Genomic DNA, 55742 nt, shown 5'->3' on the forward strand with positions numbered 1-55742 from the left:
GAGCATCCGTTTGCCCGACTCGCCCAACAGGGAGGCAAATGCCTGCGCACGATTGGCCTGGCGCGAGCCCAGGTGGTGATCGGCCTGAAGGTTGCCGCACACAACCTGATGAGGCTGGCGCGGCTGCAGAGCCAGGGGATCGTGCCGGCGTGAGCGGAAACGGCGGCTGACAGGCCGCAATCCGGGTTTGAAATGCCATGGGTCGGCTCTTCGCGCCCCTTCGACCGGCAGGTGCGAGGGGGGCCTGTCGCCTTACCGAACATCTCAAACGGCAGAATCGAGGTTGTTCGAGGTGCCCTGATGAGACGTGCCACGCCTTCGGTCGGCTCGCTGCCTTCCACGCGTAACACGACATGCACCGCACTGTGCCGCGCACTTTTTGCATTGGAGCCGAGGTCGACGCCGATCTGGCCGGGCAGCGCTGGCGGCTTGGGATGCCAGTCATCGACGGCGGCGGGAACCGCCAGCGACGCCGGCAACGCGGCTTCGTCCAGTTCGCTAAGCTCGCCGAGTTGTGCATCGAAGCTGATCTCTACGTCCTTGATTCGCAGGACGTTGGACGACACCAGCGGCAATAGCGGTGCGCGATACAGGTCTTCGTCGTTCTCGCCCGCTTCCGGGTGCTGCGACGGCAAGCGGATCAGGACGCTTCTGGGACGGTTGTCCTCGTCAAAGAACGCGCCCAGGTTAGCCATCTGGTGCTGTTCGATCCGGTCCTGGGCGTCGATAACTGCCCCGGCCAGCGCTTCGATCAGATCATTGAGGGAGATTTGCGCCATGTTGGGCTCGTTGGTCGGAGATGTCGCGGGGACGGTGACGGCTCAGGCCGCGCTGGGAAAGCTATCCACGCGTGCCAGCCACCCCTTGAGAAACTTGCCAAGCGCCGGTCGCGCGGCGACCAGTCGCTGGTAGTAGTCCTTGCGGCCGACCTTGTAGCGTGCATACAGGTCTTGCTGGTTGCTGGATGCCAGGGCGGCGAAGGTCGCCGGTCCCATCCGTCCGTCCACCACCAGCGCGCCGCCGGTCTGGGCGTTGAGCACAGTCTGCAGCAGCTTGATCGCGTTGCCGCCGGCGTTGACATAGAAATCGAACAAGATGTTGGCCAACGGCTGCAGTGCGATCTGGTCGGCGCGTAGCCGGTCCCAGTACTGCGTCTTGTAAATGACCCCGGCCTGGGCATCGGTCAATGCACGCAGGTTCGCCAAGCTTGGCTCCACGCCCAGCAAGTTCTGGGCGCAGGCCTTGAAGGTCAGCAGCGTGATGCCCTTGTTGGTGGCACCGCCCGGATCGGCGGGGTCGTTGACGAAGCCGCCCTCGTGCTTGAGCAGGGTCGGAAAAAACATGTTGAAGTCAGCCATCGGCGCTACCTGTTGAATTGATCGGTGGCGCCAGTTTCCGCATCGGTGCAATAGCGGGACATCGGCCCTTCACCGATACTACGAAGCCTGAAAGCTGATTCATCCCGGACCCCGACAGGGGCCACCAACACTGCGTTTTCTGGAATACTGCGCGCATGAACGAGCTCAACCATTTGCTTGAAAACAACCGTGCCTGGTCCGAGCGCATCCGCCGCGAGGACCCGGAATTCTTCTCCAAGCTGTCCACCCAGCAGACGCCCGAGTACCTGTGGATCGGCTGCTCGGACTCGCGCGTGCCGGCCAACCAGATCATCGACATGGCCCCGGGCGAGGTGTTCGTCCACCGCAACATCGCCAACGTGGTGGTGCATACCGACCTGAACTGCCTGTCGGTGATCCAGTTCGCCGTCGACGTGCTCAAGGTCAAGCACATCCTGGTGGTCGGCCATTACGGCTGCGGCGGCGTGTTTGCCAGCCTGACCCAGAAGCGCATGGGCCTGGTCGACAACTGGATCCGCCACGTCACCGATGTGGCCGACAAGCACGAGGCCTGCCTGCACGACGCGGGCGACCTGCCGGTGCAGCACGCGCGCCTGTGCGAGCTCAACGTGCTCGAGCAGGTGGTCAATGTCTGCCGCACCACCATCGTGCGCGACGCCTGGGACCGCGGCCAGGCACTGCAGGTGCATGGCTGGGTCTACAGCCTGCGCGACGGACGTGCGCACGACCTGGGCATGTCGATCGACCGCCCGGAGCTGCTGCAGGAACGTTACGACGCTGCACTGGCGCGCATCCAGGCCGATCACGCCGAACGCTGAGCCGCACCCGCACGCCAGCCAGCCGCGGCGCCCATCGGCGCCGTCGGTTGGCTATGCTGGACGTCTTCTTTGCCGAGGAACGTCGATGCTGGTCCCGCCGATCAACCTGCAAGCCTGGATCGAGCAACACCGCCACCTGCTCAAGCCGCCGGTGGGCAACAAGTGCATCCAGCAGGACGGCTTCATCATCATGATCGTCGGTGGGCCGAATGCGCGCACCGACTATCACTACGACGAAGGCCCGGAGTGGTTCTTCCAGCTCGAAGGACAGATGGTGTTGAAGGTGCAGGACGAAGGCGTGGCACGCGACATCCCGATCCGCGCCGGCGAGATCTTCCTGCTGCCGCCGAAGGTGCCGCATTCGCCGCAACGCGCGGCCGGCTCGATCGGCCTGGTGATCGAACGCGAGCGCCTGCCCAACGAGCAGGACGGCCTGCAGTGGTATTGCCCGCAGTGCAATCACAAACTGTACGAGGCGATGTTTCCGCTGCAGGACATCGAAACCGATTTTCCGCCGGTGTTCGATCATTTCTACCGTTCGCTTGCGCTGCGCACCTGCACCCGGTGTGGACACCTGCATCCTGCGCCCGAGCGCTATGCCACTGTCGAGGCATGAGTGGGCCGTGGCGCGTGGCACTGCCGGGCACGCCTTGCGTATCTTCGAGCGCGCTCGCTCTGGCTGCTCGCGTGCACCTCACGGCGACATCGCATTGCCGCGCGATGCAATGACGGCGCAACCGTGCGCAATGCGCTGCGTTTCAAGCGTGGGCATGAGCGGCGGCCACCCTGCGTGTCCGCGCTGAACCCGATGCCATGCTGCGCGCACTGATCGACCTCAAACCGCGCGACGTGCCATTGCGCGTCGCGCTGCGCAACACCGCCGCGGTAGTGCTGCCGCTGGCGATCGGTGTGGCCACCGGGCATGTCGCCGCCGGTCTGGCCGTGTGTACCGGCGCGCTCAACACCATGTTCACCGACCAGCCCGGCCCGTATCGCGCGCGTCTGCAACGCATGCTGATGGCCGCGCTGGCAGCGGGCCTGGCCGCGTTGCTCGGCATCTGGGTCGGCCACAACACCCCGGCATTGGTGATCGCCGGGTTGCTGCTCGGCCTTGGCGGCGGCTTGCTGGTGGCACTTGGCCCGGTGGCAGCGCGGGTGGGGCTGACCAGCATGATCCTGCTGGTGGTCAGCGCGGACATGCGCCTGCCGGTACAGCAGGCCGCGGGCGTGGCGGCATTGATCTTCGCCGGCGGCCTGCTCCAGGTGGTGCTGGCACTGGCGGCCTGGCCATTGCAACGCTATCGCCCGGAGCGCTTCGCGCTGGCCGACCTGATGCGCCAACTGGCCGGCATCGCACGCCAGCGTCCGGAAGCCAGCGCCCCGCCACCGGCCACCCAGGAAGTGCTCGACGCGATGGTGATGCTGCATGGCGAGCATCGCTCTCGCGCGATCGCCGTGCAGAGCTTCCGCATCATCGCCGAGCTGTGCGAGCGCGTACGGCTGGAGCTGTTGTCGCTCGCCGATGTCGATACCCGCCTGACCGACTCGCAGGCGCGCCCGGCGATCGAGCGCGTGCTCGAACGCAGCGCCATCGTGCTGGAACAGCTCGCGCATGCGATGACGGTGGGCGAAGACCCGCTCGCCGCCAATGCCTCGATGACCGGTTTCGACGATCTGGTCGCCGCACTGGCGCAGTTCCAGCACGACAACGCCGATACCCGCGAGCGCCGGCTGGTGCGGGTGGCGGTGGCGCGCGCGCAAGGCCTGGGCGGCCAGCTGCGCGCCCTGATCCGCAACGCGCATTGGGCCAGCAGCCGTGGCGAGATCCAGGCGCAGCTGGCCGAAGCGCGCCTGCCGGCGGCGCTGCGGCCCGCGGCGACCTGGGCCACGCTGCGCGCGAACCTGGATCTGTCCTCGGTGGCCTTCCGGCATGCCTTGCGCTGCGGCGTGTGCCTGGCGCTGGCGATCGCCTTCCAGCGCTGGCAGCAGATCCCGCACGGCTTCTGGATTCCGATGACAACCGCCATCGTGCTCAAGCCGGATTTCGGCGGCACTTTCAGCTTCGGCGCCTTGCGCGTGGCCGGCACCTTCGTCGGCCTGCTGGTGGCGACCTTGCTGGCGCACCTGGCAATGGACGGCGCCAGCGTCCGCCTGGCGTTGCTGGCGCTGTTCTGCATGGGCTTCCGCCTGCTGACGCAGGTGAATTACGGCATCGGCGTGGCGTTTCTGACCGGCATGCTGGTGCTGCTGCTGTCCTTCGAAGGCGTGGCACCGGGCGAGGCCATCGGTGCGCGTCTGCAGGCCACGGTCGCCGGCAGTGCCTGGGCGTTGATCGCCTACGCGGTGTGGCCCACGCGCGAGCGCCGGCATATCCGCGCCTCGCTGGCGCAGCTGCTGAGCGCCTATCGCGATCATCTGCGCAATCTGCTGCTCGGCAGGATGGACGATCTGGGCGACACCCGCGCTGCCGCACGCGTGGCGCGCACCAACGCGCAGGCCTCGATTGAACGCCTGCGCGGCGAGCCACGCAGCCGACGCAATCTGCACGAGCTCAAACTCGCCGAATCCTTGCTGGCCAACGGCAACCGGCTGATCCGCGCCACCCTGTCGCTGGAGGCGGTGCTGCGCGACGGCCATCCCCTGCCTGCGCTGGAAGCGCTGCCCGCCTTCGCGCAACAGGCCGACCAGGCGCTGTCCGAGCTGATCGCCTGCCTGGTCGACGGCGGCATTCCCGCCGCAGCCACCTTGCGCGGCGCCGAGCGCCAGCTGTCCGATGCATTGGCCGCCCTACCCGACGGCTCGCCCGCCACCGCCGCACTGGCCGACACCATCGACCGCATCACCGACAGCATCGGCACCCTGACGCATCTATTGCGCCCTGCCCGGCCAGCCTCGACCACCGCTGCAGCCGAGCCAGCGGCCGCGCATGACGGCGCACACGGTGCCGGCGGGTAAACTGCGTCACTGACCTGCGTTGCGAGCCGTGATCATGACCGACCTGCTGTCCCGCGCCCATGCCGTTGCCCTGGACGCCGCCGACCCGCTGCGCCACCTGCGCGATGACTTCGTGTTCCCGCAGCATGCCGGCCAGGACCAGACCTATTTCGTCGGCAATTCGCTGGGCCTGCAGCCGCGTGGCGCACGTGCGATGGTGGCCGAGGTGCTCGACCAGTGGGGCGCGCTCGCGGTGGAAGGCCACTTCACCGGTCCCACCCAGTGGCTGACCTATCACCAGCTGGTGCGCGATGGCCTGGCGCGCGTGGTCGGCGCACAGCCTGGCGAGGTGGTCGCGATGAACACGCTGAGCGTCAACCTGCATCTGATGATGGCCAGCTTCTACCGGCCCACGCCCGAGCGTGGCGCCATCCTGATCGAAGCCGGCGCGTTTCCGTCCGACCGCCATGCGGTGGAATCGCAACTGCGCCTGCATGGGCTGGATCCGGCCACGCAGCTGATCGAAGTGGAAGCCGACCAACCCAATGGCACGGTATCGATGGCGGCGATCGCCGATGCCATTGCACGGCACGGTCCGCGGCTGGCGCTGGTACTGTGGCCCGGCATCCAGTACCGCACCGGCCAGGCCTTCGAGCTGGGCGAAATCGCGCGGCTGGCACGCGCGCAGGGCGCGATGGTGGGTTTCGACCTGGCGCATGCGGTCGGCAATATCGCGTTGACGCTGCACGACGACGGCGCAGATTTCGCGGTGTGGTGCCACTACAAATATCTCAACGCCGGCCCCGGCGCGGTGGGTGGCTGTTTCGTGCACGCACGCCATGCCAACAGCGACCTGCCGCGCATGGCCGGTTGGTGGGGACACGAGCAGCAGAGCCGCTTCCGCATGGAGCCGCAGTTCGTGCCCTCGCCTGGCGCCGAAGGCTGGCAGCTGAGCAATCCGCCGGTGCTGGCGCTGGCGCCGTTGCGTGCGTCGCTGGAGCTGTTCGATCAGGCCGGCATGCCGGCGCTGCGCGCCAAGTCCGAACAACTCACCGGGCACCTGGAACAGCTGATCCACGCCCGCGTGCCGCAGGTGCTGCAGATCGTCACCCCGGCCGCGCCGGCGCAACGCGGCTGCCAGTTGTCGTTGCGGGTGGCCGGTGGCCGCGCGCAGGGGCGCTCGCTGTTCGAGTACCTGCAGTCGGTCGGCGTGCTCGGCGACTGGCGCGAGCCGGACGTGATCCGCATCGCACCGGTGCCGCTGTACAACCGCTTCAGCGATCTGCATCGGTTGGTCGAACAGGTGGAAACCTGGGCCAGCGCCTGAGCACACGCGGCACAGACTGTGCCATCGACCAGATCGGTGCGTGGGCCGGAACCGGCACACGCGCACGTACACTCCGAACCCGCACCTGGCTGATCGCAACTGGTGCCGTTGCCAGCCATCCCCGTTCTCCCCCTTCGCCGGCACTTGCGTCCGGCCGCTGCCGGATACCGCATTGAGCGCAGTCTCTCCCCGTTCCCTGACCTTGATCGGCGCTGGCCTGGCCGGTTGCCTGCTGGCCATCCTGTTGTCGCGCCGCGGCTGGCAGGTCACCGTCTACGAGCGCCGCGGCGATCCGCGCATCAAGGGCTACGAGTCCGGCCGCTCGATCAACCTGGCGCTGGCCGAGCGCGGCCGCCATGCGCTGCGCCAGGCCGGTGCCGAAGACGCGGTGATGGCCAAGGCCGTCATGATGCGCGGGCGCATGGTGCATCCGTTGATCGGCGAACCGCAGCTGCAGCGCTACGGGCGCGACGACAGCGAAGTGATCTGGTCGATCCACCGCGCCGCGTTGAACGTCGCGCTGCTGGATCTGGCCGAACAGGCTGGCGCGCGCGTGCATTTCTATCGCCGCCTGCACACGGTGGATTTCGATGCCGGCTATGCGCGCTTCATCGACGACCGCGACGACCAGCCGCACGAAATCCACTTCCAGAGCCTGATCGGTAGCGATGGCGCCGGCTCGGCGTTGCGCGCGGCGATGCAGCGCAAGTCGCCGCTGGGCGAGCGCACCGAATTCCTCGATCACTCCTACAAGGAGCTGGAAATTCCGCCGTTGCCGGGTGGCGGTTTCCGCATCGAAGGCAATGCGCTGCACATCTGGCCGCGCGGGCGCTACATGTGCATCGCGCTGCCCAACGACGGCGGCACCTTCACCGTCACGCTGTTTCTGCCCAACGCCGGCGAGCCCAGCTTTGCCACCACGCGTACCGGCGACGAAGCGCTGGCCCTGTTCGCGCGTGATTTTCCCGATGCCCTGCCGCTGATCCCGCAACTCAAGGAGCATTGGGAAGAACATCCGCCCGGCCTGCTCGGCACCCTCACCCTGGACCGCTGGCATCTGGGCGGCCGCGCACTGCTGATCGGCGACGCCGCGCACGCGATGGTGCCGTTCCACGGCCAGGGCATGAATTGCGCCTTCGAAGATTGCGTGGCGCTGGCAGAGCAGCTGGATGCGCACGAGGATCTGCAAACCGCGTTTGCCGCGTTCCAGGCCGCACGCCGTGACGACGCTGCAGCGATCCAGCAGATGGCGCTGGAGAATTACCTGGAAATGCGCGACCGCGTCGACGATCCCGACTTCCTGCTGCAACGCGCGCTCGAACAGCAATTGCAGGCGCGCTGGCCCACCCGTTTCGTGCCGCATTACACGATGGTGACCTTCCTGCGCACGCGCTACTCGATCGCCCTGGCGCGCAGCGAGATCCAGCGTCAGATCCTGGTCGAGGCCACGCGCGGGCATAGCGACCTGTCGCGCATCGACTGGGCCGCGCTGGAAGCGGTCGTGCATGCGCGCCTGCAGCCGCTGGAAGGCGCGCACTGATCCACTCGCACAGGCCGGCGTCAGCAGGCGTAGGCGCGGATAAGAGATACTAGGTAGCACTGGCGGCGCCCTGCGCAGTGCGCCGCGGATCTGGATTTCATACGGCATGCCTGACAGCTTCCTCTTCTACGACCTGGAAACCTTCGGCCAGGATCCACGCCGCACGCGCATCGCACAGTTCGCCGCGGTGCGTACCGATGCGCAACTGCGCGTGATCGAAGAACCGATCAGTTTCTACGTGCAGCCAGCCGACGATCTGCTGCCCTCGCCGTACGCGACCATGGTCACCGGCATCACCCCGCAACACGCACTGCGCGAAGGCGTGAGCGAGGCCGAAGCGTTCGCGCGCATCTCCGAGCAGATGAGCCGGCCGCAGACCTGCACGCTGGGCTACAACTCGATCCGCTTCGACGACGAGTTCGTGCGCTGCGGGCTGTTCCGCAATTTCTACGACCCGTACGAGCGCGAGTGGCGCGGCGGCAATTCGCGCTGGGACCTGCTCGACGTGTTGCGGCTGGTGCATGCGCTGCGCCCGGACGGCATCGTCTGGCCGCAGCGCGAAGACGGCGCCACCTCGTTCAAGCTCGAACACCTGGCCGATGCCAACGCAGTGCGCGAAGGAGACGCGCACGAGGCGCTGTCGGACGTATACGCCACCATCGGCATGGCGCGCAAATTCCAGCAGCATCAGCCCAAGTTGTGGGACTACGCGCTGCGCCTGCGCGACAAGCGCTTTGCGGCGACGCTGCTGGATGTCATCGCGATGCAGCCGGTGCTGCATATCTCGCAGCGCTATCCCGCCTCGCGCATGTGCGGCGCCGCGGTGCTGCCTTTGACGCGCCATCCGCGCATCGACAGCCGCGTGATCGTGTTCGATCTGGATGGCGACCCTGAAGTGCTGTTGCGTCTGAGCCCCGACGAGATCGCCGACCGGCTGTATATCCGCGCTGCCGACCTGCCCGAGGGCGAGCAGCGCATTCCGCTAAAGGAAGTGCACTTGAACAAGTCGCCGGCGCTGGTGGCCTGGCAGCATCTGCGCGCAGCGGACTTCCAACGCCTGGGCATCGACCACGACTCGGTGCTGGCCAAGGCTGCACGCCTGCGCGAGCTCGGCCCTGAACTGGCCGAAAAAGTGCGCCAGGTGTACGGCAACGAGCGCGCTGCGGCGCCTGCGGTCAACGATGCCGATGCCTCGCTCTATGACGGCTTCCTGGCCGAAGGCGACAAGCGCCTGCTGGCGCAGGTGCGCGCCAGTGCGCCGGCCGAACTGGGCGCGCTGGAGTCGCGCTTTCGCGACCCGCGTCTGGTCGAGTTGATGTTCCGCTACCGCGCGCGCAACTGGCCGCAGACGCTGTCGTTCGAAGAGCAGGAACGCTGGAACGTCTACCGCCGTCAACGCCTGCTCGACGACCGTGGCCTGGGCGAGGTCACGCTCGATCAGTTCCATGCGCAGATCGCGGATTTACGGCTTGCTCACCCCGACGATGCTACCAAGCAGTCCCTGCTCGATCAGCTCGCCGCCTGGGGTTTGGACCTCCAACGCACGCTATGACCACCTATTTTTCCGACGCCAGTTTCAAGTTCCTGCGCGCCCTGGCGCGCCACAACGACAAGACCTGGTTCAACGACCACCGGCATCAGTACGAGGCGCATGTGCGCCAGCCGTTCCTGCAGCTCATCACCGACCTGCAGCCGGCCCTGGCAGAGGTCAGCGAGCACTATCGCGCCGATCCCAAGACCCAGGGCGGTTCGCTGTTTCGCATCTACCGCGATGCGCGTTTTTCAAACGACAAATCGCCGTACAAGAACTGGCAAGGCGCGCGCCTGTTCCATGAGCGCCGCCGCCAAGTGCCGGCGCCGTCGTTCTACATCCATCTACAGCCGGGCGAGAGCTTCGTCGGTGCCGGGCTGTGGCATCCGGAGCCGGACACGCAGCGCAAGCTGCGCCAGTTCATCTTCGACAATCCCGCCAACTGGAAAGCGGCCGCCTACGAACCCAGACTGCGCCGCAAGTTCGCGCTGGATGACAGCGAGAAACTGGTGCGCGCACCGCGCGGTTTTCCCAACGAGTTCGAGTTCATCGACGATCTCAAGCATCGCAACTGGGCGTATCTGCGTCATCTCGACGATGCCGTCATGACCGGCCCGCGCCTGCGTCAGACCATCGAGGCCGACCTGGTGGTGCTGGCGCCGTTCGTCGATTACCTGTGCGCCGCGCTGGATCTGGAATTTTGATGGATCGCACAGCGCCGATGGCCATCGACGCGGCGCCGGCGATCGGCACACCGAAGCGATCTATAGCTGCGCGGCACTGTGCATCGCTGCGTCTTGCGCCAACCACCGCGATGGACTGCACACCATGAACAAGCGCTGGTTGCTGTTGCCCGTACTGGCCGTGCTGTTGCTTGTCAGCTATGTGGTTGCAGGCCCGTACCTGGCCATTCGCGGCATCAGCCAGGCCGTCACCAATCGCGACGCCGCGCAGCTGGAACGCCACGTGGATTTCCCCAGCCTGCGGGTCAACCTCAAGGCGCAGCTGGACGATTACCTGGTTCGCCAGGCCGGCAGCCGCATGCAATCGAGCCTGCTCGGCGGGTTCGCCCTGCAGCTCGCCAGCGGTATCAGCGGTGCCGGCGTGGACACGCTGGTGACGCCGCTGGGCATCGGCGCGCTGCTGCAAGGCCATAGCGTGTGGAATCGCGTCACCGGCGACACCGTCAGCCCGGACACCTATGCGGCGCCGGCGCCGGCGCGTCCGCTGCAAGGCGCCGAGCAGCGCTTTGAATCCACCCGCCGCTTCACCGCCACCACCCGCACCGCGACCGGGGCGCCGGTGGTGTTCGTGCTGACCCGGCAAGGGCTGCGCTGGCGGCTGACCGATATCCAGCTGCCGCTGGCAGATGCGGAAACTCCCCTGCCCCCATAAGCGCGCGCCTGCGAGCGCGGTCAAAGTGTTCTCCTTCGCAGGCTGATGACGCGCGCCGGACAGCGGCTTACGAAAACCGCCAGGCCCGCTCCATCCACGCTGCCTGCAGCCGCAGCATCGACGGCCGCAGTTGCCGGCGCGCCGGCCACGGCAAAGTCGCCAGCACCTGCTCCGCAGTGCCTGGCGTGCGTTTGCCGTTCCAGGCGTATAGCAGCTGATTGCGCGGGTCCGGCTCGGGCAACAGCAGCACCCGCCCATCGAATACCTCGCGCAGCGCGGCCAGATGCCCGGCCAGCGGCACCTGGAACAGGTTCAGCGCCAGCACACCGCCTGGCGTCAGCGCGGCGCGGCAATCGGCGTAGAACTCGGGCGTGCACAACGCCGGTGGGATGCCATCGGCATCGTAGGCATCCAGCAGCAACAGGTCGTAGCGCCCGGCACGCGTACCGATCCACTGCGCACCGTCGCCGTGCGTGACCTCAAGCCGCGCATCGTCGCGCGGCACGCCAAACGCATCGCGTAACGCCAGCACCTGCGCATCGGCGTCCACCGCCTCGATGCGCGTGCTGCGCAGATACCGGTGGCAGAACTTGGCCTGCGCGCCGCCGCCGAAGCCGATCAGACCGATGCGCTCGGGCCGCGGCTGCAGCCACAGCGCCGCCAGCATGCCGCGCGTATACGGCAGCATCAGCCGGTACGGTGCCCAGCGCGACATGCGGGTCTGCACGGTGTCGTCGGCGAAGTACAGCTCCAGCTGACGCCAGCTGGAGCGCAGCGCGGCGCGTCCGGCCGGCTTCGGTGCCTCGCTCACCTGCCCGGCGGATCGTTGGCCACGCCATGCGGTACGTGGCCGGCCGCCACGTGCTGGTGCTGGCGCGCACTGTCGATGTTGTGTTGCGAATCGTCGAAGAAGATGTCCGCGCCAAACGCCTCCAGGAACGGCCCCTTGTGGCGCCCACCGAGGAACAGCGCCTCGTCCAGACGCACGCCCCACTCGCGCAGGGTGCGGATCACCCGCTCGTGCGCCGGCGCCGAGCGCGCGGTGACCAGCGCGGTGCGGATCGGCGAGGCCTCGCCCGGCGGGAATGCCGCCTGCAGCGTATGCAGCGCCGACAGGAAATTGCGGAACGGCCCCACCGACAACGGCTCGCGCGCACGTTCGCGCTCGTGGCGCCCGAATGCCTCCACGCCCTGCTCGCGCGAGATGCGTTCGCTCTCGTCGCCGAAGATCACCGCATCGCCGTCGAAGGCGATGCGCAGTTGGGTCGACAGGCGGCTTTCGTCGTTGTCCACGATCGCCGCGGCGGCCTCGGCGCGTTCGCCCGGCGCGCGCGGCATGATGGTCGCCGCCGCAATGCCATGGGTGAGCGCACGCCGTACCGACTCCGGGTTGGCCGACAGGAACAGGTCGGTGCCGAACGGTTTCACGTACGGCCAGGTCGGCTGACCCGAGGTAAAGGTCGCCCGCACGATGCCCAGGTTGTAGTGCTGGATCGAATTGAAGATGCGCAGCCCGGTATCGGCGGAATTGCGCGACAGCAGGATCACTTCCACACGCGCGGTTTCTTCGGGCACATCGTGGTTGAGCGCCAGTAGCTTGCGCACCACCGGAAAGGCGACGCCCGGCTCCAGGATGTCGTCCTCATGCTCGCGCTGAAACGCCGAATACGCCTCCACGCCATCGGCCTCGAACAGCGCATGGCCTTCTTCGAGATCGAACAGCGCGCGCGAGGTCACTGCGACGGTCAGGAGTCTTGGGGAATTATCGGTCATTGGGGCGGGGATTCGGGAGTGGAGATTGGGGATTGGTTTAAAGCAGGAACTGGGTCTGGATTTGATCGCCCATCTGCGCAGCATCGTAGCGCGTGCGCGCGTTCTAAAGACGACGCGGCACGCTGCTGCCGTTGCCAATCCCGAATCCCCACTCCCCAATCCCCGCTCCTCAAACCGCAAACTGTTCGCTGAAGATGCGTTCTTCCAGATTGTGTTCGGGATCGAACAGCAGCGTCACCTGGCGCTGGGTGGATTCGCGGATGGTCACTTCGACCACGTCGCGGATCTCGTGCGAGTCGGCGGTGACGCTGACCGGGCGCTTGTACGGGTCCAGCACGCGGAAGCACACTTCGGTGTCGGCCTTGAGGATGGCGCCACGCCAGCGGCGCGGGCGATACGGGGCGATCGGTGTCAGCGCCAGCGTGTGCGAGCCCAGCGGCAGGATCGGCCCGTGCGCGGAATAGTTGTAGGCGGTGCTGCCGGCTGGCGTGGCGACCATGACACCGTCGCCGATCAGCTCGGCGATGCGGGTCTGGCCATTGAGATCCACGCTCAGGTGCGCGGCCTGGCGGGTCTGGCGCAGCAGCGAGACCTCGTTGTAGGCCAGCGACACCGTGCTGGCACCGGACTCGGTCTGCACCTGCATTTCCAGCGGGCGCAGGTGCGCCGGTTCGGCACGTTGCAGACGCGCGAGCAGGTCGTCCTCGTCGTCGCGGTACTGGTTCATCAAGAACCCGACCGAGCCCAGCTTCATGCCGAACACCGGCTTGCTGGCAGCGCCGTGCCGGTGCAGGGTCTGCAGCATGAAGCCGTCCCCGCCAAGGGCGCAGATGATGTCGGCGCTGTCCAGCGCATGATCGCCATAGCGCTGCACAAGACGCGCGCGCGCGGTCACCGCCGGCTCGGCGTGACTGGCGAGAAAGGCAATCCGGGGTGGTGCGGTCATCGTTGACTCCAGAGCATGCGAATCAGCATACCGCAGCGCTGTGGTGGGCTTGTTGGCTGGCCGCCCCGCCCTCGCCTGCGCGGACGCGCCTGCGCGATCGGGCGCCACCGGTGACACGGCGCGCGGCAGCCGCACGAATGCGGCGATCCCACGCGCCCTGCGCGCACTGCCCGGTCAGACACGACCGGGCAACTTCCTCAGGCGGTCAACCGCCAGGCGCGATGGATGCGCGCATGCCGCTCGAAATCCGGGTCGATGGTGCGCGGGCTGATTTCCTCGCACTGCGCAAACTCGGCCACCAGTTCTTCGTCCAGCTTGAAGCGGCGGAAGTTGTTGGAGAAATACAGCACCCCACCCGGCGCCAGACGCGCCACTGCCGCACGCAACAGCCGCACGTGCTCGCGCTGGATGTCGAAGTCTTCGGCGCGTGCGGAGTTGGAGAAGGTCGGCGGGTCGCAGAAGATCACGTCGAAATGCGCGCGCTCGGCTTCCAGCCAGGCCAGCGCGTCGGCCTGTACCAGCTTGTGCTTGCTGCCGGCCTGGCCGTTCAGGGCCAGGTTGTCGGCGCACCACTGCAGATAGGTACCGGACAGGTCCACGCTGGTGGTCGAGCTCGCGCCGGCCACCGCCGCTTCCACGCTGGCCACGCCGGTGTAGCAGAACAGGTTGAGGAAGCGCCGCCCCTTCGATTGCGTGGCCATGGTGCCGCGCAACGGGCGATGATCCAGGAACAGACCGGTGTCCAGGTAATCGAACAGATTCACCCGAAGCAGCGCGCCATGCTCGCGCACGTTGATGAACTCGTTGCGCTGCTCGAAGCGGCCGTACTTGCTGCCGCCCTTGCCGCGCTCGCGCGATTTGAGCGCCACGCGTTCGCCCGGCACCTCGAACACCTCGCGTGCGGCGGCCAGCAGTTCGCCCAGACGGCGGCGCACGTCGGCTTCCGGAATCGTCGCCGGCGCCGCGTATTCCTGCACATGCAGAAACACGCGGCGATCGCCATCGGCTTGCTGGTACACGTCGATGGCGGCGGAGTATTCCGGCAGATCGGCGTCGTAGACACGGAAGCATTCGATGCCTTCGCGTGCGCGCCACTTCTTGAACTTCTGCAGGTTCTTGCGCAGGCGGTTGGCGACCATCTGCGCGCCTTCGCTGAGCGCGGTCGGCGCCGCCAGCGGGGTGCGCCGCGGCACCGCGATCGGGTCGCAGACGATCAACGCGCACTCGATCGCGCCATTGAACAGCTGGTATTTCTTGCCCGCGCGCAGGCCGGTGGCATACGCCAGCTCGGCGTTGCCGCACAGCAGGCTGGCCCGCCATTGCGGCACCGCACGCTGCAGGGTATCGCCCAGGCGGCGATACAGCGCCGCATCGGCGGCCAGACGTTCGTCGTAAGGCGGATTGCACACCACCACGCCGGTGGCCTGCGGCGGGGTCTGCAGGTCGCCCACCTCGCGCACGCCGAACCAGATCGCCTCGGCCACGCCGGCCACTTGCGCATTTTCTTTCGCGGCGCGGATCGCATGCGGGTCCATGTCGCTGCCGTGGATCACCTGCCGGAGCGCGGCGCGGCCGAGACTGTCGCGCTCGCGCGCTTCGCCCACCAGTTGCTGCCAGCCCTCGCGGTCGAAGCCGCGCCAGCGGCTGGGGAGATCGCTGCCATAGCGCTGCAGGCCGGGCGCCACGTCGGCGGCCATCAGCGCGCCTTCGATCAGCAAGGTGCCGCTGCCGCACATCGGATCCAGCAGGCCGCCGCCATCGGCGTAGGCGCGCGGCCAACCGGCGCGCAGCAACACCGCCGCGGCCAGATTCTCCTTGAGCGGCGCATCGTTCTGCGCCATGCGCCAACCGCGCCGGTGCAGCGGGCCGCCGCCCAGATCCACCGAGATGGTGGCGCGGCCCTTGCGCAGCGACAGGTTCAAACGCAGATCCGGGCTGTCCACATCCACCGACGGGCGTTCCAGGCCCTGCCGGCGCATGGTGTCGACCACCGCGTCCTTGATCCGCTGCGCCGCGTAACGGGCATGCGTGATCGCGGTACCGGAGACATGCGCGTCCACCGACAGCGTGTGGCCGACGGACAGGTGCTCGTCCCACGGCAATTCGGCCACCCCGGCATACAGCGCGTCCTCATCCGGGCAATCGAATTCGCTCAGCGGCCACAACACGCGGCTGGCCAGGCGCGACCACAGCACGGCGCGCTGCGCGTCGCGCAGGTCGCCTTCGACGTTGACGCCGGAGATGGTGGCGGTGGCCTTGCTGGCACCGAGCGACAGCAGCTCGTCGGCAAGCAGGTATTCCAGGCCCTTGGCACAGGATGCGAAGAATTTCACGTAGGCAGGTATCGATGGAGACGCTGGCCGTGGGGGCGAGCGTGGGAGCAGGACGCTGGGCCGGCGCCCGGGAGGGCAAAGCCGTGGCCGCCGCGGACGGGGCGCAAATGGTCGGCCATCGGAGCCGGCTTTACCAGCCCGCCGGCCGGATCGCCCGCCGCGCGGTTCACCACGGCGCCAGCCGCCACTGCGGCTGCGCAGTCTCCAGGCGCTGCTGCAGGCCCAGCCGCTGCAGGAAGGCGGCATCGTGCGAGGCGACGATCAGCGCCCCCTGGTAGCTGCGCAGCAGCGCCTCGATCGCCTCCACCGCGGCCAGGTCCAGGTGGTTGGTCGGCTCGTCCAGCAACAGCAGTTGCGCCGGCTGCGCCCGGTACAGCGCACACGCCAGCGCCGCCTTGAGCCGTTGGCCGCCGCTGAGCTGGCCGGTGGGCAGGTCGGCACGCTGCTGGTCCAGCCCCAGCAGCGCCAGCCGCAGCCGCTGTGCGTGGGCTGGCGCACCCGGGTCTGCATCCTGCAGCTGCGCAGCGGCCGAGCGCATCGGATCCAGCAGGCCCAGGTGCTGATCCAGATACGCCGCCGGCACATGCACCTGGCATTGCCCCGCGCTGGGTTGCAGGCGCCCGGCCAGCAGTTGCAGCAACGACGACTTGCCGCTGCCATTGGGGCCGACCAGGCCGATCCGCGGCTGCCCATGCAGCAGCAGGTCCACCCGCCGCCCGCCCAGCCGTCCGTCGGCCAGCTCCACCTGCTGCAGCGTGGCCAGCTGCCGCGATGCCCCGGCGGGCGATGTCGGCGCCAGGAGCGCGATCGTGGGGTCGTCCTGCACCAGCGCTGCGGCCTGCACCACCGCCTCGCTCAGCCGCGCCTGTTCGGCCTGGCGTTGCTGTTGCAGCCGCCCCGCGCTGACCTCGCTGCGCTGCCTCTGCGCGCCGAGCAGGATCGCGGCCTGGTTGGCCTGCCCTGCAGCACGCGCGCCGCGTGCCTGGCGTTGCTGTTGACGCTGCTGCTGTTCGCGCAACGCCTGCTCACCGCGTGCACGCGCCTGTTTGCGCTGGGCCAGCAACGCGCTGGCCGCCTGCTGTTCGATGGCACGCTGCTGCGCATAGAACGTGTAATTGCCGCCGTAGCTGCGCAGCCCCTGCGCGGACAATTCAACAATGCGCTGCATCGCATCGAGCAGGCCGCGGTCGTGGCTGATCACCAGCAAGCCACCGCTCCACGCCAGCAACTGATCCATCAGCCGCTGGCGTTGCGGGCCATCCAGGTGATTGCTGGGCTCGTCCAGAATCAACAGGTCCGGCCGGGTCAGAAACGCACCGGCCAGTGCCACGCGCATCGCTTCGCCGCCGCTGAGCTGCGCGGCCGGTGCACGCGGATCGCGCCCACCCAGGCCTTGCCGTTCGAGTTCTGCGGCAAATTGCGCATGGGCGGTCCAGCGCTCGCCGACCAGTTCAAAATCGGCGGGCGCAACGCTGCCGGCGGCGATACGGTCCAGCGCATCCAGCAGCGGCGCGACACCGGCCAGTTCGGCAATGCTCTGCCCCGGCGCCACGCGCACGCGCTGCGGCAGGTAATGCACGCTGCCGTTGCGCACGCAACGCCCGGCGCTGGGCAGCACCTCGCCGGCCAGCAGGCGCGCAAGCACGCTCTTGCCCACGCCATTGCGCCCGACCAGGCCGGTGGCGCGTTGGTCGATGTGGATGGTCAGATCGGAAAATAGCGGGCTGCCATTGGGCAGCACATACGCAACGCTTTCCAGCGTCAGCGACGGACAGGTCATACGGGTCTCCATTGCATGCCAGCACACGCACCGATCCAGCCGGACCGGCAGCGGGTAAGGCCGTCATCACGACGGCGGCATCAATGGCGCATTGGACCAATCCTCAGACAGTGGGCAACGCGGCAAAGTGTAGGTCAGCCTGCGACGCAAGCCAAATCCCAAACACCGCGGCAGGATTGACCGCGTTCAAGCGCAGCATGGCGAGCGCCCGACCTTGCAGACATGCTCAAGCTCCTGGCGGCCGGCACCTGCTGACTTCCAGGCGCCCTCGAGAAAAACGCGGCAAGTACTCGCCGAAGGCCGGGACCCGCAGCCCGCACACTTAACACGCAGCACGAAACTCGCCCGCCAGGCTTGCGTCCAACCGGCACAGCGGCACAGCGGCGCCTACGACGCGGCCGATGCCTTCGCCACCACCCACTCAGCGGGCCGCAGGTCTCCGGGCAACCACCGTAGGAAAGATGCTGGCGCGATCATCGATGAAGCGGAGATCGGTGAACCCGGCGCTTTCCAGCTGCGCGCGGGTCTGCGCATGGGTGCGGAACGAGGCCCAGCGCGCCTGGACGATCTCGGCGAACACCAGGTTCTGCAGCGTCAGCGCCTCGGGATCGATGTGTTCCAGCTTCCACGGCGACTCGGCAGACAGCGGCGGCGGCGGCGTCAGGAAACTTGCGACCAGCACGCCACCTGGCGACAGCCTTTGAAAAAATGCGCGATACAGCGCAATCACGCGCTCGTCGTCCGGCTCATAGATGTTCAAGCCATTGCTGGTCAGCACATCCACGCGATCGTCGGCACCAGGCGTCCATGCGTCCTGGAGACGAAGCGAAAGCTGCCCCTCCAGCCCGCGCGCACGTGCGAGGTGCAGCGCCCCTTCCAGCGCCTGCGGGTCCAGGTCGATACCGATCAGGCGCACGTCCGGACATTCCCGGTAGTCCAGCAGCAACAGCTCGCCCATCCATCCGCAGGGCACCGATGCCAGCGTCATGCCTGGCCGCAGCAGCTCCTGCAGCTGCTGCCGGAAGATGCCGAAGCGCTCGCGGGTCGCCAGCACCGCAGGTGCCTCTTCGAAGATATGCCGTTCCATCGCCGACATCGACCCGTTCGGCGGCGCATCGGCGCGATACGTCACCAGCCGATGGGTCCAGTAGGCATTCAACCCGCGATGCCTGAGCAGAAACCGCCCGAACTCGGTGGCCCAGAGCGCATCGACCAGACCGAGCAGACGCTGGACCACCGCATCGGGCCGGTCACCGCTCTGGCGCAGACGCGATGTGAGCGATGCCAGCAACGCAGCATCGTCCTGGTCATCGCTGCCGTGGGAAATCAGCCGGCCCGCATGCGCGGCCTCGCCCAGGCCGTCGTCATCACGTTGCATTGTCCACCTCGACAGGAGCGCGCCAATCGTAGCGCTCGCCCATGCTGCGATCACTCCCGGCGCGACGGCGTCTCTACAGCGATGGAAGATGCAGCCGAGCGAACTGGCACCGCACGCAAGGCCTGGCGTGGATCACGCCAGGCGGTCGCCAGCGGCTGGACTCAACCCAGCCCGAAGGCCGGGTGATAGGCAACATCGGCCAGCGGCAGCAGACGGTCGCCGAACGCCAGCGCCTGCAGCTCGGACGCCGGCACGCCGGGCAACACCAGCCCCGGTTCCACCGCAAAGCCCAGACGTCGGAAAAAGGCCGGCTCGCCCAATGCCAGGCAACCGGCGGCGCCACGCTCGCGCAAGCTGCCCAGCGCCGCCTGCACCAGGCGCGTGCCCAGCCCCTGGCGCTGATGCCCCGGCCCGATCGCCAGCGGCCCCAACGCGTACCAGCCGGGCGAATCGTCCGACAGCGACACCGGCGATACCGCCAGGTGGCCGACCACATACCCGTCGTGGTCGGCCACCAGCGACAGCGCCAGCGCGCCGTCGCTGCGCAAGGCGGCGATCACGTGCTGCTCGTCGTGGCGGCTATGTTCGTCACGCATGAACGCGACCATCGTCAGCAGCTCGATCGCCGCGGCATCGCCATCGCTGGCTTCGCGAATCAGCACGTTCATCGCAGGCCCCGCAGCACGCACACCTTCAGACCGATGCGCATCACAGGCTCTGCAACAGTTCGGCGAAGGCGCGCGCCGACGCATCCACATGCGACGCCAGCCGGTGTTCGTCGTCGACCAGCAGCAAGCGCGCATGCCGCGCCTGCGCCCAGGCGATCACCTCGCCGGCCGGAATCAATTCATCGCGCCAGGCATGCACGATGGAAATCGGCACGCGCGCCGCATCCAGTGCCGGCAACGGCCCCATCCTGGTCGGCGGCACCATCAGGAACAGCCCGCGCGTGGGCACCTGCAACGACACCTGCGCGGCGATGTACGAGCCCAGGCTGGAGCCCACCAGCACCAGCGGGCCCTTGTCGGCCGCCGCACGCGCGACCTCCAGCAGGCGTTGCAGCCGGCCCTGCACGTCGCCGAGCGAACTGACCTCGCGGCGTGCGTCCAGATCGGTGTAGTCCGGGCGCTCGTGGGTCCAGCCCAGCTGCCCGGCGACATCGGCCAGGGCGGTGACCTTCAGCGCATCCGGGCCGCTCTCGAAGCCGTGCGACAGGATGCAGTGACCGCGGCTCATAGCGCCTGCACAGTATCGCCGATGCGCAGCACGCCGCCACGCAGGATGCGCGCGCACAAGCCGCCATGGCCGCGCATGGCGTTGTAGCCGCCCGCGCCCAGCGCATCTTCCATGCGCGAGCACGGATCGCAGGGGTCGGTGCCTTCCAGCTCGACATCGCCGATGCAAAAGCGCCGCCCCTTCAAGGCGATCAGCGGGATGCCGGACACCACCAGGTTGCGGCGCAAGGTGGCCGGCGCAATCGCGGGGTGGCCGGCCAGCGCTGCGATCACCGGCAGATGTTCGGCCTGGATCAGGGTCACGCCGCGCTTGCCGCTGCCGCCCTTGTAGCGGTCGCCGACCAGGCCGATGCCGGTGGTGGCCTGCGCCGCGTCCACCTCGATCATGTCCACGTCGCGCGCCGGGCGCACGCCGATCCAGGTCACCTGGCCGGTCTGCGGCAGGGTTGCCATCAATTTGCCCAAAGGGCTGTCGGGATTCAAAGCCATCGTCGAATGCTAGCATCCGCCCCATGTCCGATGCCGTCCTGCCGTCGCCACCGATCACCTACGCGCCGTTGTCCTACGAATCGCGGCTGGCGCGACGCGCGCTCACGCAGATCGACATGGTGGTCATCCATTGCACCGAATTGCCCGACATGGCGATGGCGCGCGAATACGGCGAACGCGTGCTCTACGACAGCGGCACCGGCAACAGCGGGCATTACTACATCGACCGCAACGGCAGCATCCAGCAATACGTTGCGCTGGAGCGCGTCGCCCACCACGTGCGCGGCCACAACCCGCATACGCTGGGCATCGAACTGGTCAACAGCGGCCGTTATCCGCACTGGCTGGACTCGCGCCATCAGTGCATGAGCGAGCCATATCCGCCGGCGCAGATCAACGCGCTGATCACGCTGCTGCAATGGCTGCAACAACAGTTGCCGTCGGTACGCCGCATTGCCGGCCACCAGGCACTGGACACCACCCAGGAAGCGGCCAGCGACGACCCGTCGCGCAAGATCCAGCGCAAGCTCGACCCCGGCCCGCTGTTTCCGTGGCCGCAGATCGAAGCGGCGGTCAGCTGGTCGCATACGCCGCGCTAGCAGGTGCTCCATCGAGGCAGCATTCTGCCTCCGCTGGTGCAGCACTCAGCGCTCGGCTGCGCGGTAGGTCTTCTCGCCTGCATTCACCGCCAGATCCAGGCGATTTTCCGGCGATGCGATCGGGCAGACCACGTGCGGCGTCAACGCGCAGGGCGGATTTTCGGCCAGATTGAAGTCGAGCACGAGCCGGCCATCGTGTGGCGGCGCGGTGTAGAGATAACGCGCGCCGCCATAACTTTCCTTGCCGCTGGTGCGATCGGCGAACAGGAAGAACAGGCCCTGCCCGTCGTCGCTGACGATCGGCTGCAAGCGGTATTGCTGGCCATTGCGCGAGAACACCGCCTCGCCCGGCACCTCGACAGTGAGCGGCGTGCCGATCGACGTCAGCAATGTGGTCGTGCGCGGGGTGGGATACGCCTGCCAGCGCGCCTGGATACGCCAGTGCGAATCGGTCGGAAAATATTCCAGCCCGGCGAAATGGCTCAGCAGCGGCGCTGACGGGTCGCGGAAACGCCAGCCGAACAAGCTGCCGGTCTGCACCAGATAGAACTGCCGCCCTTCCACATCCAGGCGATCGCCACGCTGCCCTGCGCGCTCCGGCTCCAGGCGGACGCGATCGACGCGCTGCCCGTTCAAATACACCGGTACATTTGCGGCGGCGTCGAAGTGCACGCGGCCGTCGCCATCCAGCGTCAGCTGCCCCAGCTGCGCAGGACCGGCCGGCAACACCAGATCGCTGCGCGGATCGCTGCCCACCTGATAACGGCCTGCGCGCACACGCCCGGAGCCGGTGTAGCTCAGCCAACCGTCGGGCGCGCGCAAGCGCTGCAAGCGCTGCAAGCGCTCGGCGCGTGCACGTTCGAGTTCGACCTGATACACCGCATGGCGGTCGCTCTGACCACGACCGGCGATGCGCGCACCGTTGGCGTCGGCGGTCGATCCCGCCGAACAGGCAGCCATCGACAGCATCGCGACGCACAGCGCGCCGACCTGCAACTGCAACCGCATGAGTCACCCAGCACTGCGAGAAACTGCGCTCCGCGCAGCGAACCTGCGTCCCCACAGGTCACCGTTCCTGCCGCCATTGTGCCTGCAATCAGGGGCCGGTCGCGACCGGATGTGTCGCATCCTGCAACCAACCGCTCCAGGAGCCGGCGTAGACGCGCGCGCCCGACAAGCCGGCCACTTCCAGCGCCAGCAGCAGATGGCAGGCGGTCACGCCCGAGCCGCACATCACCACTGCCTGTTCGGGGCGATACGCGCCCAGCAGCGCTGACAACTCGCTGCGCAGTTCCTCAGCCGGCTTGAAACGACCATCGCGCAGGCTCACACCCAGCGGACGACTCACCGCACCGGGCACATGCCCGGCCACCGGATCGACCGGCTCCACCTCGCCGCGAAAACGCTCGGCGGCGCGCGCATCCAGCAACCAGCCCGGCGCCTGATCCAGCCGCGCCAGGATCTGCCCGGCCTCGACCACGGCACCGCCATCGAAGCTGCCCGGGTACGCCGCGCCATCGTGCAGTGCAGGCGGCTCGGTGCTTTCCGGCAACCCCGCCGCGCGCCAGGCGGCCAGCCCGCCATCGAGCACCGCCACGCGGCGATGCCCCAGCAACCGCAGCATCCACCATGCCCGCGCCGCGGCCATGCTGCCGTCGGCGGCATCGTAGATCACCACCTGGCTATCCGGGTCGATCCCCCACTCGCCCAGCCGCCTGGCGAATGCGGCGCTGGTCGGCAGCGGATGCCGCCCCTGTGCCGGCTGCGACAGATCGGCCAGATCCCCGTCGAGATCGACGTAGTACGCGCCTGGCAGATGCCCCTGTGCATAAGCCTTGCGCGCTGCATCCGGGTCCGGCGCAGTCGGTGGCGCAGCGCGCGCGTCCAGCAGTCGCAACTGCGGATGCGGCAATGCCGCGGCCAGCGTGGCGCTGTCGACCAGCGTGGTCCAGTGGAGTTCCGCACTCATGCAACCTGCTCCAGACGACGACGAAGATTGAGGAGAATGGCCGCGGTGGCACCCCAGATGCGGTGGCCTGGCCAGTCGTATTCCAGCACGCGGCGTGGCCGGCCGCGAAACTCCAGTTCCACGCTGCGCAGATTGTCAGGGTCCATCAGATAGGCCAACGGCACCTCGAACACCTCGGCCACTTCATCCGGCTGCGGCACCGCCACAAACGCCGGGTCGATCACCGCCACCACCGGGGTGACGCGAAACCCGCTCACGGTCAGAAACGGATCCAGATATCCCAGCGCATGCACCTGGCCGGCACCGAGCGCGATTTCCTCGCAGCTCTCGCGCAAGGCCGCAGCGGCCGCATCCGCATCCGACGGCTCGACCCGGCCACCGGGAAAACTGACCTGTCCGGCATGGTGACGCAGGCTGTCGGTGCGCCGGGTCAGCAGCACCATGGTGCCCTGCGCGCGCGGCACCAGACCGCACAGCACCGCGGCCTCGGCAGACGCGCCGCCTTCGGTCAGGCCGATCAATTCGGCATGATTCCAGCCCGGCCCGTCGGGCGCGGTGTCCAGCGCATACAACGCACGCTGCAGCTGCGCACATTCGGGCAGCCGCGCGGCCAACGCGCGCGCGGGCAGAACCGTGTGCAGATATTCCTGACGTTCGCCGTCGCTCATGCTCATCCAGCGTGCAATTTCATCCAGGCTGCGCAGGCAGCCGACACAGTGCGCCTGCGCGTCCAATGAACATACACCGATACACGGGCTGGGCAGGCCACTGCGGTTCGAATCCGTGTCGCTCATCGCTGGCTCCCGCCGCACCGCATCCTCACGCCGTCCGTCCATCCTGTCGCGCATCCGGTGGACCCAAACGACAACGCCGGCCTGGTGGCCGGCGCTGTCACAGCAACAGCAAACGCAATTACTTGACGCTGACCAGCTTGATCTCGAACTGCACAGCCACGTTCGGCGGGAACGGGGTACGCGGGTCGGCACCGTAGGCCTTCTCCGGCGGCAGGGTCACTTCCCACTTCGAGCCGGCCGGCATCTGCAGCAGCGTGTCGCGCATGGCCTGCATTTCGACTTCGCTAACCTTGATGGCCGGGATCTGCTGCGCCGGACGCGCCTTCTCGCGGTCGCCGAACGGGAACGGACCGGCCACTTCCAGCTGCACGGTGCTGGCCTGGGTCGGCTTGGCGCCCTTGCCGGCTTCGATCACGCGGTACTGCACGCCGCTCGGCAGCGTCTGCACGCCAGCGGTGCCCTTGTTCTTGGCCAGGAACTGGTCGCTCTTGGTCTTGTTGGCAGCAGCGGCTTTGTCGTACTCGGCCTTGGCCTGCTGGGCACGGCCCTGCTCACGCTTCTGGAACGCTTCGACAGCCGGCTTCAGCTGGTCGGCGGTGATCGCCGGCTGCTTCTTGGCATAGGCGTCCTGCAGACCCTTTACCACCGAGTTGATGTCGAGCTGCTCGCCGCGGCCGGTGAGCTCGGCAAGGTTGTTGCCGTAGTCATAGCCGAAGTAGTAGCTCAACTTTCCCTTCTCGGACGTCGTGTCCTGGGCCAGTGCATTGCCCGTCAGGGCCAGGGCCGCCACAGCGACCGCGATAGAACGCAACTTCATCAAACAATTCTCCAGGGTGGTGGCACAGGACGGGTCTGCCGCCTGAGATGACGCGCTAGGATAGCGGCCGCGATAGCGAACCGCTACTTATCACGAAAGCTATGACCAGCAAGGCTTTCGGAAGTTCCGTATTTACTAATTTTTTACGTTCGTAAGGATTTCCATGTCCAATCACGTCATTCTGATCGCCGACCACGCCAGTGTACGGACGATCACGGTCAATCGACCGGACAAACTGAACGCCTTGAACCAGGAAACGCTGCAGGCGCTGGATCACGCCTTCGCCGAGGCAGCGAGCGCGGACGACATCCGCGTGGTGGTATTGACCGGTGCCGGCCCCAAGGCGTTTGTCGCCGGCGCGGACATCGCCGAAATGCGTGGCCTGTCGGCGATGCAGGGCCGCGAGTTCTCGCTGCTCGGCCAGCAGCTGATGCGCCGGATCGAGCGCATGCCCAAGCCGGTGATCGCCATGGTTAATGGCTTTGCACTCGGCGGCGGGCTGGAGCTGGCGATGGCCTGCCATCTGCGCATCGCCAGCTCCAGCGCGCGCCTGGGGCAGCCGGAAATCAATCTCGGCCTGATCCCCGGCTTCGGCGGCACGCAACGGCTGTTGCGTCTGACCGGGCGAGCGGCAGCCCTGGAACTGTGCCTGCTCGGCCTACCGATCGATGCCGCGCGCGCGTTCCAGTTGGGTCTGGTCAATCGCGTAGTCGAGCCGGAGGCATTGCAGGACGAAACCCTCGCCCTGGCACAACGCCTGGCGGCCGCCGCACCGCTCGCGCTGCGCGGCATCCTGGATGCGGTGGTGTTCGGTGGCGAATGCGCCATCGAAGAAGGCCTGCAGCTGGAAACCGCGCAATTTGCGCTGTTGTTCGCCAGCGACGACATGCGCGAAGGCACCGGCGCCTTTCTCGAAAAACGCCCCGCGCACTTTCTCAACCGCTGATCGGCCTGCCATGACGTTCAACCCCACACCGGCACCACGTCCACTGGCCCTGCAGCTGTTCGACTGCGTCCACGCCGACGATCTTGATCGTGCGTTGGCACTGGGCCTGATGGAGTACCGGCCCGATCCACGCGACGACCTGCTGGATCCGGCCTGCCCGCAGCTGAGCGCGGTGCTGCTGGCCGCACAACAACGGCTGCGTGATGCCTGGGCAGCACGCGACCGCTACCGTGCACGCGCCGCACGCCTGCAACGTCGCGCTGCCGAACGCGATGCACGCCGGACGCCTGCAGCGGCGCCCAGCCAACCGGCGGCCGCCGCATTACCGCCGCTGGCTGCGGCCATCCTGGCGCGCGCCAAGGCCAAGGCCGCTGGTGGAGCACAGCCATGAACGCGATCCACGTCACCGCGCCGGCACGGCGCGGCAGCAGCATGCGCAAGCCCGAAATACAGGAGATGTTCGCGCGCCTGCGCGAGCTCAATCCGCACCCGACCACCGAGCTGGAATACACCACGCCGTTCGAGTTGCTGATCGCGGTGCTGCTGTCGGCACAAGCCACCGATGTCGGCGTCAACAAGGCCACCCGCAAGCTGTATCCGGTGGCCAATACCCCGCGCGATATTCTCGACCTGGGCGAAGAAGGCCTGAAGCGCTACATCGCCACCATCGGCCTGTTCAACGCCAAGGCCAAGAACGTCATCGCCACCTGCAGGATCCTGCTGGAGCAATACGGCGGCGAGGTGCCGCACGATCGCGCTGCGCTGGAGGCCTTACCCGGCGTCGGCCGCAAGACCGCCAACGTCGTGCTCAACACCGCGTTCGGCGAGCCCACCATGGCGGTGGACACACATATCTTCCGCGTCGCCAACCGCACCGGTCTTGCGCCGGGCAAGGACGTGCGCGCGGTCGAGGACAAACTGGTCAAGGTCATTCCTGCCGAATTCCTGCACGACGCACACCACTGGCTCATCCTGCACGGCCGCTACGTCTGCAAGGCACGCAAACCCGATTGCCCAGGCTGCGTGATCCACGACCTATGCCGCTACCGCGACAAGACCCCCGCACCCGCCGAAAGGCAGACAACAGTAAAAGGCTAACCAGCCGTCACGGCAACCAACCCGCAAAACCAACGCCAAGCAATCATGCCGGCAAAGCCTGCGTGTGCTTTTACGAATCCCAAATCCCAAATCCCCAATCCCCGCCCAAAAAAAATCGCGACCGGGATGATGCGTCTTGCGGCGCCATGCATCACCCGGTCACGATAGATGTCACCCGGCGCGAGCGCCGGGCGTCTGCAGCAGGTCTACGCCGCCTTGGCTTGCTCCACGCGCTGTTCGACCAGCGTGCTTTCCACCGTCGGCTGGCCTTCCACGCGTCGATCCAGCTCGTTCCAGTCCACTACCAGCTCGCAGCCGCGCGAGGCCGCATTCCGGCTCCAGTCGCGCAGCAACTCGATGCAGGCGTGGTCGACGTGATGCAGCTTGGCCACGTCCAGATGCAATGCGGTGTTCGGCGGTACGCTTTCCAGCGTACGCGCCATCGCCGGCACCTTCAGGAACGTTGCCGAGCCCTGCAGGGTCAGATGCATCTCGTCCTTCTTGTGCTCGTGCTCACGCACGTCCACCTTCAGGCGCGAAGAATGCAGGGCCAGACGGAACAACGACAGGCCGAAGCCGATCAGCACGCCGGTCAGCAGGTCGGTCGCCACGATCGCGAAGGTGGTCGCCAGGTAGATCGCCGCGGTGCCCCGACCATAGGTCGCCAGCTCCTTGACCTGCCCGATCTTGATCATCTTCACGCCCGTGTAGACCAAGATGCCGGCCAGACACGCCACCGGCGTCATCCGCAACAGCCATGGCAGCAGCATCGCGAACACCAGCAACCAGCCGCCATGCAGCACCGTGGACATGCGCGTGGCCGCACCGGCCTGCACATTGGCCGCGCTACGCACGATCACGCCGGTCATCGGCAATGCGCCCAGGAAGCCGCACAGCATATTGCCCACACCCTGCGCCGCCAGCTCACGGTCGTACTGCGTACGCGCGCCCTGGTGCATGCGATCCACCGCCGCCGCCGACAGCAAGGTCTCTGCGCTGGCGATGAAGGCAAAGGTCACCGCCGACACCAGCAAGGTCGCATTGAACACGCCGAAGATGTCCGCCACGCTGGGGATGCTGATCGCCGAGAACAGATTGGTCGGCACGTCGACCTTGTTGACGTTCAGGCCCTGCAACTGCACCGTCGCCGTGACCACCACCACCGCGATCAACGCACCCGGCAGAAAGCGCAGACGCTGCGGACGCAGCTTGTCCCATGCCAGGATGATGCCGATGGTGGCCAGGCCCACGAACAACGCGGTGCGGCCGGTCCCTTCGCTGATCGCCTGCCACACAACAGCCGGCAATGCAGCGAAGTTTTCCAGACCGCGCGCCTTGGGAGCGGCGTCCATCAGCACATGCGCCTGCGAGGCCACGATCAGGATGCCGATGCCCGACAACATACCGGCCACCACGGCCGGCGACGTCATCCGAAACCACACGCCTGCGCGGCACAGACCGGCAACCAACTGAATCGCACCGGCCAGCAGGATCACCGGACCGAGGGCGGCAATGCCGTGCTCGCGGACCAGTTCGAACACCAACACAGCCAGGCCGGCGGCCGGTCCGCTCACCTGCAGAGGAGAGCCCGCCAGGAAGCCGACGACCAGCCCACCGATGATGCCGGTGATCAGGCCTGCGGCCGGCGGCATGCCGGAAGCGATCGCAATGCCCATACACAACGGGAGCGCGACGAGGAAGACCACGACAGACGACAACAAATCACGTCCGAACAGTCCCTGGCGGAAATATCCGCCGATACCTGATGTGTTCATGATGTGCTCCGTCAGGCGAGTTCAGCGCGCACGACTTGCTGCAGTCGCGGACGTGGGGTGGCTTCGGGGGTGTTGTCCGCCAACAACGGACGGAAGCCACCCTTCTCGGCATCGAAGGCGCGGATCTCGCCGTGGGCGATGTCATAGATCCAGCCATGGATGCGCAAGGTACCGGCCGCCAGACGCGCGGCGACCACCGGCTGCGTCCGCAGATGGTCCAGCTGCGAGACCACGTTCTCTTCGGTCATGCAGCTCAACGCTTCCTGGCTGTGCGGATCGTGCCCGTGATGGGCAGTGACGTGACGCGCTGCATCGGTGTGCTTGAGCCAGGCCGCCACGGACGGCACGTCTTCCAGCGATTCCGGCTTGAGCACCGCCTTCATTGCGCCGCAGTCGGTATGACCGCAGATCACGATGTGCCGCACGCCCAGTACGGCGATGGCATATTCGATCGCCGCAACCACGCCGCTGACGTGCTGGGAGTAAGGCGGCACCACATTGCCGATGTTGCGATAGACGAACAATTCGCCCGGCTGTGCGGAGAAGATCAGCTCCGGCATGACACGCGAGTCGGCGCAGGTGATGAACAAGGTATGCGGACTCTGGCCGCCGGCCAATTCCTGAAAGCGCGCACTCTGGCGCGGATACACTTCCTTACGGAAATGACGAAAACCTTCTAGCAAACTTTCCATGGGAGATACCTCTAGGCAACGAATGGCCATCCGCGGCGCAAACCGCGAAGTGCAAAGACGAACAAATCAAAGGAAGCCGGTGCGCTGCACCGGTTGACGCGACTAATGAAGGATCAGGCGCGCACTGCGTTGGGAGGACGCAGTTGCGGGATCAGGTCGCGTTTTTGAGTTGCCGGCGCGTAATGCGCGTACCAGGAGGGGAAATAACGTGCGACCACCGGCCATGCCTGGGAGAGCAAGGGGATATCGTCTGCAGAATGGGTATCGACCTGGGTCTGTGCGTCCCCGTCGCCCTGCAGATCATCGGCTGCGTCACGTTCTTCGCCAGCATCCGCCATTACCGCCACGCCGTCGCCCACAAGCGCATCGTGGATGCGGCTGTGCGCATCGGCCGCCGACCACGCAGTGAGCGCGAGCAGGCAGACCAACAGCAATTGGAGGAATCGGGGAAACATGGCCTCGAAACTAACAATTTAGAACGCGCCTATGCAAGTGGTGCGACGCACAAAGCGCTTGATACGCCACAGTTCCACCTGGTTGGTTCAGGTCGCAATAAGCTTGAGCTCGCTGAAACGGTGAACCACGCCACTGTCACATCTGTCATACGACGCGGTCCGTTCAGACTCATGACACACGATGACAAAAAACAAACACGCGTAAATCTTTGTCTTTGTTGACAAAAATCAGATTGCAACGCGATCTGAAGTTGTCACATTAACGCAACTTTCACGCCATAGCCTGCGCTCACTTTCTCAGGTCGCAAGGCAAATATGAAACTTTCTCCCACCCTGCTTGGCTCCGCCCTGCTGCTGGCGCTGGCCGCACCCGCTGCGCACGCCGAAATCGCCATCGACGTGATCGGCGGCTCGGAGATGTCGCTCGAAGGCCTGGTCCAGGCCGACGGCAACTGGTTCCACAACGATGTGCAGGACCTCAATGGCCCGATCGGTGCCAACGGCGACAATTCCGAATTCAGCATCCGCCGTGCCGAGCTGGTGCTCAAGGGCAAGGGCCCGGGCAATTTCGAATGGGTGGCCGGTTACGACCCGAGCGTGCTGAAGGAAGTCACCATCCGCGGCACCACCATCCGCAGCACCGGGCGTTTCCTCGACAACAACATCAAGTACAAGTTCGCCGGCAACGCCAACAACTACCTGCAGGTCGGCCAGTTCAAGCAGCCCAACAGCCTGGAAGAGCTGTCCAGCACCAAGAACAACGACTTCGTCTCCAAGGCCGCGGTGACCAACACCTACGGCATCTCGCGCCGGCTGGGCGTGGCCTACGGCATGGGCGACAACGACTGGAGCATCACCGCCAGTGCGTTCGGCCGCGAACTGACCCGCAACCAGGCACACGGCAGCGGCTACGGCGCGCGCGGCACCTGGGCGCCGATCAACGAGAGCGGCAATGTGCTGCACTTCGGTTTGAGCTACCTGGGTTACGACACCGACGACGACACCCTGCGCCTGCGCGCACGCCCGGACGCCGACCTGACCACGGTGCGCCTGATCGACAGCGGCGCCATCACCAACGTGGACAGCGTGGGTGTGGCCGGAGCCGAGGCGATGTGGATCACCGGCCCGTTCAAGCTGCAGAGCGAATTCTTCCAGGAAAACGCCAAGCGCATCGGCAACAACGCCAACGATTACAAGAGTGACGGCTGGTACGTCAGCGGCGTCTGGAACATCACCGGCGAGACCTGGGGCTACAAGGCCGGCGTGCCGACCACCCCGCTGCCGAACGCGCCGGCCTCGGGGATGTGGCAGCTGGCGGTGCGCTACGACACCCTGGACCTCAACGACGGCCACTTGGTCTCCAACGGCACCACCCCGTTCGTAGACGGCGTGCTGGGCGGCAAGATGGATGTGTGGACGATCGGTGCCAACTGGTACTGGCGCTCCAACTTCAAGTTCGCACTCGACTACGCGAAGGTGGAAAGCACCCGTTACAACAGCGCCACGCGTGGCCTGGTCGACGACAACCCGTCGATCATCGAGGCACGTGCGCAGTTCTATTGGTAAGTGCGCGCTGGATCGGCCGCCGTGCGGCGCTCCCGTGAGCGCGCCACGGCGGCAACCATCCTGATCCGACCCGGCAACGCGCCCCGCCGCAACGCCGTCATCTGCATGTCATCTCCCGGACACCGCGCCGTCATGCCCCTGCCCTGCAATGGCACGACTGCGGGACGTCCTCATCCCTTCGCTACAGGAGCTGTTCCGTGATCCACTCTATGAAGACCCGTCTGGCCGTCGGCGTGCTCACCGCCTCGCTGGCCTTGTGCGCCCAGGCCGCCGATGTCACCGGCGCCGGTGCGTCGTTCATCTACCCGGTGATGTCCAAGTGGTCGGCCGACTACAACGCGGCCACCAAGAAGCAGGTCAACTATCAATCGATCGGTTCGGGCGGCGGCATTGCCCAGATCAAGGCAGCCAGCGTGGATTTCGGCTCGTCCGATGCGCCGCTCAAGCCTGAAGAACTGGCCGCGGCCGGCCTGGCGCAATTCCCGTCGGTGATCGGCGGCGTGGTGCCGGTGGTCAACGTGCCCGGCGTGGCGGCAGGCGCGCTGAAGCTGGACGGCAAGACCCTGGGCGACATCTTCCTGGGCAAGGTCAGCACCTGGAACGACCCGGCGATCGCCGCGCTCAACCCGGGCGTCAAGCTGCCCGACGGCAAGATCACCGTGGTGCATCGCTCCGACGGTTCGGGCACCAGCTTCAACTTCACCAACTACCTGTCCAAGGTCAACCCGGACTGGAAGGGCAAGGTCGGCGAAGGCACCGCGGTGCAGTGGCCGACCGGCATCGGCGGCAAGGGCAACGAAGGCGTGGCCGCGTACGTGAAGCAGATCAAGGGCGGCATCGGCTACGTCGAGCTGTCGTATGCGCTGCAGAACAAGATGGCCTACACCGCGATGAAGAACGCCGCCGGCAAGTTCGTGCAGCCGTCCGACGAGACCTTTGCCGCCGCCGCCAACAGCGCCGACTGGGGCAACAGCAAGGACTTCTATCTGGTGATGACCAACGCCTCCGGCGACAACGCCTGGCCGATCACCGCCACTAACTTCATCCTGGTGCAGAAGAAGCCCAAGAATCCGGCCGGCCTCAAGAACACGCTGGAGTTCTTCCGCTGGGTCTACAGCAAGGGCGATGCGCAGGCCAAGCAGCTGGACTACGTGCCGCTGCCGGACAGCCTGGTGACCCAGATCGAAGGCTACTGGACCAAGAACCTGCCCAAGTAACCCCAGCCACAGCGACAGGAACGACGTCGTCTCTCTCCCCGGCGTCGGCACCGGGACGCGGCCCCCACGGGGTCGCGTCTTTTTTGTGATGCCTTCTCCAAAAGGCACTGTCATGCACGTGTAACAAAAACATCATTTCATAGCGTGGTCTGCCGGGTCCCCCGGCCAACCCAGCCTCGGAGCTTCCATGAAACTGCAGTCGGCCAGCCTGACCGCCCTGTCCCTCACCATCGCCCTCGCCCTGGCCGCTTGCTCGCCCGGCAAGGATGCGCAGTCCGGCGACACCGCCAAGGGTGCCACCGCCGCAGGTGCCACCGCTGGCGACAGCAAGAGTGCCGAGATCTCCGGCGCCGGTGCCTCCTTCATCTATCCGCTGGTCTCCAAGTGGTCGGCCGACTACAACGCCGCCACCGGCAACAAGGTGAACTACCAGTCGATCGGCTCCGGCGGCGGTATCGCGCAGATCAAGGCCGGCACGGTGGACTTCGGTTCGACCGACAAGCCGCTGGACAGCGCCGAACTGCAGCAGGCCGGCCTGGGCCAGTTCCCGTCGGCGATCGGCGGCGTGGTGCCGGTGGTGAACCTGGAAGGCATCGCACCGGGCAAGCTGCGCCTGACCGGCGCGCTGCTGGGCGACATCTTCCTGGGCAAGGTCACGATGTGGAACGACGCGGCGATCGTCGCGGCCAATCCGGGCGTAACCCTGCCGGCGACCAAGATCAACCTGGTGCATCGCTCCGACGGTTCGGGCACCACCTTCAACTTCTCCAACTACCTGTCCAAGGTCAGCCCGGAGTGGAAGAGCAAGGTCGGCGAAGGCACCTCGGTGCAGTGGCCGGGTGGCGTCGGCGGCAAGGGCAACGAAGGCGTGGCCTCGTACGTGCAGCAGATCAAGGGTTCGATCGGGTATGTCGAACTGGCCTACGCCCTGCAGAACAAGATGCCCTACGCCTCGCTGCAGAATGCGGCAGGCCAGTGGGTGGAGCCGAATGCGGAAAGCTTCGCCGCCGCTGCCGCCAGCGCCGACTGGGCCAACGCCAAGGATTTCAACCTGGTGATCACCAACGCACCGGGCGAGAAGGCCTGGCCGATCACCGCGACCAACTTCATGCTGATGCACAAGCAGCCCAAGGATGCGGCGCGCAGCAAGGCGACGCTGGACTTCTTCAAGTGGGCGCTGGACAACGGCCAGGCCCAGGCCAGCGAGCTGCATTACGTGCCGCTGCCGCCGGAACTGGTCAAGCAGATCCAGGCCTACTGGGCCAGCGAGTTCAAGTGATGCCCTGCACCCGCTGTCATGGCGGGTTGCGCTGCGGTGAGGTGCCTGCGGGCGCCTCGCCGTTCCTGCTGTCTCACGCTCCCGCCAGTGCGCGGGTGACGAGTCCAATCGAATGAATGCCACCGCCATTCCCGAAGCGATGACCGCCCCGCGCGGCCGCGACCTGCGCGATGCACGTGCCGATCGCCTGTTCAAGCTTGCGCTGGCCGCCACGGTCGTCTTCGTCCTGTTGGCGCTCGGCAGCGCCGCGCTGTCGATGCTGTGGGGCGGGCGCCATGCCTTGCAGATGCAGGGCCTGAGCTTTTTCTATTCCGCCGACTGGAATCCGGTGGAAAACAAATACGGCGCGCTGGCGCCGATCTACGGCACCCTGGTCACCGCATTGATTGCGATGGTGATTGCGGTGCCGGTGAGTTTCGGTATCGCGTTCTTCCTCACCGAGGTGGCGCCGCGCTGGTTGCGCGGCCCGGTCGGCACCGCCATCGAACTGCTGGCCGGCATCCCGTCGATCATCTACGGCATGTGGGGCCTGTTCGTGCTGGTGCCGGTGATGACGGAGCATGTGACGCCCTGGCTCAACGATCACCTGGGCACGCTGCCGTTGATCGGCCCGTTGTTCCAGGGCCCGCCGTTGGGAATCGGGTTGCTGACCGCAGGCTTCGTGCTGGCGATCATGGTGATTCCGTTCATCTCCTCGGTGATGCGCGAGGTGTTCCTGACCGTGCCGACGCGCCTGAAGGAATCGGCGTACGCGCTGGGGTCGACCAAGTGGGAAGTCAGCTGGGACATCGTGCTGCCCTATACCCGCTCTGCGGTGATCGGCGGCGTGTTCCTGGGCCTGGGCCGTGCGCTGGGCGAAACCATGGCAGTGGCGTTCGTGGTCGGCAACACGGTGCGGCTGTCGCCGTCGCTGCTGGAGCCCGGCACCACCATCGCCGCGCTGATCGCCAATGACTTCGGCGAGGCCACCGAAACCTATCGCTCGGCATTGCTGCTGCTGGGCTTTGTCTTGTTCATCGTGACCTTCATCGTGCTGGCGATTGCGCGCTTCATGCTGATGCAGCTGTCGCGTCGGGAGGGCAACTGATGTCCTCGGTCTCGCAATCGTTGTACAACCGCCGCCGCGTGACCAACGCGATCGCACTGTTGCTGTCCTGCGTCACCGCGGTGTTCGGCCTATTCTTCCTGGGCTGGATCCTGTGGACCTTGTTGTCCAAGGGCGTGCCGGGTATCGACGTCAACCTGTTTACCAAGATGACACCGCCGCCGATGCAGGAAGGCGGCCTGCTCAATGCCTTCTTCGGCAGTGCGGTGATGTGCGGCCTGGCGCTGGCGATCGGCACGCCACTGGGCATTGCCGCCGGCACCTGGCTGGCCGAATACGGCAATGCACGCAAGGCCGGGTTGGTGGTGCGCTTCGTCAACGACATCTTGTTGTCGGCACCGTCGATCGTGCTGGGGTTGTTCGTCTACACGCTGTACGTGATGCAGACCGGCGGGCGCTTCTCCGCGTTTGCCGGCGCGCTGTCGCTGGCCTTCATCGTGCTGCCGGTGGTGGTGCGCACCACCGACGAAATGCTGCGCCTGGTACCGGCGCAGATGCGCGAAGCGGCGTTGTCGCTGGGCATCCCGCAGTGGAAGGTCACCGTGCAGGTGCTATATCGCGCCGCCTCGGCCGGCATCCTCACCGGCATCCTGCTGGCCCTGGCCCGCATCAGCGGCGAGACCGCGCCGTTGCTGTTCACCGCCTTCGGCAATCAGTACTGGAACAGCAATGTGTTCCAGCCGATGGCCAGCGTACCGGTGATCATGAATCAGTTCGCCGGCAGCCCCTACGAGACCTGGCAGACCCTGGCCTGGTCCGGCGCGCTGGTGCTGACCGTGTTCGTACTGCTGGTGAGCCTGGGCGCGCGCGCCCTGCTACTGCGCAACAAGATTTCCAATGACTGACCTCTCCCTCCGGACACCCGACATGAACGATCTCCAAAACGCCATGCCGATGCATCGCATCGCCGTTCCGGCCGCCAAGGGAGCACCGGCCGCGCAGGCGCCGGTGAAAGTGGCCGCACGCAATCTGGACTTCTATTACGACAAGTACCACGCGCTCAAGGGCATCAACATCGAGATTCCGGAAAAGCGCGTCACCGCGCTGATCGGGCCGTCGGGTTGCGGCAAGTCCACCCTGCTGCGCATCTTCAACCGCATCTATGCGCTGTATCCGAAGATGGAAGCGCGCGGCGAAGTGCTGCTGGACAACGAAAACATCCTGTCGCCGAAGTACCCGATGAACCGGCTGCGCAGCAAGGTCGGCATGGTGTTCCAGAAGCCGGTGCCGTTTCCGATGACGATCTTCGAAAACGTCGCCTACGGCATCCGCCACCACGAAAAACTGTCCAAGGCCGACATGCAGAACCGGGTCGAGCAGGCGCTGCGCCAGGGCGCGTTGTGGGACGAGGTCAAGGACAAGCTGGGGCAAAGCGCGCTGGGCCTGTCCGGCGGTCAGCAGCAGCGGCTGTGCATCGCCCGCGCGGTGGCGCTGCGCCCGGACGTGCTGCTGCTGGACGAACCGACCTCGGCGCTCGATCCGATTTCCACCAGCCGTATCGAGCAGCTGGTGGAGGAGCTCAAGCGCGAATACACCATCGTGATCGTGACCCACAACATGCAGCAGGCGGCACGTGTCTCCGACTACACCGCCTTCATGTACCTGGGCGACCTGATCGAGCATGACCGCACCGAAACGATTTTCTCCCAGCCGTCCAAGCAGCAGACCGAGGACTACATCACCGGCCGTTTCGGTTGATGTAAGGCGGGCCATCGCAATGCCGCATTGACGTAGCTCCGCCGCACTGCCCGGCACGACATTTGCATCACCTGCGATGTCGCCAGGGTTACGGCGGACATCCACCACCGCCACGAATCGAGATCACGATGAACCAGCACCTCAACGACCATATCGTCAAAAGCTACGACGAGGAGCAGCACCGTCTTGTCGCCGAGATCGTGCGCATGGGCGACACGGCGGTGGCGCAGCTGGAAGCCGCACTGGATGTGGTGGAGCGTCGCGACGACAACGCCGCGCATCGCATCGTGGTCAACGACGAGGCGATCGATGCGCTGGAGCATGCGATCAGCCACGACGTGATGCGGCTGGCGTTGCGTGGGCCGATGGCGCGCGACCTGCGCGAGATCCTGGCCGGCCTGCGCATTCCGGCCGATATCGAACGCATCGGCGATTACGCGGCCAATGTCGCCAAGCGCTCGATCGCGCTCAATTCCGCACCGCCGCTGCCGCAGACGGTGGGCCTGCGTGCGCTCGGCCAGATGGCCGCCGATGCCGTGCGCGAAGCGGTGCAGGCGTACCGCAACAAGGATGCCGATGCGGCGATTCGCGTACGCGACGAAGATGCACGCCTGGATGCGCAATACACCGCGCTGTTCCGCGAGCTGCTGACCTACATGATGGAAGACCCGCGCAACATCACTCCCTGCACGCACCTGCTGTTCATGGCCAAGAACCTGGAGCGCATCGGCGACCACGCCACCAACATCGCCGAGAACGTGTGGTTCCTGGTCCATGGCGAACAGCCGCTGCCGCCGCGCCTGAAGCGCGACGACACCAGCACCACCGGCGTCATCTGATCGCAACAAGTGCCGGCGGCATCTGCCGGCACAGGTCGCAACGCCTTATTTCATTACGTATTCAGCTCCAAATGCCTACGGTGAACTCGCACAGGCTGTTCCTGTGACGCAGGAGTAGGCAGATGAAACGCATCATCGGATCCCTCATGGTTGTATCGCTGTTGACGTCCGGCGCAGCGTTCGCCGCGCCGCAACAGCATGACGACCACGACCGCGGCGCGCAGCACCACGACGCGCGTGGTCCGGACCGCCGCGACGATCATCGCGACGACAGGCACGATGACAAGCGTGACCACCGCCCCAGCGCGCACAACGACGACCACCGCAACGATCGTCGTGGCCCGCCGTATCGGCGTGGCGAGCGCCTGGCACCGGACCACCGCGGCATACGGGTGACCGACTACCGCAAGCATCACTTGAACACGCCGCAGCGCGGGCACGAGTGGCGCCGCGTGGACAACAACTACGTGCTGATTGCGGTGGCCACCGGGCTGATCGCAAGCGTGGTCGCCGCCCGCTGACGCCAGCGGTGTAGCACAGCTTCCGGGCCCGATCCGTGGCAACACGGGTCGGGCTTTTGTTTGCCGGATCGCGGCTCAGTACACGCGGGCAGGCCGCCAGCTGCCACGATCGGGCCGGCCGTGCGACCTGCTAGGCTATGCCGATGAACGAACCGGTCGACCTGCAGCCTGCCCCCTCCTTCCTGCCCATGTCGCGGCGCTTCCGCGGCTATCTGCCCGTGGTGGTGGATGTGGAAACGGGAGGTTTCGACTGGAACAAGCACGCCCTGCTGGAAATTGCCTGCGTGCCGATCGAAATGGATGCCGACGGGCGGTTCTTCCCCGGCGACACCGCCAGTGCCCATCTGGTGCCCGCGCCAGGACTGGAGATCGACCCGAAGTCGCTGGAGATCACCGGCATCGTGCTCGACCACCCGTTCCGCTTCGCCAAGCAGGAAAAGGACGCGCTGGACCATGTGTTCGCGCCGGTGCGTGCGGCAGTGAAGAAATACGGCTGCCAGCGCGCGATCCTGGTGGGGCACAACGCGCATTTCGACCTGAACTTCCTCAACGCCGCGGTTGCGCGTGTGGGCCACAAACGCAATCCGTTCCATCCGTTCAGCGTGTTCGACACCGTGACCCTGGCCGGCGTGGCGTACGGGCAGACCGTGCTGGCGCGCGCGGCACAAGCCGCAGGCCTGGAGTGGAATGCTGCCGATGCGCATAGCGCGGTCTACGACACCGAGCAGACCGCGCGGCTGTTCTGCACGATCGCCAATGCCTGGCCGGGGCCTGACGCGGGCTGATCGAGCCGGGAATCGGGAATCGGGATTGGGGAATCGTTAAAGCAGCGGGGCTCCCTGCTTGAGACATCAGCAGTTGGCGGCGCCACTGCGTGTGCCCTTACCCTCCTCCGCCCTTCGGGCACCTTCTCCCGCAGGAGAAGGAAAGCGCCAGGCACCGTGGCTCTGCGATTCCCGATTCCCGATTCCCGATTCCCGATTCCCGATTCTCGACTCCCCAATCCCAGCATCTAACCCACACAGATGCGATCGCGCCCCGCGCTCTTGGCCTGGTACAGCGCCTGGTCGGCGCGTTGCATCAGCGATGAGCCGGTGTCGTCGTCGCGCAACTCGGCCACGCCGGCACTGAAGGTCACCTGCAGGCCTTCCACGCCGCCCCAGCCGTGGCGCGCGTGGAACAGCGCGCGGATGCGCTGGCACAGCGCCTGCGCATCCTCCAGCGTCGTGTCGGCCAGCAGCAGGGCGAACTCTTCGCCGCCCAGGCGCGCCGGCAGGTCCGACGCGCGCGCGGCGGCGGTCAGCAGCACACCGACTTCGTGCAATACCGCATCGCCACTGGCGTGCGAATAACGGTCGTTGATGCGCTTGAAGTGATCGATATCCAGGATCGCCAGCACCAGCGGACGCGCGCTGCGGCGGGCGCGGCTGATGTCGCGCGCCAGCGCCTCGTCGAAATGCCGGCGGTTGGGCAGCCCGGTCAGGGCGTCCTCGTGCGCCTGGCGCTCGAACACATCCGACTTGATGCGCAGCCGCGTCAGCAGCTCGCTTTTTTCCTGGTTGGCCTGCAGCAAGCGCTGCGCCTGCAGTTGCAGATCTTCGGTGCGTTTGCGCACCAGTTCGGCCAGGCGCGCGTTATGGGTCTTGTAGCGGCGCAACAGGAATCGGTACACCAGCGCCAGCAATAAAATCGCACCCAGCACCGCGGCCAGGCGCACGTCCTGGCGCTGCCACCACAGCGGCAGCACCTCGAACGCCCACACCGCCTCGTGCGGACTCCAGGCACCGCCCGGGTGACGGGCCGCCACATGCAAACGGTAGCGCCCCGGCGGCAGGCCGATGAATTCCACGCTGCGTTGCCGGCCACGCTCGGTCCAGTCGCTGTCCAGGCCTTCCAGCCGCGTGCGGTATTCGATCCGCTCCGGCAGCAGAAAACTCATGCCGACGTAGGACACGTTCAGGCGATGCCCGCCCGGCAGGCGTGCCTGCTGCCGCCATGTCAGCGGACGTGCGTCCTGCTGCACGCTTTCGATCACCGCAGGCGGCGCGCGCCGCTCGCGAAAGCGCTGCAGGCGCGCCGGGTCGACCGTGCTCACGCCGCCGGCGGTGACCACCCAGATCGAGCCGTCAGCACGCGCGATCATGCTCGGCCCGGAGCTGCCGTTGGCCTGCGCGTTGCCCATGCCGTCGATCTCGCCATAGCGTTCGATGAGCAGCCGGCCGCGTCCATCGGCAACCGCGTTGAGCTGCGTGAGTTGCGTGCGCAACACGCCGCGATTGCTGCTGATCCAGGCATTGCCGAACCGGTCGCCGACCAGCTGGAACACCGTATCGACCGGCATGCCCTGCTCCAGCCCCACGCGTGCGAGTCTGCCGTTGCGCACCCGGTACAGGCCGCGATCGGTCGAGATCCAGACAGCGTCACCGATGCGCTGAAAACCGAACACGCTCCGCGCACCGCCCAGCGCTTCCAGATTCAATTGCTGCAGTTTTCCGTCGCGCAGTACCGCCGCGCCGTCGACCGAGCCGATCCACAGCGCGCCATCGATGCTGGCCAGCGCGGTCACCACGCCATCGGGCAGGCCGTCGACGGCCAGGGGCACTCGCTTGCCGTTCACCAACTTCACCACGCCGCGCTGCGTGGCCAGCCATACCACGCCGGAGTCTTCGATCACGATGGCGCGGATATGCCCGCTGGGAATGCCCTCGGCGTCGCCGTAATGCCGCAGCAGGCGTCCGTCGCGCAGCACGAAGACGCCATCGGCATAGGTGCCCACCCAAAGATCGCCGTGCCGATCCAGCGCCAGGCTGAGCACCGAGAGCTTGCGCCCGGATGGCGTGGCCACCGCCACCGGCACGATGCGTCCGTCCGGCAGCATCCGATCCAGGCCGGCGGTGCTGGCGATCCACAAGCTGCCGTCGCGGTCTTCCAGCACCGCGCGGGCGTAGTCGCCGCTCAGCCCATCGCGTTGGCTGTAACTGCTGAACAACGTCTCGCGCAGCCGAAACAGCCCGCCGTTGGCGCCGACCCAGATGCTGCCTTCGGCATCCTCGCGCAGGCTGACGATGCGCCCGGTCGGCAGGCTGCGACCAGCCGGCAGATGCTCCACTCCACGACTGCCGATGCGCAGCAGCCCCTGATTTTCGCTGCCCAGCCACAGGTCGCCGTGGCGGTCCTGCAGCATCGCGGTGAAATGGCCCTGCCCGGGCACCCGCCGCACCAGCTCCGCAGTCTCGCCCCGCAGCCGATACAGCTGCTCGCCGGCGACAACCCACAGCGTGCCGTCCGGCGCGCGGTATGGCCACGCCAGCCCCGGCGGCAGGCCGAAGGCAGCCGGGGCGCGATGCATGCGCCCGTCCGGTTCGCGATAGATCAGGCCGTCCAGCGTGCCGATCAGCAGCCGGCCCTGGTCGTCAAACGCCATGCGCGGAAAGCTGCTCTGCAGCGGCACGCCATCGCGCGGCGGAAAATACTCGAAGCGCCCATCCGGCCACAGGCAGCCCAGCCCGTGGCCCTCGAACAGCAACCACATGCGGCCGTGCGCATCCATGGTCATTGCATGGATCAGCGCCTGCGGCCACTGTCCCTGCCGCTGCCAGTGCCGCCACTGCCCGTCGCTGCCGTGCCGCACCAGATTGCCGCGCGCATCGCTGAGCCACAGCGCCCCGTCGTGGTCGACGTACAAGGCGCCGACGCCATTGTCGGGCAGGCCGGGACGCGTGCTGCGGTCGATGATGCCGAATTCCAGGCCGTTGTAACGCACCAGGCCTTCCCAGGTGGCGAACCACAGGTAGCCGTCGCGGGTCTGGGCGATATCGCGCAAGGAGTTGTGCGGCAGGCCGTTACGCGAGCTCCAGCTGTCGATCGCGTAGTCGCGCAATGGCGCCGTGCCGGCCGGTGCAGCCAGTGCCGCGAGCGAGCACAGCGCCAGCAGCATGCAGACAACGGCACCGAGCCAGCGCTGCGGCCGCCTGTCTCCCCGTGCCGACGCCTTGGCATCGCATCCGTTCTCGCCCGTCGACCAGGCCCCCGCCCCATCTCTCATCAGACATAACACGCCGTTCGCTGACGATATGGTAGGCAAAAACGGGCACGCGCGCCGGTCAATCGTCGCACGCCTTGGTCAACGTCATGCGCGGCGGGCCACCTGCGCGCCCGGCACTGCAGCGGCAAGCGCACCGACGCCATGGTTTGCGCAGATCGGCCCCTGCGTGGGTGCGCGGATCGAACCGCGCCGCACGCGCGATCTCGCCATGCCGATCGACCTACGCGGCTCGCCATTGGCACGCAAGTGCGATTTAGTGTGGTTGGCAACACAGGGCGAACAGTCGCCAGCTGGATGCGGACGACGTGCAGCAAGCGCAGTGCACGGGTGGTGCGTGCCGAGTCAGGGCATCGGCCGCGCCCGCACCCACCTGGCGGTGAGCGCAGTCGTTTCGGTCGCCGCCTCAGGCGCCCAGGCGCTGGCGTACCGCTTCGAACAGGGTCACACCGGCGGCCACCGACACGTTGAGGCTTTCGATATCGCCCGGCATCGGGATCTTGACCAGGCCATCGCAATGCTCGCGGGTGAGACGACGCAGGCCGTCGGCCTCGCCACCGAGCACCAGCCCGACGTTGCCGCGCAGGTCCACGCTATACAGCGACGCCTCGGCTTCACCGGCCAGGCCATACAGCCACACGCCCTGCTTCTGCAGATCGCGCAGGCAACGCGCCAGATTGGTCACCGCGACCACCGGAATACGGTCGGCCGCACCGGCCGAGGTCTTGCGCACGGTCGCGTTGACGGTGGCCGACTTGTCCTTGGGAATGACCACTGCAGTGACGCCGGCCGCGGCCGCGCTGCGCAGGCATGCACCGAGATTGTGCGGGTCCTGCACGCCATCGAGGATCAGCAGCAAGGCGCGTCCCTCGGCTGCGGTCACCAGCGCTTCGAGCTCGTTTTCGGCCCACAGCCGCGCTGCGGCATAACGCGCGACCACGCCCTGGTGGCGCACCTGCCCACCGACGCCATCGAGTGCCTGGGTGTTGACCCGGCGCACGTCGATGCCCTTGCGGCGGGCCTGCTCTTCGATTTCGATCAGGCGCGGATTCTTGCTGCCGGCCTCAATCAAGACCTCGCGCACGTTGTCGGCGTCGTTCTCGACGGACGAGGCGACGGCGTTGACGCCGACGATCCACTGATTCTGCTTGCTGCTCATTGCGCCGGATACGAAGAGATAAAGGGGAATGGTAGGGCCTGCGGCCTGCCACGTCACGGCCGGAGCGCAGACGGCGCTGGCGGCAAGGAGATCGCGGTGCTCCTGGGCCACGGCCAGAACCTCAGCACGCTGTACGGTCAATTGCGGGGATCGAAGATGGCGCTCGCACCATTGTGATGGTGCCGGCACCTGCACGCACCCGCTATCGCGCCCCCCTGCGATCTGCACTCACGCCTGCGGGCGCGGACTCACACTGGCCACTGCGCGGTATCGTGATCCGGGTGCTGCCTTGACACCACATCGGCCAGAAACGTCGATGCGGCGACATCTTCCTCGGTAGTGCGCGCCGGTAGATCGGCCAATGCATCGACGAAGGGCAGCTTGCGCTCCGCCCCGTACTGGATTGCCGGAGGCAGCCGCTCGGGCGTATCGAACGCACCGGCAGCAATCGCCAGGCCGTCGGGCGCTTCATAGGTCAGCGGCGTTCCACACTCGGCGCAGAAGCCACGCAACACCAACGATGAAGAAGCGAAGCGCTTCGGCTCGCCGCGTGTCCAGCTGAACTCGGTACCGCGCACCGAAACCAACGGCGCGTAGTAGGAACCGAAGGCTTTTTGACACATGCGGCAATGGCAGATCGAGGCGTCCGTCAGCCTGCCGCGCACATGGAAACGCACGGCACCGCACTGGCAGCCACCGCTGTACTCGATTGCTGCGTCCATCGTCGCCTCAAGCCTTGAAAGTGGGCATCCAGCGCGCGTTGCGAGCGTCTGCCCGCAACGACCTGCCGCTCATATCTGGCGGTCCGTACGCATCGCGAGCCGCCGCCGGACGGCGGCTCGCGGTCCTGCAGACGCGCTTAGTACTGCTTCTTCTTGCGCTTGGCCGGCTGAGCACTCGGCGGCGGCGGTTCGGGCGAATCGCCGCGATCCTCGGCTAGGCGGAAGTCGATCTTGCGCTCCTCCATGCTGGCTTTCAGCACCAGCACCCGCACCGGATCGCCCAGACGGAACGTGCGGCCACGGCGCTCGCCACTGAGCGTCTTGCGGATCGGATCGAACTGGTAATAGTCCTGCGGCAGCTGGGTGACATGCACCAGGCCGTTGACCTTGGACTGGGTCAACTCCACGAACAGGCCGAACCCGGTCACGCCGCTGATCACGCCATCGAACTGGCCGCCGACATGCTTTTCCATCCACGCGGCGCGATACCGCTCGTCGACTTCGCGTTCGGCTTCGTCGGCACGCCGACCACGCTCGGAACACTGCAGCGACAAGGCCGCCATCTGACGCGGGGTGTAGATGTATTTTTCCGGGCTGGCGCCGGTCAGGGCGTGCTTGATCGCGCGGTGCACCAGCAGGTCCGGGTAACGCCGGATCGGCGAGGTGAAGTGCGCATACGCCTCCAGCGCCAAACCGAAGTGACCGTTGTTGTCCGGCGAATACACCGCCAGGCTCTGACTGCGCAGCAGCACCGATTCCAGCAGCGCCGCATCCGGGCGCGCGCGCACCTTCTTCAGCAACTTGGTGTAGTCGCCGGGGCGCACCTTGCTCCATGCCGGCAGGCTCAGCTGGAATTCCTTGAGGAACTCCAGCAGATCTTCGTACTTGCTCTCCGGTGGCCGCTCGTGCACGCGGTACGGCGCCGGCACATGCATGCTCAGCAGATAACGCGCGGCCTCGACGTTGGCGGCGATCATGCATTCTTCGATCAGCTTGTGCGCATCGTTGCGCACCAGCATGCCGGCCTGGGTGACTTCGCCGGTGTTGTCGAGCACGAAACGCACTTCGGAGGTCTCGAACTCGATTGCGCCACGCTGCGTGCGCGCCTTGGACAGCACGTTGTACAGCTGATGCAGGCGCTGCACCTGCGGCAGCAACGGGCCGATGAAGGCCTTGGTATCGGCGTCGTCTTCGCCCACCGCCTTCCAGACCTGGTTATAGGTCAGGCGCGCATGCGAGTTCATCACCGCCTCGTAGAAACGCGAACCGGTGACTTCGCCGTCGCGCCCCACCTGCATGTCGCAGACGAAGCACATGCGGTCGACCTTGGGCATCAGCGAGCAGATGCCGTTGGACAGCGTCTCCGGCAGCATCGGCACCACGAACCCCGGGAAATACACCGAGGTAGCGCGCTTCTGTGCTTCATCATCCAGCGGCGTGCCCGGACGCACATAGTTGGACACGTCGGCGATCGCCACCACCAGACGGAAGCCGTCGGCATTGGGCTCGCAATACACCGCATCGTCGAAATCCTTGGCGTCTTCGCCGTCGATGGTGACCAGCGGCATCTGCCGCAGATCAACGCGCCCGCCGATCATCTGCGGCTCGACCACCAACGGCACTGCCGCGGCTTCGTCCAGCACTTCCTGCGGGAATTCGTGCGGCAGCTCATGGCCGTGGATGGCCATCTCCACCACCAGCGACGGGGTGAGCTTGTCGCCGAGCACCGCGATGATCTTGCCGATCGCCGGGCGCCGCGCGTCCGGCGGCGCGATCAGTTCGCACACCACCAACTGCCCTTCGCGCGCATCGCCGATGCCATCCGGTGCGATCTGCACGTTGCGTTGCACGCGCTTGTCGTCCGGGTCGACATAGGCCACGCCATGCTCGTAGAAGAAGCGTCCGAGCATGCGTGACATGCGGCGTTCGAGCACGCGGGCGATCGCACCTTCGCGACGGCCGCGGCGGTCGATGCCGGTGACGTTGGCCAGCGCACGATCGCCGTGCATGACCTTGCGCATTTCATAAGGCGGCAGGAACAGGTCGTCGCCACCCTCGTCCGGCTTGAGGAAGCCGAAGCCTTCCGGATTGGCGATCACCACGCCGGCAATCAGACTGGTCTGCTGCACCGGCGCGTAGCCGCCGCGACGGTTCTGCACCAGCTGCGCTTCGCGCACCATCGCCGCCAGGCGTTTGCCCAGCGCGTCGATGCGGTCGCTGAGATTGAGTTGTTCGGCGATTTCCTCGGCGGTCTGTGGGCCATCGCAGGCGTCGAGCAACTGCAGGATGGCTTCGCGGCTGGCGATCGGCTCGGCGTAGCGCAGTGCTTCGCGATCGGCATGCGGATCCTTGAACTCCGCCGCCGGCGCGGGCGCTTCGGTCGGCGCCTGCTGGAAGCGTTCCGGCGGCGGCGCCGGCGGACCGCTCTTGCGCGGATGCGGTGCGCGTGGTGCCGGCGGCGTGGGCAGCGCGGGCGCTACCGGCAGCTCGGGCGAGGCGTTGGCGGCCTTGTCGGCAGCGCGTTTGTTGGCGGACTTGGTCGACGCACCGGCGGCGGCGCGGACCAGGAAGTCCGGCATCCAGCCCGGCAACTTCTGTTTTTCGGCGGTGGTGGACTCGCCCGGGCTGGTGGACTTGCGGCGACTGGGCCGATCGGAATCTGGGGTGTTTTTCTTTGTCATTGCTTACATGGTACCCCTTGCGGCCGCGCCATGGGCAGCAAGCCTCGCCCGGCCGGCCATCATTGCCGCTCGCCAGGCATTGACAAGCCCGCCGGGAGTCTGCAAAATTCGCGGCTCACCTGCCCAGGTGGCGGAATTGGTAGACGCACTAGCTTCAGGTGCTAGCGGGGGCAACTTCGTGGAGGTTCGAGTCCTCTTCTGGGCACCAGTTTAAAAAGACCTCCGAGCAATCGGGGGTCTTCTGGCTTCTGGGGTCCGGAAAGTTCTGCTGGTGGCCACGCGCTTGCGTTGCCGGCCGATGGCAGCCCGCTATTGATCGGCGGCCGGCGCTTCATTCCGCTCACCTCATGACGCGGCAACCGCGCAACCGGACAGCCTGCTACACGACAGCAGCGCCCTCTTCGACGCCGCTGCCCTGACTCCGCAGCGCAGGCCGGCCTATGGCGTTGCCGTGATGCCCGCCTCGCGCAGCGCCGTGGCCCAGATCGCATACCCGGTCTCACTGGGATGGGTGCCGTCGGGCATCAGCGCCTCGGGCAAGGTCCCGTCCGGCTGCAGCATCCGAGGGCCGATGTCGACCAGACGCACGGACCGATCCTTGCCATAACGCGCGGCCAACAGCCGATTGGTCTCGGCAATGGGCGCGCGCTGCGCATCCCCGGCATGGCGCCCGCGCGGCATGATCGCCATCAGGATCAGCTGACTCCTGGGCAAACGGCGACGCACCTCGCTCACCACCGCCTCCACGCCCTGCGCGGTCTCGGCCGGCGTGGAGGCGCGCGCTTGCGCGGTGCCGGTGAGGTTGTTGGTGCCGATATGCAGCACCACCCAGCGCGGATCCAGGCCGTCGAGCTCGCCCTGGCGGATGCGCCACAGCACGTTCTGGGTGCGGTCCCAGCCAAAGCCCAGATTCAGCACCGGGGCCCTGCCGTACAACCAGCTCCACGACTCGGGGCCACTGACACGCGTGGCCTGCGGTGTGCCGGCCCAGAAGTGCGTGATCGAATCGCCGATCATCACCATCTCGGGCTTGAGCGTGCGCGCTGCGGCCAGCGCCGCATGGTGACGCGCATACCAGTCGTAGGAGTCCTGCTCCAGACGGTCGACCGGAATCAGCGAGGTCGCAAAATCGCGGCCCAGCGCGGCAACCGGCTTGACCGGCGGCTCGCCGAGCAGGCGCGCCAGGGTGGGCTCGATCGCCTCGGCCAGCATGCGCTGGCCTTGCGTGTCCGGATGCAGGGCAGCAGCCGGCGGACGGAAACGGGTGTCGTAAAACAGCTCGGTGCGCAGCTTGCCGTCGCGCTGGAAGATCGACCCCACATCCAGATAGGTCACGCGTGGATTGTCGCCATAGCGCACCGCCAGGCCCTGGTTGATCTGCGCATCGCGGCGCGACTTCTCGCTGGAGATGTCGCTGGGCAGCACACCCACCAGCAAGATCTGCGTGCGCGGTAACTTCTGTTCGATCGCCGCCACCACCGCATCGATACCGAGCTGGGCCTGCTCCGCGGTCTGGCCGAGGTGACCGGTGTTGTTGGTACCGATCAATACCAGCGCGACCTTGGGCTGCAGGCCATCGACCTCGCCATTGGCCAGCCGCCACAGCACGTTCTCGGTGCCATCGCCGCTGAAGCCCAGATTGAGCGCGCCACGGCTGCCGTAGAAGGTTTGCCAGGTCGGCTGAAAATCCTCGTCCGGTGCCTTGGCTTTTTCGTAGTTCTGGGTGATCGAATCGCCGATCAACAACAGCGGCGTGTCGGCGTGCTGCTTCACCTGCTCCAGCACCTGCGCATGCCGCTGCGCCCACCAGGCTTCCTGCAGGCGGTCGGTGGGCACGATCGAGGGCGGCGGCGTTTGCGCACTTGCCGCAGCGCAGACCAGCAACAGCCCCCAACACACCAGCACGAGCACAATTGCGGACAACGAAAGGCGGGAAAACACAGCGTGCAAGGACCGGGGCATGCGCGCACCAGAGGCCAGAGAAGCCGCGATTGTGATCCGCGCGCGCCGCGCACGACAAGGTGGGGCGCAACCTTGTGCGATGTAGGGCTGTGACGGTGCTTGCAGTGTGCCGGCGCCAGGCCAATGACACGGCGCCGCTGCGACATCTGAGCGCCCACGTTTGCGTAGGAGCGCGCTTGCGCGCGATGGGGCGTTATCGATAACGCTCCATCGCACGCAAGCGCGCTCCTACACAGGGTGAGGCAATCGCCAGCGCCACGGTGCCGGATCGACTGCTGCGCAGCTCGGGCCGATGGTGTCGACCGCGACGTACTGCCGGATCAGGCCCTTCAGCGCAGGCCGGTCTCGCCACGCGCGATCACCAGACGCTGGATTTCCGAGGTGCCCTCGTAGATCTCGGTGATCTTGGCGTCGCGGAAGTAACGTTCCAGCGGCATTTCCTTGGAATAGCCCATGCCGCCGTGGATCTGCACCGCCTGATGGGTGATCCACATCGCCGCCTCAGAAGCGGTGAGCTTGGCCACGGCCGCTTCGGTGCCGAACTTCTGGCCCTGCCCCTTCAACCAGGCCGCGCGCAGCGTCAGCAGCAGCGCTGCATCCAGCTTGCACTTCATGTCGGCGATCTTGGCCTGGGTCATCTGGAAGGTGCCGATGGCCGCGCCGAAGGCCTTGCGCTCCTTGACGTAGGCCAGGGTCGCTTCATAGGCCGCACGCGCGATGCCGACCGCCTGCGAAGCGATGCCGATGCGCCCGGCGTCGAGCACGCTCATCGCGGTCTTGAAGCCCTCGCCTTCCACGCCCAGCACTTCCTCAGGCTGGGCGATGTAATCGGCAAACTCGATCTCGCAGGTGGCCGAGGCACGGATGCCGAGCTTGGGCTCGGTCTTGCCGCGATGGAAGCCGGCGCGATCGGCGTCGACCATGAAGGCAGTGATGCCGCGCGAGCCCTTGTCCGGCTCGGTCACCGCAAACAACACGATGTATTTGGCGACCGGGCCGGAGGTGATCCAGCTCTTCTTGCCGTTGATCACGAAGCTGCCATCGGCCTGCTTGACCGCGCGGCAGCGCATCGCCGAGGCATCCGAACCGGACTGCGGCTCGGTCAGTGCGAACGCGCCGATCTGCGCACCTTCGGCGATCGCGCGCACGTACAACTGTTTCTGCGCCTCGCTGCCGTTCTTCAGGATGCCGGTGCAAAAAAGCGAGTTGTTGACCGACACGATGGTGGAATGCGCGCCGTCGGCGGCGGCGATCTCGATCATCGCCAGCGCATAGCTGATCGGGTCCATGCCGGCGCCACCGTACTCGGCCGGCACCTCGATGCCCATCAGGCCGTTTTCGCCGAGCAGGCGGATGTTCTCCAGCGGGAACTCGCCGCTGCGATCGAACTGCTCCGCGCTGGGGGCGATCTTTTCCTGGGCGATGCGGCGGGCCACATCCTGGATCATCAATTGTTCTTCGGTAAAGCTGAAATCCACGTCGCACCCCTCCAGGCCTAGGCTGAGCGCCCATTGTAGCCCCAACCATTCGCATGCGTATGTAGTTGACCCCACATCCTGCCCGGCCGAAAATATCTCCATATCGCGATATAGAGATATTCATGGATCTGGAAGACTGGTCGGCGCGCCTGAAGGTATTTGCCGACGCCACCCGCGTCCGCCTGCTGACCTTGCTGGAGCAGGAAGAACTCACCGTGGCCGAGCTGTCGGCGATCACCCGCCTGGCCCAGCCGCGCGTGTCCACGCACCTGGCCAAGCTCAAGGAAGCCGGGCTGGTGCGCGACCGCCGCGCCGGCGTGTCGGCTTACTACCGTTTCGATGAGGTGTCGCTGGACCCGGCGCAGCGCGCCCTGTGGCTGGCATTGAGCACCGGCAGCGACGATCCGCTGCTGCGTCAGGACGCCGAGCGCGTGGCCGCAGTGCTGGCCAACCGCGCCGCCGACCAGAACTGGGCCGATTCGGTGGCCGGCGACATGGAACGGCACTACTCCCCGGGGCGCACCTGGGAGGCGCTGGCGCGCACCGCCCTGCCCCTGCTGGAAACCGGCGACGTGCTCGACATCGCCTCCGGCGACGGCGTGCTGGCCGAGCTGGTGGCACCACATGCCACCCGCTACATCTGCATCGACACCAGCGCACGCGTGGTCGCCGCCGCCAGCGAGCGCCTGCGCAAGCTGCGCAATGTGGAAGTGCGCGAGGGTGACATGCATGCGCTGCCGTTTCCCGATGCCAGTTTCGATCTGGTAGTGCTGATGCATGCGCTCACCTATGCAGCCAAGCCGGCGCAGGCAGTGGCCGAATCCGCGCGCGTGCTGCGCCCCGGCGGCCGCCTGCTGCTGTGCAGCCTGGCCAAGCACGAACACCGCGCCGCGGTGCACGCCTATGGCCACGTCAATCTCGGCTTTGCTGCCAAGGAACTGCGCAGGTTTGCCGAGAAAGCCGGGCTGGACGTGTCCAGCCTGGAGACGGTGACGCGCGAGAAGCGCCCGCCGCATTTCGAGGTGATTTCGTTGATTGCGGTGAAGCCGGGAATCGGGAGTCGGGAATCGGGAATCGTTGAAAGCAAAGGCGCTGCTTCGCGGAGAGCTGAATCATGACGCAGGTATCCAATCCCCAATCTCCAATCCCGTTTGCATTGCCCTGGCTGCATCCCGAGCGCGCCGCCAGGCTGACTGCCGCGCTCGCCGAACGCATCCTCATCATCGACGGCGCGATGGGCACGATGATCCAGCGCCACGATCTGCAGGAGCCCGACTACCGCGGCAGCCGCTTTGCCGACGGTTACGACAGCGCGCAGGTGCACGTGCATGGCCCGGGCTGCGATCATGTACACGCGCCGGAAGGCCACGACCTGAAAGGCAACAACGATCTGCTGTTGCTGTCGCGCCCGGAGATCATCGCCGGCATCCATCGCGCCTATCTGGACGCCGGTGCCGACCTGCTGGAAACCAATACCTTCAACGCCACCTCGGTGAGCCAGGCCGACTATCACCTGGAACATCTGGTCTACGAATTGAACAAGGCCGGCGCGCAGGTCGCGCGCGCGTGCTGCGACGAAGTCGAGGCGCTGACCCCGCACAAGCCGCGCTTCGTGATCGGCGTGCTCGGCCCCACCAGCCGCACCGCCTCGATCAGCCCGGACGTCAACGACCCCGGCTACCGCAACACCAGCTTCGACGCCTTGCGCGACACCTATCGCGAGGCCATCGACGGCCTGATCGACGGCGGTGCCGACACGCTGATGGTGGAAACCATCTTCGACACGCTCAACGCCAAGGCCGCGCTGTATGCGATCGAGGAAGTGTTCGAAGCGCGCCGCGGACGCCTGCCGGTGATGATCTCCGGCACCATCACCGATGCCTCCGGACGCACCTTGTCCGGCCAGACGGCCGAGGCGTTTTACGCCTCGGTCGCGCATGGGCGGCCGCTGTCGGTGGGGCTGAACTGCGCGCTCGGTGCCAAGGACCTGCGCCCGCATGTGGAAACGCTGGCGCAGATTGCCGACGCCTACGTCAGCGCGCATCCCAATGCCGGCCTGCCGAATGCCTTCGGCGAGTACGACGAAACCCCGGAAGAAATGGCCGAAACCCTGCGCGAATTCGCGCAGGCCGGCCTGCTCAATCTGGTCGGCGGCTGCTGCGGCACCTCGCCGGATCACATCCGTGCGATCGCCGAAGCGGTCGCCGACCTGCCGCCACGGCAATTGCCTGGCGCGCAGGAGCTGGCGGCGTGATGCAGAGCGATGACGCTCAACCCTCCTTCGGGCACCTTCATCCGCATGCCGGGGAAGCAGGCGTGCAGCGCCGGATGAGTGCGGACGGCTGCGTCCCGTCACTTCCTTTTCCGATCCGGGCTAGCAACGCGGCCGCCCTTCTTCAGAGCATCGCATGAGCACTCCCCGCCACACCCGCCTGTCCGGCCTGGAACCGCTGGTCATCACCCCGGACCTGTTGTTCGTCAACGTGGGCGAGCGCACCAACGTCACCGGCAGCGCGCAGTTCCGCAAGCTGATCAAGGAAGAGCGCTACGAAGAGGCGGTGGAGGTGGCGCGCCAGCAGGTCGCCAACGGTGCGCAGATCCTCGACGTCAACATGGACGAGGGTCTGATCGATTCGGAAAAGGCGATGACGCGTTTTCTCAACCTGATCATGTCCGAGCCGGATATCGCGCGCATTCCGGTGATGGTGGATTCGTCCAAGTGGAGCGTGATCGAAGCCGGCCTGAAGTGCCTGCAAGGCAAGAGCGTGGTCAATTCGATCTCGCTCAAGGAAGGCGAAGCGCTGTTCATCGAACAGGCGCGCAAGGTGCTGCGCTATGGCGCTGCCGCGGTGGTGATGGCCTTCGACGAAGTGGGCCAGGCCGACACCTGCGCGCGCAAGGTCGAGATCTGCACGCGCGCCTACAAGGTGCTGACCGAGCAGGTGGGCTTTCCGCCGGAAGACATCATCTTCGACCCGAACATCTTTGCCGTGGCCACCGGCATCGAGGAGCACGACAACTACGCGGTGGACTTCATCGAAGCCACCCGGCAGATCAAACGCACGCTGCCGCATTGCCATGTTTCCGGCGGCGTTTCCAACGTGTCGTTCTCGTTCCGCGGCAACGAGATGGTGCGCCAGGCGATCCACTCGGTGTTCCTGTTCCATGCGATCAAGGCCGGCATGGACATGGGCATCGTCAACGCCGGCGGCATGCCGATCTACGACGAGCTGGACCCGGAACTGCGCGAACGCGTGGAGGATGTGATCCTCAACCGCCGCAAGGACGGCACCGAGCGCCTGCTGGAAATCGCAGAGCGCTACAAGGACAGCAAGGGCGCCACCAGGGTCGAAGATCTGGCATGGCGCGAGAAGCCGGTACGCGCGCGGCTGGCGCATGCGCTGGTGCATGGCATCGATGCGTTCGTGGAAACCGATACCGAAGAAGCACGCCAGCAATCCACACGCCCGCTGGATGTGATCGAAGGCCCGCTGATGGACGGCATGAACGTGGTCGGCGACCTGTTCGGCGCCGGCAAGATGTTCCTGCCGCAGGTGGTCAAATCCGCGCGTGTGATGAAGAAGGCGGTGGCGTACCTGCTGCCCTTCATCGAAGCGGAAAAGCTGCGGACCGGCGATGTCGGCAAGTCCAACGGCAAGATCATCATGGCCACCGTCAAGGGCGATGTGCACGACATCGGCAAGAACATCGTCGGCGTGGTGTTGGCATGCAACAACTTCGATGTGGTGGACCTGGGCGTGATGGTGTCGGCGCAGGTGATACTGGACCGTGCACGCGCAGAGAATGCGGACCTGATCGGCTTGTCCGGCCTGATCACGCCGTCGCTGGAAGAGATGTCGCATGTCGCACGCGAGATGCAGCGACAAGGCTTCGAGATTCCGCTGTTGATCGGTGGCGCCACCACCTCGCGCGCGCACACCGCCTTGAAGATCGACCCGCACTACACCGCCCCCACCGTGTGGGTGAAGGACGCCTCGCGCGCGGTGGGCGTTGCGCAATCGCTGATTTCGCGCGACCTGCGCCAGGCCTTCGTCGCCGCCAACGATGCCGACTACGCGGAGATCCGCGCGCGCCATCGCAACCGCGGCGACGCCAAACGCCTGGTGTCGCTGGAAAAGGCACGCGCACAGCGTTTCGACGGTGATTGGGATACCTACACACCGCCCGCCCCGCGTCAGCCGGGCCTGCACGTGTTCGACGACTATCCGCTGCAGGAGTTGATCGAGCTGATCGACTGGACCCCGTTCTTCCAGGCCTGGGAGCTGGCCGGCAAGTTCCCGGCGATCCTCAGCGACGAGGTGGTCGGCAGCCAGGCCAGCGAGTTGTACCGCGATGCACGCAAGATGCTGCGCACCATCGTCGCCGAAAAGTGGCTGACCGCGAAAGCGGTGTTCGGGCTATGGCCGGCCAATGCAGTAGGCGATGATGTTGTCGTGCTGACCGAGCCTGCAGAATCGGGAATCGGGAATCGGGAATCGCAAGGCGATGCATCAGCGCCGGACCATTCCCGATTCTCCATTCCCCATTCCCTGCACTTCCTGCGCCAACAAGTCGACAAACCCGTCGACCGCCCCGACTTCTGCCTGGCCGATTTCATCGCGCCCAAGAGCAGCGGCAAGCAGGACTGGATCGGCGCGTTTGCAGTCACCGCCGGCATCGGCATCGAGCCGCATGTGGCGCGGTTCGAAGCCGCGCATGACGACTACAATTCGATTCTGCTCAAGGCCCTGGCCGACCGTCTGGCCGAGGCGCTGGCCGAGCGTCTGCATCAACGCGTGCGCACCGAATTCTGGGGCTATGTAGAGGATGAGACGCTGGACAACGAGGCGCTGATCGCCGAGCGCTATCGCGGCATTCGCCCGGCACCGGGGTATCCCGCCTGCCCCGAGCACAGCGAAAAGCGCACCCTGTTCGACCTGCTCGATGCCGAGCGTCATACCACGATGACGCTGACCGAAAGTTTCGCGATGCTGCCCACCGCAGCGGTCTCCGGCTATTACTTCAGCCATCCCAGGAGCCAGTACTTCGTGGTCGGGCGCCTGGGCAAGGAACAGGTGGCCGACTATGCCAAGCGCAAGGGCATCACCGTAGCATTGGCCGAACGTTGGCTGGCATCGAATCTGGATTACGACCCGGAATAAGCACAGCCGCAAACTGCAGATATCGTAGGAGCGCACCCGGGCGCGACGAGGCTTTATCGGTAAAGCCGCATCGCGCCCCGGGGCGCTCCTACGCGGCGCCGACGCATTGCGCGGCGGCGCCCCTTGATCACGCCAGCATCAAGCAGCCGGCCGCAAAACGTTCAAGACCTCGTAGCAGGCGCCCATGGTGTGGTAATCGGTCTTGCCGGCGGGGCTCTTTTCGTCGCTGTACTTGCGATTATCCGCATCCAGAATGCGGTACCACGCACCGTAGCGATGGTCGATCATGTGCTCCCAGGAATACGCCCAGAGCTTGTCGTACCACTGCC

At 66.5% G+C, this 55742-nt stretch carries 50 protein-coding genes, 1 tRNA gene, 1 other RNA gene and 1 pseudogene (1 of these 53 cut by a window edge); 26 read left to right on the forward strand and 27 right to left on the reverse strand.

Annotated features, from left to right (window positions below):
- Window positions 1-299: 299 nt before the first annotated feature.
- A pseudogene (locus XARJCFBP2528_RS18800) lies at window positions 300-779 on the reverse strand (DUF2589 domain-containing protein); the annotation flags it as partial.
- Window positions 780-821: 42 nt separating this feature from the next.
- Window positions 822-1358: a glycoside hydrolase family 108 protein gene (locus XARJCFBP2528_RS18805; RefSeq protein ID WP_047124985.1), complete on the reverse strand. Its 537-nt coding sequence runs from the start codon at window positions 1356-1358 to the stop codon at window positions 822-824.
- 155 nt (window positions 1359-1513) lie between these two features.
- Between XARJCFBP2528_RS18805 and can the strand changes: the two genes are divergently transcribed.
- The 8 genes from can (at window position 1514) to XARJCFBP2528_RS18845 (ending at window position 10903) form a co-directional block, all read left to right on the forward strand.
- Window positions 1514-2176 carry a carbonate dehydratase gene (gene can / locus XARJCFBP2528_RS18810; protein WP_016902447.1) on the forward strand — a complete coding sequence of 221 codons (663 nt, stop codon included), beginning with the start codon at window positions 1514-1516 and terminating at the stop codon, window positions 2174-2176.
- 85 nt (window positions 2177-2261) lie between these two features.
- The gene (locus XARJCFBP2528_RS18815; RefSeq protein WP_047124986.1) at window positions 2262-2792 is read left to right on the forward strand and encodes a 3-hydroxyanthranilate 3,4-dioxygenase; all 531 of its coding nucleotides are present in this window, start codon (window positions 2262-2264) and stop codon (window positions 2790-2792) included.
- A gap of 197 nt (window positions 2793-2989) precedes the next feature.
- Window positions 2990-5131: an FUSC family protein gene (locus tag XARJCFBP2528_RS18820; protein ID WP_047124987.1), complete on the forward strand. Its 2142-nt coding sequence runs from the start codon at window positions 2990-2992 to the stop codon at window positions 5129-5131.
- Window positions 5132-5165: 34 nt separating this feature from the next.
- Window positions 5166-6437, forward strand: coding sequence for a kynureninase (gene kynU, locus XARJCFBP2528_RS18825; protein ID WP_039520603.1), 1272 nt, complete (start codon window positions 5166-5168; stop codon window positions 6435-6437).
- Window positions 6438-6609: 172 nt separating this feature from the next.
- On the forward strand, window positions 6610-7977 hold the full coding sequence (locus XARJCFBP2528_RS18830) for an FAD-dependent oxidoreductase (protein WP_047124988.1): 1368 nt from the start codon (window positions 6610-6612) through the stop codon (window positions 7975-7977).
- A gap of 106 nt (window positions 7978-8083) precedes the next feature.
- Entirely contained in the window at window positions 8084-9529 is a 1446-nt protein-coding gene (gene sbcB / locus XARJCFBP2528_RS18835) for an exodeoxyribonuclease I (protein WP_047124989.1), read from the forward strand.
- Window positions 9526-10212, forward strand: a complete 687-nt coding sequence (locus XARJCFBP2528_RS18840; RefSeq protein ID WP_024940671.1) for a DUF2461 domain-containing protein — start codon at window positions 9526-9528, stop codon at window positions 10210-10212. The genes sbcB and XARJCFBP2528_RS18840 overlap by 4 nt, the downstream gene beginning before the upstream one ends.
- A 124-nt stretch (window positions 10213-10336) precedes the next feature.
- Window positions 10337-10903 carry a DUF2939 domain-containing protein gene (locus tag XARJCFBP2528_RS18845; RefSeq protein ID WP_047124990.1) on the forward strand — a complete coding sequence of 189 codons (567 nt, stop codon included), beginning with the start codon at window positions 10337-10339 and terminating at the stop codon, window positions 10901-10903.
- 67 nt (window positions 10904-10970) lie between these two features.
- Here the strand turns inward: XARJCFBP2528_RS18845 and XARJCFBP2528_RS18850 are convergent, their stop codons facing one another.
- The 10 genes from XARJCFBP2528_RS18850 to XARJCFBP2528_RS18890 all read right to left on the reverse strand — a co-directional run bounded on the left by XARJCFBP2528_RS18850 (window position 10971) and on the right by XARJCFBP2528_RS18890 (window position 20837).
- Window positions 10971-11714: a spermine/spermidine synthase domain-containing protein gene (locus tag XARJCFBP2528_RS18850; RefSeq protein WP_047124991.1), complete on the reverse strand. Its 744-nt coding sequence runs from the start codon at window positions 11712-11714 to the stop codon at window positions 10971-10973.
- Window positions 11711-12676 (reverse strand): 5'-nucleotidase, encoded by a 966-nt coding sequence (locus tag XARJCFBP2528_RS18855; RefSeq protein ID WP_047124992.1) that lies wholly within the window; start codon window positions 12674-12676, stop codon window positions 11711-11713. Before XARJCFBP2528_RS18855 ends, XARJCFBP2528_RS18850 begins: the two co-directional genes overlap by 4 nt.
- A 169-nt stretch (window positions 12677-12845) precedes the next feature.
- On the reverse strand, window positions 12846-13622 hold the full coding sequence (locus XARJCFBP2528_RS18860) for an NAD kinase (protein ID WP_047124993.1): 777 nt from the start codon (window positions 13620-13622) through the stop codon (window positions 12846-12848).
- Window positions 13623-13819: 197 nt separating this feature from the next.
- The gene (rlmKL, locus tag XARJCFBP2528_RS18865; protein ID WP_016902459.1) at window positions 13820-15955 is read right to left on the reverse strand and encodes a bifunctional 23S rRNA (guanine(2069)-N(7))-methyltransferase RlmK/23S rRNA (guanine(2445)-N(2))-methyltransferase RlmL; all 2136 of its coding nucleotides are present in this window, start codon (window positions 15953-15955) and stop codon (window positions 13820-13822) included.
- Window positions 15952-16143, reverse strand: a complete 192-nt coding sequence (locus tag XARJCFBP2528_RS23930) for a hypothetical protein (protein ID WP_080591332.1) — start codon at window positions 16141-16143, stop codon at window positions 15952-15954. The genes rlmKL and XARJCFBP2528_RS23930 overlap by 4 nt, the downstream gene beginning before the upstream one ends.
- On the reverse strand, window positions 16122-17735 hold the full coding sequence (locus tag XARJCFBP2528_RS18870; RefSeq protein WP_047125013.1) for an ABC-F family ATP-binding cassette domain-containing protein: 1614 nt from the start codon (window positions 17733-17735) through the stop codon (window positions 16122-16124). The genes XARJCFBP2528_RS23930 and XARJCFBP2528_RS18870 overlap by 22 nt, the downstream gene beginning before the upstream one ends.
- 421 nt (window positions 17736-18156) lie before the next feature.
- The gene (locus XARJCFBP2528_RS18875; RefSeq protein WP_047124994.1) at window positions 18157-19113 is read right to left on the reverse strand and encodes an SAM-dependent methyltransferase; all 957 of its coding nucleotides are present in this window, start codon (window positions 19111-19113) and stop codon (window positions 18157-18159) included.
- A 161-nt stretch (window positions 19114-19274) separates the two neighbouring features.
- Entirely contained in the window at window positions 19275-19781 is a 507-nt protein-coding gene (locus tag XARJCFBP2528_RS18880; RefSeq protein WP_016902462.1) for a GNAT family N-acetyltransferase, read from the reverse strand.
- A gap of 40 nt (window positions 19782-19821) precedes the next feature.
- Entirely contained in the window at window positions 19822-20349 is a 528-nt protein-coding gene (locus tag XARJCFBP2528_RS18885) for an alpha/beta hydrolase (RefSeq protein ID WP_047124995.1), read from the reverse strand.
- Window positions 20346-20837, reverse strand: coding sequence for an MOSC domain-containing protein (locus tag XARJCFBP2528_RS18890; RefSeq protein WP_047124996.1), 492 nt, complete (start codon window positions 20835-20837; stop codon window positions 20346-20348). Before XARJCFBP2528_RS18890 ends, XARJCFBP2528_RS18885 begins: the two co-directional genes overlap by 4 nt.
- 23 nt (window positions 20838-20860) lie before the next feature.
- Between XARJCFBP2528_RS18890 and XARJCFBP2528_RS18895 the strand changes: the two genes are divergently transcribed.
- Complete coding sequence (locus XARJCFBP2528_RS18895) at window positions 20861-21436, forward strand: N-acetylmuramoyl-L-alanine amidase (protein ID WP_016902465.1); 576 nt, start codon at window positions 20861-20863, stop codon at window positions 21434-21436.
- 45 nt (window positions 21437-21481) lie between these two features.
- Here the strand turns inward: XARJCFBP2528_RS18895 and XARJCFBP2528_RS18900 are convergent, their stop codons facing one another.
- From XARJCFBP2528_RS18900 to XARJCFBP2528_RS18915, 4 genes are all read right to left on the reverse strand, one after another.
- Window positions 21482-22444, reverse strand: a complete 963-nt coding sequence (locus XARJCFBP2528_RS18900) for a DUF1684 domain-containing protein (protein WP_016902466.1) — start codon at window positions 22442-22444, stop codon at window positions 21482-21484.
- Between the two features lie 88 nt (window positions 22445-22532).
- Window positions 22533-23405 carry a sulfurtransferase gene (locus XARJCFBP2528_RS18905; RefSeq protein ID WP_016902467.1) on the reverse strand — a complete coding sequence of 291 codons (873 nt, stop codon included), beginning with the start codon at window positions 23403-23405 and terminating at the stop codon, window positions 22533-22535.
- The gene (locus XARJCFBP2528_RS18910; protein WP_026064315.1) at window positions 23402-24199 is read right to left on the reverse strand and encodes a CoA pyrophosphatase; all 798 of its coding nucleotides are present in this window, start codon (window positions 24197-24199) and stop codon (window positions 23402-23404) included. Before XARJCFBP2528_RS18910 ends, XARJCFBP2528_RS18905 begins: the two co-directional genes overlap by 4 nt.
- A 118-nt stretch (window positions 24200-24317) precedes the next feature.
- Entirely contained in the window at window positions 24318-25016 is a 699-nt protein-coding gene (locus XARJCFBP2528_RS18915) for an FKBP-type peptidyl-prolyl cis-trans isomerase N-terminal domain-containing protein (protein WP_016902469.1), read from the reverse strand.
- A gap of 163 nt (window positions 25017-25179) precedes the next feature.
- Here XARJCFBP2528_RS18915 and XARJCFBP2528_RS18920 point away from each other — a divergent pair, with 163 nt between their 5' ends.
- Genes XARJCFBP2528_RS18920 through nth form a run of 3 tightly spaced genes read left to right on the forward strand, consistent with a single transcriptional unit; the run spans window position 25180 to window position 27060 of the window.
- Window positions 25180-25962 carry an enoyl-CoA hydratase-related protein gene (locus tag XARJCFBP2528_RS18920; RefSeq protein ID WP_016902470.1) on the forward strand — a complete coding sequence of 261 codons (783 nt, stop codon included), beginning with the start codon at window positions 25180-25182 and terminating at the stop codon, window positions 25960-25962.
- 10 nt (window positions 25963-25972) lie between these two features.
- On the forward strand, window positions 25973-26353 hold the full coding sequence (locus XARJCFBP2528_RS18925) for a hypothetical protein (protein ID WP_016902471.1): 381 nt from the start codon (window positions 25973-25975) through the stop codon (window positions 26351-26353).
- On the forward strand, window positions 26350-27060 hold the full coding sequence (gene nth, locus XARJCFBP2528_RS18930) for an endonuclease III (protein WP_016902472.1): 711 nt from the start codon (window positions 26350-26352) through the stop codon (window positions 27058-27060). Before XARJCFBP2528_RS18925 ends, nth begins: the two co-directional genes overlap by 4 nt.
- A gap of 206 nt (window positions 27061-27266) precedes the next feature.
- Here nth and XARJCFBP2528_RS18935 read toward each other — a convergent pair whose 3' ends face one another.
- The 3 genes from XARJCFBP2528_RS18935 to XARJCFBP2528_RS18945 all read right to left on the reverse strand — a co-directional run bounded on the left by XARJCFBP2528_RS18935 (window position 27267) and on the right by XARJCFBP2528_RS18945 (window position 29886).
- A complete protein-coding gene (locus XARJCFBP2528_RS18935; protein ID WP_026064316.1) occupies window positions 27267-28835 on the reverse strand; it encodes a SulP family inorganic anion transporter in 1569 nt (522 codons plus the stop codon).
- Window positions 28836-28846: 11 nt separating this feature from the next.
- Window positions 28847-29527: a carbonic anhydrase gene (locus tag XARJCFBP2528_RS18940; RefSeq protein ID WP_016902474.1), complete on the reverse strand. Its 681-nt coding sequence runs from the start codon at window positions 29525-29527 to the stop codon at window positions 28847-28849.
- A gap of 113 nt (window positions 29528-29640) precedes the next feature.
- On the reverse strand, window positions 29641-29886 hold the full coding sequence (locus XARJCFBP2528_RS18945; RefSeq protein ID WP_226427117.1) for a hypothetical protein: 246 nt from the start codon (window positions 29884-29886) through the stop codon (window positions 29641-29643).
- On the opposite strand from XARJCFBP2528_RS18945, the gene XARJCFBP2528_RS24230 reads away from it, so the two are divergent.
- The 10 genes from XARJCFBP2528_RS24230 to rnt all read left to right on the forward strand — a co-directional run bounded on the left by XARJCFBP2528_RS24230 (window position 29785) and on the right by rnt (window position 38992).
- Window positions 29785-30204, forward strand: a complete 420-nt coding sequence (locus XARJCFBP2528_RS24230) for a hypothetical protein (RefSeq protein ID WP_231103907.1) — start codon at window positions 29785-29787, stop codon at window positions 30202-30204. The two genes, XARJCFBP2528_RS18945 and XARJCFBP2528_RS24230, sit on opposite strands and share 102 nt — an antisense overlap.
- A gap of 93 nt (window positions 30205-30297) precedes the next feature.
- Window positions 30298-31548 (forward strand): OprO/OprP family phosphate-selective porin, encoded by a 1251-nt coding sequence (locus XARJCFBP2528_RS18950; RefSeq protein WP_016902476.1) that lies wholly within the window; start codon window positions 30298-30300, stop codon window positions 31546-31548.
- A gap of 197 nt (window positions 31549-31745) precedes the next feature.
- Complete coding sequence (gene pstS, locus XARJCFBP2528_RS18955) at window positions 31746-32765, forward strand: phosphate ABC transporter substrate-binding protein PstS (protein ID WP_026064317.1); 1020 nt, start codon at window positions 31746-31748, stop codon at window positions 32763-32765.
- 187 nt (window positions 32766-32952) lie between these two features.
- Window positions 32953-34044 carry a phosphate ABC transporter substrate-binding protein PstS gene (pstS, locus tag XARJCFBP2528_RS18960; RefSeq protein ID WP_016902478.1) on the forward strand — a complete coding sequence of 364 codons (1092 nt, stop codon included), beginning with the start codon at window positions 32953-32955 and terminating at the stop codon, window positions 34042-34044.
- A 112-nt stretch (window positions 34045-34156) separates the two neighbouring features.
- Complete coding sequence (pstC, locus tag XARJCFBP2528_RS18965) at window positions 34157-35131, forward strand: phosphate ABC transporter permease subunit PstC (RefSeq protein WP_006450306.1); 975 nt, start codon at window positions 34157-34159, stop codon at window positions 35129-35131.
- Window positions 35131-35994, forward strand: a complete 864-nt coding sequence (gene pstA, locus XARJCFBP2528_RS18970) for a phosphate ABC transporter permease PstA (RefSeq protein WP_039520545.1) — start codon at window positions 35131-35133, stop codon at window positions 35992-35994. The genes pstC and pstA overlap by 1 nt, the downstream gene beginning before the upstream one ends.
- A gap of 22 nt (window positions 35995-36016) precedes the next feature.
- Window positions 36017-36847 carry a phosphate ABC transporter ATP-binding protein PstB gene (gene pstB, locus XARJCFBP2528_RS18975; protein ID WP_016902480.1) on the forward strand — a complete coding sequence of 277 codons (831 nt, stop codon included), beginning with the start codon at window positions 36017-36019 and terminating at the stop codon, window positions 36845-36847.
- A 128-nt stretch (window positions 36848-36975) separates the two neighbouring features.
- Entirely contained in the window at window positions 36976-37686 is a 711-nt protein-coding gene (gene phoU / locus XARJCFBP2528_RS18980) for a phosphate signaling complex protein PhoU (protein WP_005994733.1), read from the forward strand.
- Window positions 37687-37808: 122 nt separating this feature from the next.
- Complete coding sequence (locus XARJCFBP2528_RS18985) at window positions 37809-38207, forward strand: RcnB family protein (RefSeq protein WP_026064914.1); 399 nt, start codon at window positions 37809-37811, stop codon at window positions 38205-38207.
- Window positions 38208-38344: 137 nt separating this feature from the next.
- The gene (gene rnt, locus XARJCFBP2528_RS18990) at window positions 38345-38992 is read left to right on the forward strand and encodes a ribonuclease T (protein WP_016904915.1); all 648 of its coding nucleotides are present in this window, start codon (window positions 38345-38347) and stop codon (window positions 38990-38992) included.
- Window positions 38993-39219: 227 nt separating this feature from the next.
- On the opposite strand, the gene XARJCFBP2528_RS18995 is transcribed toward rnt, so the two are convergent.
- The 5 genes from XARJCFBP2528_RS18995 to rnr form a co-directional block, all read right to left on the reverse strand.
- Window positions 39220-42252 (reverse strand): ligand-binding sensor domain-containing diguanylate cyclase, encoded by a 3033-nt coding sequence (locus XARJCFBP2528_RS18995; protein WP_047124997.1) that lies wholly within the window; start codon window positions 42250-42252, stop codon window positions 39220-39222.
- 260 nt (window positions 42253-42512) lie between these two features.
- Window positions 42513-42588: non-coding RNA, sX9 sRNA (locus XARJCFBP2528_RS22925), on the reverse strand.
- A 67-nt stretch (window positions 42589-42655) separates the two neighbouring features.
- Entirely contained in the window at window positions 42656-43408 is a 753-nt protein-coding gene (rlmB, locus tag XARJCFBP2528_RS19000) for a 23S rRNA (guanosine(2251)-2'-O)-methyltransferase RlmB (RefSeq protein WP_024940443.1), read from the reverse strand.
- Between the two features lie 248 nt (window positions 43409-43656).
- Window positions 43657-44130 carry a GFA family protein gene (locus XARJCFBP2528_RS19005; protein ID WP_016904291.1) on the reverse strand — a complete coding sequence of 158 codons (474 nt, stop codon included), beginning with the start codon at window positions 44128-44130 and terminating at the stop codon, window positions 43657-43659.
- Window positions 44131-44267: 137 nt separating this feature from the next.
- Window positions 44268-46811: a ribonuclease R gene (gene rnr, locus XARJCFBP2528_RS19010; RefSeq protein WP_016904292.1), complete on the reverse strand. Its 2544-nt coding sequence runs from the start codon at window positions 46809-46811 to the stop codon at window positions 44268-44270.
- 121 nt (window positions 46812-46932) lie between these two features.
- Here rnr and XARJCFBP2528_RS19015 point away from each other — a divergent pair.
- Window positions 46933-47019, forward strand: a tRNA-Leu gene (locus XARJCFBP2528_RS19015).
- A gap of 230 nt (window positions 47020-47249) precedes the next feature.
- Here the strand turns inward: XARJCFBP2528_RS19015 and XARJCFBP2528_RS19020 are convergent.
- Complete coding sequence (locus XARJCFBP2528_RS19020; protein WP_080959854.1) at window positions 47250-48773, reverse strand: platelet-activating factor acetylhydrolase IB subunit; 1524 nt, start codon at window positions 48771-48773, stop codon at window positions 47250-47252.
- Window positions 48774-49102: 329 nt separating this feature from the next.
- Complete coding sequence (locus XARJCFBP2528_RS19025; protein WP_223571058.1) at window positions 49103-50221, reverse strand: acyl-CoA dehydrogenase family protein; 1119 nt, start codon at window positions 50219-50221, stop codon at window positions 49103-49105.
- Between the two features lie 152 nt (window positions 50222-50373).
- Between XARJCFBP2528_RS19025 and XARJCFBP2528_RS19030 the strand changes: the two genes are divergently transcribed.
- The 3 genes from XARJCFBP2528_RS19030 to metH all read left to right on the forward strand — a co-directional run bounded on the left by XARJCFBP2528_RS19030 (window position 50374) and on the right by metH (window position 55413).
- Window positions 50374-51369, forward strand: coding sequence for an ArsR/SmtB family transcription factor (locus XARJCFBP2528_RS19030; protein ID WP_016904295.1), 996 nt, complete (start codon window positions 50374-50376; stop codon window positions 51367-51369).
- Window positions 51366-52505 (forward strand): homocysteine S-methyltransferase family protein, encoded by a 1140-nt coding sequence (locus XARJCFBP2528_RS19035; protein ID WP_026064769.1) that lies wholly within the window; start codon window positions 51366-51368, stop codon window positions 52503-52505. The genes XARJCFBP2528_RS19030 and XARJCFBP2528_RS19035 overlap by 4 nt, the downstream gene beginning before the upstream one ends.
- A 154-nt stretch (window positions 52506-52659) precedes the next feature.
- A complete protein-coding gene (metH, locus tag XARJCFBP2528_RS19040) occupies window positions 52660-55413 on the forward strand; it encodes a methionine synthase (RefSeq protein WP_047124998.1) in 2754 nt (917 codons plus the stop codon).
- A 138-nt stretch (window positions 55414-55551) separates the two neighbouring features.
- Here metH and XARJCFBP2528_RS19045 read toward each other — a convergent pair whose 3' ends face one another.
- A protein-coding gene (locus XARJCFBP2528_RS19045) for an AGE family epimerase/isomerase (RefSeq protein WP_047124999.1) crosses the window boundary here: on the reverse strand, window positions 55552-55742 show its 3' portion. 1015 nt of this gene lie beyond the right edge of the window; 191 of the gene's 1206 nt are visible here — the last part of the coding sequence; its start codon lies off the right edge, out of view; the stop codon is at window positions 55552-55554.

Source organism: Xanthomonas arboricola pv. juglandis, assembly GCF_001013475.1.
GTDB lineage: Bacteria > Pseudomonadota > Gammaproteobacteria > Xanthomonadales > Xanthomonadaceae > Xanthomonas > Xanthomonas arboricola.

What these genes read in the sequence shown, in the direction of transcription:
- XARJCFBP2528_RS18805 (WP_047124985.1), bottom strand. Translation starts at nt 1,358, where the DNA reads ATGGCTGACTTCAACATGTTTTTTCCGACCCTGCTCAAGCACGAGGGC.
- can (WP_016902447.1), top strand. Translation starts at nt 1,514, where the DNA reads ATGAACGAGCTCAACCATTTGCTTGAAAACAACCGTGCCTGGTCCGAG.
- XARJCFBP2528_RS18815 (WP_047124986.1), top strand. Translation starts at nt 2,262, where the DNA reads ATGCTGGTCCCGCCGATCAACCTGCAAGCCTGGATCGAGCAACACCGC.
- XARJCFBP2528_RS18820 (WP_047124987.1), top strand. Translation starts at nt 2,990, where the DNA reads ATGCTGCGCGCACTGATCGACCTCAAACCGCGCGACGTGCCATTGCGC.
- kynU (WP_039520603.1), top strand. Translation starts at nt 5,166, where the DNA reads ATGACCGACCTGCTGTCCCGCGCCCATGCCGTTGCCCTGGACGCCGCC.
- sbcB (WP_047124989.1), top strand. Translation starts at nt 8,084, where the DNA reads ATGCCTGACAGCTTCCTCTTCTACGACCTGGAAACCTTCGGCCAGGAT.
- XARJCFBP2528_RS18840 (WP_024940671.1), top strand. Translation starts at nt 9,526, where the DNA reads ATGACCACCTATTTTTCCGACGCCAGTTTCAAGTTCCTGCGCGCCCTG.
- XARJCFBP2528_RS18845 (WP_047124990.1), top strand. Translation starts at nt 10,337, where the DNA reads ATGAACAAGCGCTGGTTGCTGTTGCCCGTACTGGCCGTGCTGTTGCTT.
- XARJCFBP2528_RS18855 (WP_047124992.1), bottom strand. Translation starts at nt 12,676, where the DNA reads ATGACCGATAATTCCCCAAGACTCCTGACCGTCGCAGTGACCTCGCGC.
- XARJCFBP2528_RS18860 (WP_047124993.1), bottom strand. Translation starts at nt 13,622, where the DNA reads ATGACCGCACCACCCCGGATTGCCTTTCTCGCCAGTCACGCCGAGCCG.
- XARJCFBP2528_RS18870 (WP_047125013.1), bottom strand. Translation starts at nt 17,735, where the DNA reads ATGACCTGTCCGTCGCTGACGCTGGAAAGCGTTGCGTATGTGCTGCCC.
- XARJCFBP2528_RS18875 (WP_047124994.1), bottom strand. Translation starts at nt 19,113, where the DNA reads ATGCAACGTGATGACGACGGCCTGGGCGAGGCCGCGCATGCGGGCCGG.
- XARJCFBP2528_RS18880 (WP_016902462.1), bottom strand. Translation starts at nt 19,781, where the DNA reads ATGAACGTGCTGATTCGCGAAGCCAGCGATGGCGATGCCGCGGCGATC.
- XARJCFBP2528_RS18885 (WP_047124995.1), bottom strand. Translation starts at nt 20,349, where the DNA reads ATGAGCCGCGGTCACTGCATCCTGTCGCACGGCTTCGAGAGCGGCCCG.
- XARJCFBP2528_RS18890 (WP_047124996.1), bottom strand. Translation starts at nt 20,837, where the DNA reads ATGGCTTTGAATCCCGACAGCCCTTTGGGCAAATTGATGGCAACCCTG.
- XARJCFBP2528_RS18895 (WP_016902465.1), top strand. Translation starts at nt 20,861, where the DNA reads ATGTCCGATGCCGTCCTGCCGTCGCCACCGATCACCTACGCGCCGTTG.
- XARJCFBP2528_RS18900 (WP_016902466.1), bottom strand. Translation starts at nt 22,444, where the DNA reads ATGCGGTTGCAGTTGCAGGTCGGCGCGCTGTGCGTCGCGATGCTGTCG.
- XARJCFBP2528_RS18905 (WP_016902467.1), bottom strand. Translation starts at nt 23,405, where the DNA reads ATGAGTGCGGAACTCCACTGGACCACGCTGGTCGACAGCGCCACGCTG.
- XARJCFBP2528_RS18910 (WP_026064315.1), bottom strand. Translation starts at nt 24,199, where the DNA reads ATGAGCGACACGGATTCGAACCGCAGTGGCCTGCCCAGCCCGTGTATC.
- XARJCFBP2528_RS18915 (WP_016902469.1), bottom strand. Translation starts at nt 25,016, where the DNA reads ATGAAGTTGCGTTCTATCGCGGTCGCTGTGGCGGCCCTGGCCCTGACG.
- XARJCFBP2528_RS18920 (WP_016902470.1), top strand. Translation starts at nt 25,180, where the DNA reads ATGTCCAATCACGTCATTCTGATCGCCGACCACGCCAGTGTACGGACG.
- XARJCFBP2528_RS18925 (WP_016902471.1), top strand. Translation starts at nt 25,973, where the DNA reads ATGACGTTCAACCCCACACCGGCACCACGTCCACTGGCCCTGCAGCTG.
- nth (WP_016902472.1), top strand. Translation starts at nt 26,350, where the DNA reads ATGAACGCGATCCACGTCACCGCGCCGGCACGGCGCGGCAGCAGCATG.
- XARJCFBP2528_RS18935 (WP_026064316.1), bottom strand. Translation starts at nt 28,835, where the DNA reads ATGAACACATCAGGTATCGGCGGATATTTCCGCCAGGGACTGTTCGGA.
- XARJCFBP2528_RS18940 (WP_016902474.1), bottom strand. Translation starts at nt 29,527, where the DNA reads ATGGAAAGTTTGCTAGAAGGTTTTCGTCATTTCCGTAAGGAAGTGTAT.
- XARJCFBP2528_RS24230 (WP_231103907.1), top strand. Translation starts at nt 29,785, where the DNA reads ATGGGTATCGACCTGGGTCTGTGCGTCCCCGTCGCCCTGCAGATCATC.
- XARJCFBP2528_RS18950 (WP_016902476.1), top strand. Translation starts at nt 30,298, where the DNA reads ATGAAACTTTCTCCCACCCTGCTTGGCTCCGCCCTGCTGCTGGCGCTG.
- pstS (WP_016902478.1), top strand. Translation starts at nt 32,953, where the DNA reads ATGAAACTGCAGTCGGCCAGCCTGACCGCCCTGTCCCTCACCATCGCC.
- pstC (WP_006450306.1), top strand. Translation starts at nt 34,157, where the DNA reads ATGAATGCCACCGCCATTCCCGAAGCGATGACCGCCCCGCGCGGCCGC.
- pstA (WP_039520545.1), top strand. Translation starts at nt 35,131, where the DNA reads ATGTCCTCGGTCTCGCAATCGTTGTACAACCGCCGCCGCGTGACCAAC.
- pstB (WP_016902480.1), top strand. Translation starts at nt 36,017, where the DNA reads ATGAACGATCTCCAAAACGCCATGCCGATGCATCGCATCGCCGTTCCG.
- phoU (WP_005994733.1), top strand. Translation starts at nt 36,976, where the DNA reads ATGAACCAGCACCTCAACGACCATATCGTCAAAAGCTACGACGAGGAG.
- XARJCFBP2528_RS18985 (WP_026064914.1), top strand. Translation starts at nt 37,809, where the DNA reads ATGAAACGCATCATCGGATCCCTCATGGTTGTATCGCTGTTGACGTCC.
- rnt (WP_016904915.1), top strand. Translation starts at nt 38,345, where the DNA reads ATGCCGATGAACGAACCGGTCGACCTGCAGCCTGCCCCCTCCTTCCTG.
- XARJCFBP2528_RS18995 (WP_047124997.1), bottom strand. Translation starts at nt 42,252, where the DNA reads ATGAGAGATGGGGCGGGGGCCTGGTCGACGGGCGAGAACGGATGCGAT.
- rlmB (WP_024940443.1), bottom strand. Translation starts at nt 43,408, where the DNA reads ATGAGCAGCAAGCAGAATCAGTGGATCGTCGGCGTCAACGCCGTCGCC.
- XARJCFBP2528_RS19005 (WP_016904291.1), bottom strand. Translation starts at nt 44,130, where the DNA reads ATGGACGCAGCAATCGAGTACAGCGGTGGCTGCCAGTGCGGTGCCGTG.
- rnr (WP_016904292.1), bottom strand. Translation starts at nt 46,811, where the DNA reads ATGACAAAGAAAAACACCCCAGATTCCGATCGGCCCAGTCGCCGCAAG.
- XARJCFBP2528_RS19020 (WP_080959854.1), bottom strand. Translation starts at nt 48,773, where the DNA reads ATGCCCCGGTCCTTGCACGCTGTGTTTTCCCGCCTTTCGTTGTCCGCA.
- XARJCFBP2528_RS19025 (WP_223571058.1), bottom strand. Translation starts at nt 50,221, where the DNA reads ATGATCCAGGATGTGGCCCGCCGCATCGCCCAGGAAAAGATCGCCCCC.
- XARJCFBP2528_RS19030 (WP_016904295.1), top strand. Translation starts at nt 50,374, where the DNA reads ATGGATCTGGAAGACTGGTCGGCGCGCCTGAAGGTATTTGCCGACGCC.
- XARJCFBP2528_RS19035 (WP_026064769.1), top strand. Translation starts at nt 51,366, where the DNA reads ATGACGCAGGTATCCAATCCCCAATCTCCAATCCCGTTTGCATTGCCC.
- metH (WP_047124998.1), top strand. Translation starts at nt 52,660, where the DNA reads ATGAGCACTCCCCGCCACACCCGCCTGTCCGGCCTGGAACCGCTGGTC.